The organism is Rhodococcus sp. TAF43, from assembly GCF_052113525.1.
GTDB lineage: Bacteria > Actinomycetota > Actinomycetes > Mycobacteriales > Mycobacteriaceae > Prescottella.
Window position 1 is genome coordinate 1 of the sequence record NZ_JBFRDL010000036.1, and the last position, 50,499, is coordinate 50,499.

Genomic DNA, 50,499 nt, shown 5'->3' on the forward strand with positions numbered 1-50,499 from the left:
CCGCGAACCCGAACAGGAATGCCTTGCGGAAGGACGTGGTGCGCGAGCCCTTGGCGTCGTCAGCGTCGCGCGCACCCGCCGACTGCATCGCCCGGGTGGCCTGGATCAGCAGGGACGTGAACAGCAGGTCGACCTGCTCGAGGTCGAGCGGGCTGCCGACGACGGTCGCGATCGCGAACCTGTCGAACCACACCGTCCGCGACCGGTTGGCCTCGCCGATCGCGGTGAGGAGGTGGACCTTTTCTCGGACATACGGGTTGTCGAGGTGGATGCGGCGGCTCGAGACCGCGGTATTCGCACCGTCGGTCGGCCCGGTTCCCTGCAGCAGGGCCGAGTTGATCGCGTACCGGGTCATGAGGGCCTGGGCCTTGGCGGTGAACGTCTCGGCCTCCTCGACGAAATCGGTGGCCTCCGCCTTGGCCAGCAGCCCGCGGATCCTGTTGAGTACCTTCGGGTCCGCGCACCGTGCGTCGTCCACCACATCCGTGGTCTCGGGTCGGGTGCCGGCACGCGGCCACGTCGACGGCGGATCGCACAGCCGGGTCAGGCGGGGGAGTTCGAGCCACTGCACCGTGAGCGCGACCCACTCGCGCACCCCGATCTGCCAGCCCACCGCGTCCAGCGCCGTCGCGAACTCGTCGGGGTCGCAGTAGGCCGGGAGTCCGGCAGCGAATCGCCCCGCTTCGGATTCGCGGTCGGCGATCTGCTCGAGCTGTGCCCGCCACTCGCGCGGCGCGCGGCCGTCGACGTCCGTCGCGCGTGCCTGGTAGAGCACGGCCGCGGCGGCCGTGGGCACGGCGCCGGAGCCGAGGGCCCGACGTGTCACGTGCATGACGTCCGCGGGCTGCCAGCCGCGCTCGTACGCGTCCGCGAGTGCCGTGATCAGCCCGGCCGCCGACCGCTGCCGTGGAGGCATGCAGTCGCCGGCCAGGCGGTCCTGCGTTCGAAAGTATGTTCTATTGCTCCCCATGGCGTGCAGTGTGCACCAGGGGGCCGACAACTTTCGGTGGGCGCTACTCCTCGACCGTCTCCTCGACGTATCGCGGGAACACGCCGACCGGCTTCGGGAGCGGCGTACCTGCGACGATGCGGGTCTCGAGGTCGGTGAACGTGCGCGCCTCGGGCGTCTGCCCCAGGAGGTCGAGGATCTTCTCGGCCGAGCCCGGCATCACCGGCTGGACGAGGATGCCGACGATGCGGACCACTTCGAGGGTGACGTACAGGACCGTGGCCATCCGAGCGGGATCGGTCTTGCGCAGCACCCACGGTTCCTGCTGCGAGAAGTACCGGTTGGTTTCGCCGAGCACGTGCCAGATCGCCTCGAGCCCGAGGTGCAGCGCCTGCACGTCGAACTCGGCGCGGACCTTCGCGAGCAGCGCGTCGGCCTGCGCGAGCAGCGCACGATCGTCGTCGGTGAGTTCACCCGGCGTCGGCACCTGGGCATCGCAGTTCTTGGCGACCATCGACAGTGAGCGCTGTGCCAGGTTGCCGAGCTCGTTCGCGAGGTCGGTGTTCATGCGGGTCACGATGGCCTCGTGGCTGTAGCTGCCGTCCTGGCCGTAGGAGATCTCGCGCAGCAGGAAGAAGCGGACTGCGTCGAGGCCGTACTGCTCCACCATCGCGAGCGGGTCGACGACGTTGCCGACAGACTTCGACATCTTCTCGCCCTTGTTGTAGAGGAAGCCGTGCACGAAGACGCGCTGCGGCAGCTCCACACCTGCGGACATCAGGAACGCCGGCCAGTACACGGTGTGGAACCGCGTGATGTCCTTGCCGATGATGTGCAGGTTCGCCGGCCAGTACTTCCGGAACTCGTCCGAATCGGTGTTCGGGAATCCCGCGCCGGTGAGGTAGTTGGTGAGCGCGTCCACCCACACGTACATGACGTGCTCGGGGTCGCCGGGCACCGGCACGCCCCAGTCGAACGTCGTGCGCGAGATGGACAGGTCCTTGAGTCCGCTCTTGACGAAGCTGAGGATCTCGTTGCGGCGGGTGGACGGTGCGATGAAGTCGGGGTTCTCCTCGTAGTGGGCGAGGAGTCGGTCCTGGTACTTCGAGAGGCGGAACGTGTAGTTCGACTCCTCGGTCCACTCGACCGGCGTGCCGGTCTCGGTGGCGATGCGGGTGCCGTCCGCCTGGAGGGTCGTCTCGTCCTCGGAGAAGAACGCCTCGTCGCGCACCGAGTACCAGCCCGAGTACGTGTCGAGGTAGATATCGCCGGACGCCTTCATCCGCTCCCAGATCGCCTTGCTGGCCTCGAGGTGGTCGGCGTCCGTGGTCCGGATGAACCGGTCGTACGAGATGCCCAGGACCTTGTCCATGGTCTGGAAGACATCCGAGTTGCGCGCGGCGAGGTCGCGGACGTCGATGCCTTCCTTGGCCGCAGTCTGCTGCATCTTCAGACCGTGTTCGTCCGTGCCGGTCATGAAGAACACGTCGAATCCGTCGAGACGCTTGAAGCGCGCGATCGCGTCCGACGAGATGTACTCGTAGGCGTGCCCGATGTGCGGGGCGCCGTTGGGGTACGCGATCGCGGTCGTCAGATAGAACGGGATCCGGGAGGGCTGGGCAGGCCCGGCCGGCGGAGTAGGCGAGGAAGGCACAGTCATGGTGCGCCTACTCTATCGACGTGAGTAAGGATCGTCCCGCCCCGGACCTGCCCGAGCCGCTTTTTCCACTCGTCGACGCCCACACCCACCTCGATGCGTGCGGCGCGACGGACGCCGCGAGCGTGCGCGAGATCGTCGACCGCGCGGCGTCGGTCGGTGTCGAGCGGGTGGTCACGGTGGCCGACGACCTGGACGCCGCGAAGTTCGCGGTCGACGCCGCGAACTGGGACGACCGTGTTTTCGCCGCCGTCGCGATCCACCCCACGCGTGCCAACGTCCTCGACGACGCCACCAAGGCGGAGATCGAGCGTCTGGCGTCCGATCCGCGCGTCGTCGCGGTCGGTGAGACCGGGTTGGACCTGTACTGGCCCGGCAAGCTCGACGGCTGCGCCACCGTCGAGGAACAGGAAGACGGCTTCCGCTGGCACATCGACCTCGCGAAGCGGCTCGGCAAGCCGCTGATGATCCACAACCGGGACGCCGACACCGACCTGCTGCGCGTCCTGCACGACGAGGGTGCGCCGGAGACGGTGATCTTCCACTGTTTCTCGTCCGACGCCACGATGGCGCGGGCCTGCGTCGACGCCGGCTACGTGCTGAGCTTCTCCGGCACGGTGAGCTTCAAGAACGCGAAGGCGCTGCGTGAGGCGGCGCCGCTCGTCCCCGCCGGACAGCTGATCGTCGAGACCGACGCGCCGTTCCTCACGCCGCACCCGTTCCGCGGTGCACCCAATCAGTCGTACTGCCTGCCGTACACGGTCCGCGCGCTCGCGGAGCTGCGCGGCGAGGATCCGGCGGAGCTGGCCAAGTCGTCGACCGTGACGGCCGAGCGCGTCTACCGCCTGCCGGCCCGCGACTGACCTCGGCCGCAGCGCCCACTCCCGACCCGGGTGCGCGGGATCCCGCGCACCCGGGCCGAGGAATGGTCACTCAGGCCGACGGCGGATTCGTCCGGGGCTTGATCCGCGCGTTCGGCAGCGGTGGTGCCGGCAGCCGCGCCACGTCGCCGGTGTAGCCCTGCACCGCGCCGAACCGCTCGGCCTCGGCCTGCCACGCGTCGAGGAACGCCTCGATCTCCTCGTGGCTGCGGCCGACGAAGTTCCACCACATCACGATCTCCTCGCCGAACGGCTCGCCGCCGAGCAGCACGACGCGGGCTGGTTCGTCGGTGAGGTTCGTCAGGGTCAGCTGCGACGCCCCGATGCCGGCGTAGCCGAGGTCGGCGCGGGCAAGATCGACACCGTCGATGTCCTCGAGCCGCACCGATCCGGTGTCGACCAGGACGCCGTGCTCGAACGTCGGATCCACGTCCAGCCGGACCGAGGCCCGCGGTTCGAGCGTCAGTTCCGCGCCGAGCAGCGGAGTGAAGGTGTGCACCGGTGACGACGAACCGGCCACCGAGCCGAGGAAGACCCGAGCCGACCCGCCGTCGACGGACACGACCGGCGGTACGTAGTGCTCGAAGTTGCGGGGCGCGTCGCGGGCCGCGTCGGGCAGGGCCACCCACAGCTGGACGCCGTGCAGGATCGTCGTCTCCGGGGTGGAGACCTCCGAGTGACAGATGCCGTGGCCGCCGGTCATCAGGTTGACCTCGCCGGGGCGGACCATCGCGTGCACGCCCTTGCTGTCGCGATGCTCGATCTCGCCGGTGAACAGCCAGCTGACGGTCTGCAGCCCGGTGTGCGGGTGCGGCGCGACGTCCATGCCGCCGGTGAGCGCGACGTCGTCGGGGCCGTAATGGTCGGCGAAGCACCAGGCGCCGATCAGCGACCGCGCACGCTGCGGCAGGGTGCGGCGCACCGGCATCGCGCGCGGCCCGCCCAGCGGCACCTCGCGGGAGGAGATGACCTCGAGCAGAGGACGGCCCGCGGACCCCGGTGCATCGGGGCCGTGCTCGCACTCGATCTCGACGGGCTGGGTTTCGACATTGCTCATGGAACCACCCTCCCACGCGGCGGCAACACGCCCGGGCGGACATTCTTTTCCTCTGGGCCCGTGACCGATTCGTGATCGACCAGCGGCGATTCCGAGATGATTGTCGCAGCGTATGTGCTGATCGACACGTTGTAGTTGCCAGATCACAGCCTCGCCGTTACCGTGCTGTGATCGAACCTGTCGTCAGCCTTGGGACTCCTCGTGTCGCCTTTTGCTCGGATCAACACCGCCAAGTCGCCTCTTCTCTACGTCGTGGTCGCCGCTCTCTTCGCGACCCTGCTCGTAGGTGGCGGACTGGTCGTCACGCAGCACAAGAAGGTCACGCTGGACGTCGACGGCGAGACGATCGCGCTCAGCACGCTGCGCTCCGAGGTCGGGTCGGTTCTGGACAGTGCGGGTTACCCGCTCGGTGAGCACGACGTCGTCGCGCCGGGCCCGGACGCCAAGCTGTCCGACGGCGACACCGTCGTCCTGCGCCGCGCCCGCGAGATCGTGTTGACGGTCGACGGTGAGCGCCGCACGGTGTGGTCGACGGCGCTGACCGTCGACGACGCGATGCGTCAGCTCGCGCTCGCCGGGGACGCGTACGTGTCGGCGTCGCGCGGTCAGCGGATCCCGCTCGAGGGTGTCGAGCTCGACGTGGTCAACGCCAAGACCGTGAAGATCTCCGACGGTGGTGCGCCGCCGGCCGAGGTCCGCGTCGCGGCGCCCACGGTGGGTGAGTTCCTGGCCGCCACCAATGCGACGCTCGAGCAGGCCGACAGTGTCGTTCCGGCACCCGAGACCCCGCTCGCAGACGGGCTCGAGATCGTCGTCACCCGCAGCCGCACCGAGACCCGCACCGAGACGCAGCCCATCGCCGCGCCGGAGCACCGGGTCGACGATCCACAGCTCACCGAGGGCAAGACCGCGGTGGACAACCACGGTGTGCCGGGCGAGCGCACGGTGACCGTGACCGTCCAGACCGTCAACGGGGTCGAAACCGGCCGCCAGGAGTTGTCGTCCGCCGTCGTCCGCGAGCCCGCCCCGACGGTTCTCCGAGTGGGCACCAAGCCCGTGCCCACCGTCCCGGCCGTCAGCAACGGATCCACGTGGGACGCGATCGCACAGTGCGAGGCCACGGGCAACTGGGCGATCAACACCGGCAACGGCTACTACGGCGGCCTCCAGTTCAGTCAGAGCACGTGGGCGGCGTACGGCGGCACGCAGTATGCGCCGACGGCCGACCGCGCGACACGCGAACAGCAGATCGCGGTCGCCGAGAAGGTTCAGGCCGCGCAGGGCTGGGGTGCCTGGCCGTCGTGCACCAGCAAACTAGGTCTCCGGTAAGGAATCCCGATGTCACCGCTGTCGAAGATCAACTCGAGTCGCTCACCCATGCTGTACGGCGTGGTGGCAGCGACCCTCGTGACCCTCACGGCCGGTGGCGGGATCGCCATCGCGCAGCACAAGACGGTCACCGTCGACGTCGACGGTGAACTGGTCAGCGTGGGCACGATGTCGTCCGATGTCAACGGTGCGCTTGCGGCCGCCGGCTACTCGCTGGGCGAGCACGATGTGGTCGCCCCCGCGGCGGAATCGGGTCTCCACGACGGCGACACCGTGGTGTTGCGCCGCGGCCGCGAGGTGATGCTGACCGTCGACGGCGAGCCCCGTACCGTCTGGACCACCGCGCTGACGGTGGACGAGGCGCTCAACCAGTTCCGGCTCGCGGGTGACGTGCACGTCTCGGCGTCCCGCGCGCAGCGTCTGCCGCTCGACGGCGCCGACATCGATGTGCTGAATCCGCGGACCGTGCGCCTGGTCGACGGCGCGTCCGCGCCCGCCGAGGTCCGCCTGGCGGCGCCGACGGTGGGGGAGTTCCTCGCCGCGAACGGAACCCCGCTCGAGCAGGCCGACACCGTCATGCCGTCCGCGGATACCCCGCTCGCGGAGGGTATGGAGATCACGGTCACCCGGGGTCGTGTCGAGGAACGCGTGGTCACCGAGCCGGTCGCGCCGCCGGAGCAGCGCATCGAGGACCCGACGATGAACATGAGCCGCACGGTCGTGGAGAACCCGGGTGTCGCCGGGGTGCAGGACGTCACGTACACGGTCAACTTGGTCAACGGCAACGAGACGGGTCGCGAGCGCGTGTCCGCGACGGTGACGGTGCCGGCCCAGCCCAAGGTGGTGCGGGTGGGCGCCAAGCCGGGCACCGAGGTGCCGCCGGTGGAGAACGGCGCGACGTGGGACGCGCTCGCACAGTGCGAGGCCACGGGCAACTGGGCCATCAACACTGGTAACGGCTTCTACGGTGGCGTCCAGTTCGACCAGAACACGTGGGAGCGGCAGGGCGGCCTCAAGTACGCGCCGCGCGCCGACCTCGCGACCCGCGAGGAGCAGATCGCGATCGCCAGCCGCACACAGGCGACGCAGGGCTGGGGTGCGTGGCCGTCGTGTACCAGCAAGCTGGGCCTGCGTTGATCGCGACCCGCGTGCGTTAGGTTCTTCAGGTGTCAGACGCCGTGCCGCCCCCCATTCGCCCACGAGGCCAGGCTGCCCTCCTGGGCCCCGCCGAGGTCCGCGCCCTCGCCGAAGAGTTCGGGGTGCGCCCCACCAAGCAGCTCGGTCAGAACTTCGTGCACGACGCCAACACGGTGCGTCGCATCGTCACGACCGCCGGCGTCGGCCCGCAGGACACCGTGCTCGAGGTCGGTCCGGGTCTGGGATCGCTGACGCTGGCGCTGCTCGACGTGGTCGACAAGGTGATCGCCGTCGAGATCGACCCCAAGCTGGCGGCGCGGCTGCCCGCGACGGTCGCGGACCGCGCGCCCGAGTTGGCGGACCGGCTGTCGGTCGTCGGCGCCGACGCGATGCGCGTGATGCCCGACGAGGTGCCGGGCGAGCCCACCGCGCTGGTCGCGAATCTGCCCTACAACGTCGCCGTTCCAGTGCTGCTGCACCTGTTCGCGGAGTTTCCGAGCCTGYGTACCGCGTTGGTGATGGTGCAGTCCGAGGTCGCGGACCGTCTCGCGGCGGTTCCGGGCAACAAGGTGTACGGCGTGCCGAGTGTGAAGGCCAACTTCTTCGGTACCGTCCGGCGCGCCGGACACGTCGGTCGCGCGGTGTTCTGGCCGGTGCCGCAGGTCGAGTCCGGTCTGGTGCGGGTGGACCGCTACGAGAACGCGCCGTGGCCGATCGACGCCGACCACCGTCGCAAGGTCTTCGCGGTCATCGATGCGGCATTCGCGCAGCGCCGCAAGACGCTCCGCGCGGCGCTGGCCGGCTGGGCCGGATCGCCCGCCGAGGCCGAGCGACGCCTCGTCGCCGCCGGCATCGAGCCCTCCACGCGCGGTGAGAAGCTCGACGCTGCCGCGTTCGTGCGGTTGGCATCCGTGCAGCCCTGACCAGCCCACGCGGACCGGTCTGCTCCGGAGCGTGATTGGCGGCACCGTTTCGGGCGATCGGTCGGTCTGTTTTCGCGGCGTCCAGTCCAGTGGGACAGAATGCAACGGTGGTCCGGCCCGTCGGGCCACCGGGAAATTGCTCCCGGACAATCGATTGCTTCGAGGAATGTGGTTGTGAACAAGGGAATTCGGGCGGTAGTGCGGCGGTCCGGTGCTGTCGTGGTCGCGCTTGCGGCGTTGACGGTGGCTGGATGTGGATCCTCGGTCGAGGGCAGCGCTGCTGCTGCCGACGCCACGTCCTCGACGGTGGCTTCGACCTCGGTCTCGGCCCCGACATCGGTGGCTGGTCAGCAGGGTAGCGACCGCGGTGGGTCGGTCGACATCGACGTCGAGATCGGCGACTGCGTGCGGCTCGGGGGGACCACGGACGACGCGACCATCGACGAAGCAGTCTGCGGCAGCGAGCAATCCAACTACCGGGTGGTCGCCAAGGCGGCGAAGAACGCGCAGTGCGCGTCGGACGTCGACCAGGTGTACTACGAGACCAAGTGGGGCAGCGAGCGTGGGGCGCTGTGCCTCGACATCGACTGGGTGATCGGCGGATGCATGAGTCTGCCGGACGGCGAGGACGAACCGCAGCGTGTCGACTGCGACGACTCGACGGCCGTGAGCGTCGAGCGCGCGGTGGAGATCATCGAGGGCGCGACGGATGTCGACCAGTGCTCGGAGGGCGGCTTCGTCCACGACGAGCGACTGTTCACGGTGTGCACGGAGACGGTGCGCCCGTAGGGCGGGTTCCGTGACGGCCGGCCGGGTCTGTCGGGAATCCGGCCGGCGTCGCTGACACGGTCGAAGTTCCAGCTCGAGGCAAATTCTCACTCAATGGGAACGGGCATTCCGTGCGTTCCGTCACCGGTTAACGTCTGCGCCAATGTGTGGCGGGCGTCACACCTGGGTGACTGGAGGGTGCGTGGGTAGCAGGACGAGGTTCGGCAAGAGCCTGACAGCGGTGTTGGTTGTGGGTGCGCTCGCTCTCGCGGGCTGTGCGAGTGCGGAGAGCAGCGGCGAGAGCGGCGACACCCGAACCCCACCCGCGGTGGGCATGGTCGGGGAGCAGGCCTCGGACACCACGGGGTCGGTGGCGCAGCTGACGTTCAGCGTGCAGGCGCTCGCGGCGGTCCTGGACCCGACGAAGACCGCGGCCCGTGGCGGAAGCGGCGGCGACGAACTGGCGGCGGTCTACGACGTGCTGCTGCGCTACGACGGAGACAGCAACGAGTACGAGCCGCGGCTGGCGCAGTCGTTGACGGCGAACGACGCCGGCACGGTGTGGACGCTGAAGTTGCGTCCGGGCGTGACGTTCAGCGATGGCACGCCACTCGACGCGAACGCGGTGGTGGCCAGCATCGACCGATACAACAACGGCCGCGGCAACGGTGCCGCCGTGTGGCTCGAGGCTGTCGAATCGACGACGGCGGTGGATCCGCAGACTGTCGAGTTCCGCCTCCGCACCGCGTGGCCGACCTTCCCGTCGATGCTCGCGCTGGGGCACGGCATGATCGTCGCCCCCGGCGCCGGTGAGGGCGAGGCCTTCAAGCCGATCGGTGCCGGCCCGTTCGTGCTCGAGCGCTACACCCCCAACGAGGAGCGGGTGCTCACCGCGCGCGCCGATTACTGGAACGGCAAGCCGAGCGCCGAGAAGCTGAAGTTCGTCGCGCTCAGCGGTTCGCGCGAGAACCTCGAGTCGATGAAGACGAACGGCATCGACATCGGCTTCCTGCGCGGTAACCCGTCGGCCATCTACGACGCGATCGACGCCGGTTACCCCGGCTACTTCAGCATCCTCGACAGCGGCGGCGCCGAACTCGTGAACAACCGCGAGGGCCGCCCCGGCGCGGATGTCCGGGTGCGCAAGGCGATCGCGCTCGCGATCGATCCGGAGCTCGTCGGCCAGCGCGGCGACGACGGTCTGGGTCTGCCGGGCAAGGCGTTGTTCGACGAGCGTTCGCGGTGGGCCACCGACGTGGATGCCCTGCCGTACGACCCGGATGCTGCACGCAAGCTGCTCGACGAGGCGAAGGCTGACGGCTACGACGGCCGCCTCGATTACGTCGTGCTGCAGGTGCCGAACGAGCAGGCGATCGGCCTCGCGGTGCAGTCGCTGCTGCAGGCGGTGGGCTTCACCGTGAACATCATCAACGCGAACAACGCGGGCGACATCGTCAAGCAGGTGTACGTCCAGCACGACTACGACATGGCACACGCGGGAATCGGTCTTTACGAGTCGATTCCGTTCCTGGGCCTGCAGACGACGCTGGACGGCAGTTCCACGTCGAACTTCTCCGGCTACTCGAACCCGGCCATGGATGCGCTTCTCGACAAGTTGCAGGCCGCGGACGGCGACGATGAGATCCGGGGCGTGCTGGGCGAGATCCAGACGGAGTGGAACGAGACGATGCCGAGCGTGCCGACCAGTTCGGTCATGATCTACGTGTCCTGGCAGAAGGACGTGCACGGGGTGGTCCCGACCGCCACCGGCATCATGCTGCTCGACAAGGCCTGGCGAGGCTGACCTCCGACGGCCAAGGGGCCCGGCGCGTCTCGATGACGGCGCCGGGCCCCTGTCGTGGGCGGGTGCGTTCAGCTCGACGGACGGAACCGTCGCAGCCGCAGGCTGTTGCTGACCACGAAGACGCTCGAGAACGCCATCGCGGCACCGGCGAGCATCGGGTTCAGCAGGCCTGCCGCGGCCAGCGGGATCGCCGCCGCGTTGTAGGCGAAGGCCCAGAACAGGTTTCCCTTGATGGTGCCGAGGGTCCTGCGGGACAACTCGATCGCGTCGGCGGCAGATCGCAGGTCGCCGCGCACGAGGGTGATGTCGCTGGCCTCGATCGCGACGTCGGTGCCGGTGCCCATTGCCAGACCCAGGTCGGCCTGGGCGAGTGCTGCGGCGTCGTTGACGCCGTCGCCGACCATCGCGACCACCTTGCCGCGCGCCTGCAGGTCCTTGATGGCGTCCACCTTGTCGCCGGGCAGTACCTCGGCGATGACGGTGTCGATGCCGACCTGTGCGGCGACCGTGCGGGCCACCGTCTCGTTGTCGCCGGTGAGCAGGACCGGGGTCAGCCCCAACTCCTTGAACCGCCGGATCGCGTCGGCGCTGGTGTCCTTGACCGCGTCGGCGACCACGAACACGGCGCGAGCCTGTCCGTCCCAGCCGGCCGCGATCGCGGTCTTTCCCAGTTTCTCCGCACTCTGCTTCGCTTCTGCGAGATCCTCAGACAGGTGCAGCGACCAGTCGGCGAGCAGGCTCTCGCGTCCGGCGACCACGGCGTGACCGTCGACGACGCCCTGCACGCCCTTGCCTTCGACGTTGACGAAATCCTCTACGCCGGGCAGGGTTCCGACCGCATCGGCGGCACCGGCGGCGACCGCCTGTGCGATCGGGTGCTCGGACGCGTTCTCGAGCGCACCCACCAGACGCAGGGCCTCGTCGCGGTCGACGCCGTCGGCGGTCACCACGTCGACGAGGGTCATCTTGCCGGTGGTGACGGTGCCGGTCTTGTCGAGCACGATCGTGTCGACACCGCGGGTGGTCTCGAGGACCTCGGGTCCCTTGATCAGCACGCCCAGTTGGGCTCCGCGGCCGGTGCCGACCAGCAGCGCCGTCGGCGTCGCCAGGCCCAGGGCGCACGGGCACGCGATGATGAGCACCGCGACGGCCGCGGTGAACGCCACCTGCAGCGGGTTGCCGGTACCGATCCAGTAGCCCAGGGCGGCAACGGAAATCGCGATCGCGATCGGAACGAACACGCCGGCGATGCGGTCGGCGAGCCGCTGGACGTCGGCCTTGCCGTTCTGCGCGTCCTCGACGAGGGCGGCCATCTGCGCGAGCTGGGTGTCACTGCCGACGCGGCGGGCGCGCACCACGAGGCGTCCGCCGGCGTTGACGGTGGCGCCGACGACGTCGTCGCCCGCCCCCACCTCCACGGGTACCGACTCGCCGGTGAGCATGCTCATGTCGACCGCGGAGCTGCCCTCCACGACGATGCCGTCGGTCGCGACCTTCACTCCCGGGCGGACGACGAACAGGTCGTCGACACGCAATTGTTCAGCGGGGATGCGGGATTCGACACCGTCGCGCAGTACCGAGACCTCCTTCGCGCCCAGCTCGAGCAGGGCGCGCAGCGCGGCTCCGGCGGTTCGCTTGGACTTGGCCTCGAAGTACCGTCCGGCGAGGACGAACGTGATGACACCGGCCGCGACCTCGAGATAGATGTTCGCGGCGCCGTCCATCCGGCCTATGGTCAGCTCGAAGGCGTGCGTCATGCCGGGGGTGCCGGCGGTGCCGAAGAACAGTGCGTACAGCGACCAGAGGAAGGCCGCCGCGGTGCCGAGCGAGATCAGCGTGTCCATCGTCGCGGCGCCGTGGCGAAGGTTGGTCCAGGCGGCGCGGTGGAACGGCAGTCCCGCCCACACGATCACCGGCGCCGCCAGGGTCAGCGAGAGCCATTGCCAGTTGGTGAACTGCAGGGCCGGGATCATCGCCATCGCGATCACGGGGACCGACAGCACGGCGGAGACGATCAGTCGGGTGCGCAGCGAATCCAGTTCGCGGTCGCCCGCGCTATGACTCGGATCCTCCGCCGGCCCGGATCCGTCGGAGGTCGGGGGAGTCGGCAGCGTCGCGGTGTAGCCCGCCTTCTCGACCGCGCCGACCAGATCGTCGGTGCTGACCGAGCCGTCGAAGGTCACCTTGGCCTTCTCGGTGGCGTAGTTGACGGTTGCGGTGACGCCCTCGATCTTGTTGAGGCGCTTCTCGATTCGCGCGGCGCACGACGCACATGTCATGCCGCCGATAGCGAGTTCGACGGTGCCGTCACGGCCGGTTGCGAGATCTGCCGTAGTCATCAGTGCCCTCCTTCGTGGCCGTCGGTTGTGGGTGCGGGCTCGCTGGCGCCTACCGGCACGGTGAACTCGGCGGTGTGGACGGTGCCCTCGTGCTGGAAGTCGAGGAACAACCGGTAGGTGCCGCTGCTCGGGGCTTGCGCGTGGAATGTCACGTCCGGGCCGGACGCGGTGACGCCGTCGCCGGGTTCGCCCTCGGGATGCACGTGCAAGTAGGCGAGGTCGCCGGTGCGCAGCGCGACCAGGTGGCCGTAGGCGCCGAGGTACGGATCGAGGTGGGTGACGGGGACGCCGTCTTGCGTGACGGTCAGCGTCAGCGGGCCGCCCGCGGTGGTGAGGTCGCCGTCCAGGGTCACCGTGTAGCCGTCGACGGTCGCGGCGCGCGACGCGGTCGGCAGCGGCGCCGGCTGCAGTTCGCCGGCGACGTCGACGTCCCGCCCCAGTGTCAACTGTGCGGGGGCGCCGCTCGCCTGGAAGTCGGTGAACACGCGATACGTGCCTCCGGTCGGCCACGTCCAGTCCGTCGACCATGTGCCGTCGGCGCCGAGCGTGGGATGGACGTGCCGGAACTCGCTGGTGTCCGAGCGGACGACGATCAGGTGGAGCTGCTTCTCGTGCAGGTCGTCGTACTCGGTGACCGGGGCGCCGTCGGCGTCCTCGATACGGAAGCTGAGCGCGCCGGCTTCACCGGCGCGGGTGGGAGAGGCGATCTCGCCGAGGGTGTAGCCGTCCTGCGAGACCTGCAACCCCGCGGGGAGGCTCGGCGCCGATTCGGTGTCGGCGGCCGCGTGGCCGCCGGTGTGTGTGCTCGTCATGTCGATCGGGCTTCCCGTGACGGTCCCCACGCCGAGGGCCGCAGCGAAGACGACCGCGAGACCCCCGGCGTAGGTGATGAGCGTGGTGGACGTGCGCATCGGATTCCTCAGATCGGCTGGGCTGCGTATCCCGCTTCCTCGACCGCGGCGGTGACCACGGCGTCGGCGAGCGGGGCGGCGGACGTGACGGTGAGGCGGCCCGAGGACAGATCGACGGCGACGTCGGAGACGCCGTCGATCGCGCCGACCTCCTCCTTGACCGAGGAGACGCAGTGTCCGCAGGTCATGCCCGTGACGGTGTATTCGGCGGTGCTCATGGTGGTCTCCCTCTGTGGTACCACTACCCCCTGTGGGTATTGGTCGAACAGTTCGAAAGGTACCCCCAGGGGGTATGGATGACAAGGGGCTGATTCGAGATGTGCGACACGTCTGGGCCGAGCCGATGCGTATCGGCGCTGGTTGTGGTTGACTGATGGCGGTCGTAGTTTTTGTGTTTGTGTTAGTCCACGCTCGCAAATCCTGAAGTTGCGGGCGGACGAGTTCTCTCCTGAGAGCGACGTAGCCGCCGAGTAACACCGGCCCGGGAACCCCTGACCTGGAGTTTCCCGAGTTTGCACTGTGTAAGAGGAGAGAAAGAAACATGGCAGAAGGCACCGTGAAGTGGTTCAACGCTGAAAAGGGCTTCGGCTTCATCGCGCCCGACGACGGCTCCGCCGACGTCTTCGTCCACTACTCGGCCATTCAGACCAACGGCTTCCGCACCCTGGAAGAGAACCAGCGCGTGCGCTTCGAGGTCGGCCAGGGCAACAAGGGCCCGCAGGCCACCGACGTCACCGCTGTCTGAGCTGACTCGGATCTGCCCGGCTGAGCCGGGTTGACGACGAGAACGGGGCCCCACACCTTCGGGAGTGGGGCCCCGTTCCGTGTGTCCGGGCCCGAATCGTCGCCTCGGCCCCGAATCGGAAGTAAGGTTCGGCAACCGCGCCCGCGCGACGGAAGGACCGAGGTGACGCCCTACGAGTTTCGTGCGCTCAGCGATCGAGCCGAGATCGGTGATGTGCTCCACCGCTACTATCGCGGCGTCGACCGGCGCGATTGGGCCCTGGTGCGCTCGTGCTTCTTCGACGACGCCCACAACGACTACGCCCCCTTCTACCAGGGCGGGGTCGACGAATTCATGGACTTTCTCCGTGACCCTGCCGGCTTCGGCCTGTTCGACCGGACGTTCCACTTCGTCGGGAACATGCTGATCGAACTCGCCGGTGATTCGGACCTGGACACTGCAGACGCCGAGACGTACGTCATGGCGCAGCACACCAGCGCGGCCGACGCCGGTAACCCCACCCGCAACTTCCTGACCGTGTGGCTGCGGTATCTCGACCGCTTCGAGCGCCGGGAGGGCCGGTGGGCCATCGCGGACCGGCGGATCGAGGTCGAGTGGATCCGCAACGATGTCGGTGGCATGTGGATGGACGTGCCCGGTCAGGCGCCGCGGTAGCGCTCGGCGACCAGGGCGTGCCGTTCGGCTCGGCGCCGGCACTCGTCGCGCAGCTCGGGCGGATCGAGCACGGTGAAGTCGACGTCGAACGCGCTGAGCCATCGCGCGATCGAGGCCAGCGAGTCGCCGCCCAGCGCGACGACGCAGCGGTCGTCCGGCGCGTGCTCGAGCGTGCCCCACGCGGCGTCCACCATCGGGGCGATCTCGTCGATCGGCGCATCGAGCAGTACCCGTGCCCGGACCTGCGTTATGGCCCGGCTGACGCCGCGCGCAACGAACTCCGCGGCGCCACCCGGCGGCAGTTCGCGGGGCGTGAATCGCGGGCCGGTCGGAATCTTGGGTTCCATACGGTCGACGCGGAACGACCGCCAATCGTCGCGCGTGACATCCCACGCGACCAGGTACCAGCGCAGCCCGGAGCGGACCAGCCGGTAGGGCTCCACCTCGCGGCGGCTCTCGCTGCCGCCGTGGGCGCGGTAGTCGAACCGGAGCCGCTCGTGGTTGTGGCACACCGACGCGATCGCCGACAGCACCGATGCGTCGACGGCGCTCGGTGCAGGCTCGCGGTGCACCACGTCCACCTGCAGTGACTCGAGGCGGTGCCGCAGCCTCGACGGCATCACCTGCCGCAACTTGGTCAGTGCCCGCACCGACGATTCGCCGATCCCGACGACCGACCCCGTCGCGCYGGACTGCAGGCCGAGGGCAACTGCGAGGACCTCGTCGTCGTCGAGTAGCAGTGGCGGCATCTCGGCGCCCGCGCCGAGGCGGTAGCCGCCCCCGACGCCGACCGTCGCGTCCACCGGGTAGCCGAGGCCGCGCAGCTTGTCGACGTCGCGCCGCACGGTGCGCGGCGTGATGTCGAGCCGTTCGGCCAGTTCCTCGCCCGACCAGTCCCGGCGGGTCTGGAGCAGGGACAGCAATCGCAGCAATCGTGCCGACGTTTCCCGCATGCATCGCAGCATCCCATCGATTGCGGACGTTAGGTGTCCGCAATTGCTCCTAGTTTTCGTGGCGAGAGGGAACGAACCACGAAAACGGGGAGGTACGGACCATGCACGCGATGATCCGCACGGAGGCGTTGACCAAACGCTTCAAGCAGGGCAAGAACACGGTGGACGCGGTGGTGGACGTCGATCTCGAGGTCGCCGACGGCGAGTTGGTGGCGCTGCTGGGCCCGAACGGGGCCGGCAAGTCGACGACACTGCGGGTGCTGACGACACTGCTGGCGCCCACGTCGGGCCGCGCGAGCGTCGCCGGATTCGACGTCAGCGCCGACCGCGACGAGGTCCGCCGCCGGATCGGCTACGTCGGGCAGGGCAGCGGGGCCGGCCACAACCAGCGGGTGCGGGACGAGTTGGTGACCCAGGGCCAGTGCTACGGCATGACGAAGGCGGCGTCCGGGATCCGGGCCGACGAACTGCTCGACGCCCTGGACCTCGCGGACCTCGCCGTCCGCAAGGTGAGCACGCTGTCGGGCGGTCAGCGCAGGCGCCTCGACATCGCCCTCGGGCTGGTCCACCGGCCGCCGCTGCTGTTCCTGGACGAGCCCACCACCGGTATGGACCCGCAGAGCCGGGCCAACCTGTGGGAGCACATCCTGCGGCTCCGGGCACAGATGGGCACGACGATCGTGCTCACGACGCACTACCTGGAAGAGGCCGACGCGATGGCCGAGCGGGTAATCGTCATCGACCGCGGCACGGTGATCGCCGACGACACAGCGACCGCCCTGAAATCCGATCTCGCCGGTGACCTGCTGACGATCGGGCTGGACGAGCCGGCGGCGGCGAGCCGGGTCGCGGGTCTCGCGGAAACGCTCGTGACGGTCCGCGACGTCGAGGTCACAGGCGCCACCGTGCTGGTGCGGACGCGGCAGGGCGACGTGACCCTGCCCGAGCTGCTGCGGGTCGCCGAGGAGCGCGGCCTGCGCGTCGCGACCGCGGAGATCACCCGCCCCACCCTCGACGACGTGTTCCTCGGCCTCACCGGCCGCAGCCTGCGCGAGACCGCTGCGGCGTGACCGCCGATCCCTCGACTCGATCCGACATCCAGACCCGAAGGAGCACTCTCATGACCGGCATCGTCCGCGACAGCGGCATCGTCATGGCCCGCGAACTGCGACCCACGCTGCGTGACCCGGTGAGCGTCGTGTTCAGCCTGGCCCAGCCGCTGATCCTGCTCGCCCTGTTCGGCCCGCTGTTGAAGAGCGTCCCCGGGATGGGGGAGAGCGTGTGGAACTGGTTCATCCCCGGCGTGCTGGTGATGATCGCGATCTTCGGCACCTCGATGACCGGTTCGAACCTGCTGATGGAGATGCAGCAGGGCTCGCACGAACGGATGCTGGTGACGCCACTGCACCGCTCGTCGCTGCTGATCGGGCGGGCCGCGAAGGAGATGGTTCCCCTTGCCGCGCAGGCGATCCTGATCATCCTGGTGGCGCTGCCGCTGGGCCTGGACGTCGATCCGCTCGGCGCCGTGATCGGCATCGTGTTGCTCGGGGTGTTCGGTGTGGGGCTCGGTGCGCTGTCCTACGCGCTCGCGCTGGCGGTGCGGAACCAGGACTGGATGTTCTGGGTGGTGCAACAGACGTTGATGTTCCCGATGCTGATCCTGTCGGGCACGATGCTGCCACTCGACGACGCCCCGGGGTGGATGCGCGCCCTCGTCACGATCAACCCGCTCGGCTACGTGGTCGACGCGGAGCGGGCCCTGTTCGCGGGCGATCTCGCATCCGGAGCCGTGCTCTCGGGGGTGGTCGCGGCCGTCACCGTCGCGGTCGTGGGACTCGGCGTCGGCGTCCGGTCCGTGCGATAGGCGGAAGTGGCGTCTGAGGTGCGTTTTCGTGACCCCGCGCCGAGCGCCTATTGTTGGAAATTGTGCTTTCCGTCGTCCCACGCCCCGTCACGGTCCGGGCCCCGTCCAAGGTCAATCTGCACCTTGCCGTCGGCGACCTGCGCGAGGACGGCTACCACGAACTCAGCACGGTCTTCCAGGCGCTCTCGCTCAGCGACGACCTCTCGGTGGTGCCCGCGGAGACCCTGACGGTCCGGGTGCGCGGGGAGGGCGCGGCGGCGGTGCCGACCGACCGCACGAACCTGGTGTGGAAGGCCGCGGAACTGCTGGCCGCCGAGGCGGGCATCACTCCCGACGTCGAGATCTCGATCGTGAAGGGCATCCCGGTGGCCGGCGGCATGGCGGGCGGCAGCGCCGACGCGGCCGCCGCGCTGGTGGCGCTCGACGAGTTGTGGGGTCTGGGCCTGAGCCGTGATGAGCTGAGCGGTTTCGCGGCCCGGCTGGGCAGCGACGTCCCCTTCTCGCTGCACGGTGGGACCGCCGTCGGCACCGGCCGCGGCGAGAAGCTGCTGCCGGTGCTCTCCCGCAACACGTTCCACTGGGTGCTGGCGCTCGCGAAGGGTGGGCTGTCGACGCCGACGGTGTTCCGTGAACTCGACCGTCTCCGCGACGAGGGCGATCCGCCGCGGGTCGGTGATGTCGCGGACCTGATGCACGCGCTCGCGACCGGAGACGCCGCGGCGCTGGCGCCGCTGCTCGGCAACGACCTGCAGGCGGCGGCGCTGTCGCTGGCTCCCGACCTTCGGCGCACCCTGCGCGCCGGGGTCACCGCGGGCGCGCTCGCCGGGATCGTGTCGGGCTCCGGCCCGACCTGCGCGTTCCTGTGCGAGGACGCCGACGCGGCCGTCGCGGTGGGGGCGGAACTCTCGGGTGCGGGAGTGTGCCGCACCGTACGCGTCGCGAGCGGGCCCGTGCCCGGCGCGCGCGTGATCGACCCCGAGCCGGAAGAAGGCAGCCACTGATGGCGAATTTGATCAATCTCGAACAGGTTTCGAAGTCCTTCGGCATCAAGCCGCTGCTCGATTCCGTCTCGCTCGGCGTGCAGGAAGGTGAACGCATCGGTGTCGTCGGCCTCAACGGCGGCGGCAAGACCACGATGCTCGAGGTGCTTGCGGGCATCGAGGAACCCGACTCCGGTCGGGTCAGCCGCGTCGGTGGGCTGCGAATGGCGGTCGTCACCCAGCGCGGTGTCCTGCCCGAGGGGTCGACGGTCGGCGACGTGGTCCTCGGACCGCTCGGTGTCGCGGACCACGAATGGGCGGGCGACGCACGGATCCGCAGCATCCTCGCGGGCATCGGGATCGACAACCTCGGCCTCGATGCCGGGGTCGACGGACTCTCCGGCGGCGAGCGGCGGCGTGTCGCGCTGGCCGCGGCGCTGGTGCAGGACCTCGACCTGCTGGTGCTCGACGAGCCCACCAACCACCTCGACGTCGAGGGCGTGCAGTGGCTGGCCGAACACCTGGTGTCGAGGCGCTCGGCCCTGGTCGTCGTCACCCACGACCGCTGGTTCCTCGACACCGTCGCGAACCGCACGTGGGAGGTGGTGGGCGGCAAGGTCGAGAGCTACGAGGGCGGCTACAACGACTGGATCTTCGCGCGCGCCGAGCGATCCCGGCAGGCCGACGCCGCCGAGGAGCGCCGGCAGAACCTGGCGCGCAAGGAACTCGCGTGGCTGCGGCGCGGACCGCAGGCGCGCACGTCCAAGCCCAAGTACCGGGTGGAGGCCGCCGAGGCGTTGATCGCCGATGTCCCCGCCCCGCGCGACAGCATCGCGCTCGCGTCGTTCGCGAAGCGCCGGCTGGGCCGGGTCGTCATCGAACTCGAGGACGCCAAGCTCACCACGCCGGACGGCCGCGAACTGGTCCACGACCTCACGTGGCGGCTCGCGCCCGGCGAGCGTGTCGGCCTGGTCGGGGTCAACGGCTCCGGTAAGACGACGCTGCTGCGCACCCTCGCCGGCGAGCTCGAACCGGCCGAGGGCAAGCGGATCGAGGGCCAGACCGTGAAGATCGGGTGGCTGCGCCAGGAACTCGACGACCTGCCCACCGACATGCGCGTGCTGGACGCGGTCAAGGATGTCGCCGAGCGGATCACGCTGGGGGACAAGGAAGTTTCGGCCGGCCAGSTCGCCGAGCGGCTCGGCTTCGCGCCGGCCCGCCAGCGCACCCCGGTGGGCGACCTGTCCGGCGGCGAGCGTCGTCGTCTGCAGCTCACCCGCGTCCTGATGGCCGAACCCAACGTGCTGCTGCTCGACGAGCCCACCAACGATCTCGACATCGACACCCTGCAGCAGCTCGAGGATCTGCTCGACGGCTGGGCCGGCACGATGGTCGTCATCTCCCACGACCGCTACCTCATCGAGCGCATCTGTGACACCACGTGGGCGCTGTTCGGGGACGGCAAGCTGACGAACCTGCCCGGCGGTATCGAGGAGTACCTGCGCCGGCGCGCGGTGCTGGCGCAGAAGCCGGAGAACGTGGCGCAGTCGGTGGCGTCCACTGCCGGGGCGTCCGCGCCGAGGGTGGCCCGCGACGGGGCGGCCGATCGGGCGGCCCGCAAGGAGCTCTCGCGGCTCGAGCGCGCGGTCGCCAAGCTCGACGAGCGCGAGGCGAAGCTGCACGCCCAGCTGGCGGAGGCGGCGACGGATCCCGCGAAGCTCATGGCGCTCGACGCCGAGCTCAAGCAGGTGGTGGCCGAGAAGGAGGCCACGGAGGAGCAGTGGATGGAGCTCGCGTCCGAGCTCGACTGAGCCGCGGCGGTGTAGCTGCCCTGCAACGATAATCGCACTACGGACCCCATACGTCCGTGGTGACGGTTAGCCTGCACTTGTACCGTACGGGTCTGGGCGGAGGGCGGGCATCGTGGATCTGGAGGCGATAGCCGAGATCAGTCGGCTCAAGTACCGATACGTGCGTGCCCTCGACACCAAGTCGTGGGTCGACTTCGCGGACACCCTCCTGCCCGATGCCACGGCCACGTATGCCGAGCACCTGCGGTTCGATTCGCGGGATGCGTTCGTGTCCTTCCTGCAGGACACCCTCGGTCCGCACGTGATCACCGAGCACCACTGCGGGCACCCGGAGATCGACGTCAGCGGTGATACCGCGACCGGGATCTGGTACCTGTCCGACACCGTCGTGGTGCCGGGCGACCAGATGCTGATGCACGGCGCGGCCTTCTACGAGGACACCTACCGGCGGGACGCCGCCGGCCGGTGGAAGATCGCGCACACCGCGTACGAGCGCACCTACGAGTCGGTGTACTCGCTCGCGGACATGCCGAGCTTCCGCCTCACGTCGAACCGGTGGGCCCTCATCGGCTCGCCGCAGTCCGGAACGGCGTCCGGGATCGTCCCGTGACGGATCTCCCCGCTGCCGGCGCCCTGCCGTATCTCACGGTGCGCGGGGCGGGGCGGGCGATCGAGTGGTACCGGAAGGCGTTCGGCGCCGAGGTGGTGGGCGAGCCGATCGTGATGGACGACGGCCGGATCGGGCACGCGGAGCTGCGGCTGCAGTCCGGGATGATCTATCTGGCCGAGGAGTTCCCGGAGATGGGGCTCAGCGCGCCGGAGTCGGGTGCCACGTCGGTGAGCCTGATGCTGCCGGTCGACGACACCGACGCGGTGCTCGAACGGGCCCGCGACGCCGGCGGCAGGGTGGAGCGGTGGATCTCGGAGAACCACGGCCGCCGCAACGCGACGCTGATCGACCCGTTCGGGCACCGCTGGATGCTGTCGGGTCCGGTCAAGGACTGACGGGTTCGCGGGTGCCCGGTCGTGGGGCCGGTCGGCTGGTCCGTACCAGGGTTTCCTTGGACAGGAATACTGCGAGGGCGGACAGTGCAATGAGCCCGATGAAGTACCAGGCGATGTTGTCGGTACCGCCGCCGTTCCCGAGTCCGACGAGCCAGTTCGCCATCAGCGGTGCGGTCCCGGCGCCGAGGACGGAGCCGAACTGGAAGGTCAGGGAGACACCCGTGTAACGGTCCTGCGTTTCGAACTTCTCAGCGAGGAAAGCGCCGATGGGGCCGTACATCGACGCCTGGATGATCGGATTGCCCACGAGGAAGCCGATCGCGACCAGCCAGTAGCTGTCGGAGTTGAACAGCGCGAACATCGGGAAGACGAGCACGACGGAAACCAGCCCGCCGGCGAGCATGATCGGGCGGCGTCCGTATCGATCCGAGAGCCAGGCGAAGAAGGGGATCGCGAAGATGTGGACGACGCTGGAGAAGGTGAGCATGTAGAGGGCGTCCTGGCGCGGCACCACACCCTGGGCCGCGACGTACGGAACGACCCAGACGGCGAGCAGCGCCTGCATGAACAGCGGTCCGGCCGTGGCCAGGATCCCGTACACCGTGGACGCGGGGTACTTCTTCAGAACGCGGAGGATCGGTGTGCCGGTGTGCACTTCACCGGCTGCGCGAGCCTTGGCGAAGTCCGGGGACTCTGTCACGCGGTAGCGCATGAACAGTCCGACGATCACCAGCGCAGCGGACATCAGGAACGGTACGCGCCAGCCCCAACTGAGGAACTCTTCGTCCGGAAGCCCTGCAAACAGGGCCAGAATCAGAGTCGCAAGGACAGACCCGGTGGGACCGCCGGTGACGGCGATCGATGCGGCGAGGCCGCGACGATCCTGCTTCACGTGTTCGGCAGCCATGAGGGTGGCGCCCGCCCACTCGCCGCCGACGGCGAGGCCCTGGATGACGCGGAGGGCGACCAGGATCAGCGGAGCGGCCACTCCGATCGTCTCGTAGGTCGGCATGAGGCCGATCGCGACGGACACGAGCCCCATCATCATCAAGGTGATGACGAGAATGTTCTTGCGCCCGAACTTGTCGCCGAAGTGCCCGAAGAGGATGCCGCCGATCGGGCGCGAGATGTAACCGGCGAGCAGGATGATGAACGAGAGCGTCGACCCCAGTACCGGATCCATCGTCTCCGGGAAGAACAGCGCAGGAAACACCAAACCTGCTGCGGCGCCGTAGAGCAGGAAATCGTAGTACTCAACCGTCGATCCCAGAAAGCTCGAGACCAGCGCGCGACGCGAATCCTTCGGCGAGGGATCCGTGTGCGCGGTGTGCGGAAGATGCATGGCACTCCTTCGATGTGGCGACGTCAATCGACGAATCCACAGGTTCGACTGTGTGACGCATCACAGCAATCGAGCGTGCCGTACGGCGGCACGCTCTGGCAGACGACTAGGGTTCCGCGTATGTCCGCCAGGCAGATCCGCGCGTCGTATCCGGACACTCGTAGTTGGATCCGTGCCATTCCCGGTGCGTCGGCCACCGCGCCCGCCACCGGACTCCCGATGCCCGGCGCCACGGGCGCCGCCGCGCTGCCCGCCGACCCGGTGGCCCAGTTCCTGGACTGGCTCGAGGAGGCTGTCGTGGCCGGCGTGGTCGAACCGCACGTCGCGACGCTGTCGACGGTGGACGAGGCGGGCGCGCCCGATGCCCGCACGCTGCTGCTCAAGGACGTCACCGAGGCGGGATGGTGGTTCTCGTCCGACCGGCGTTCACCCAAGGCGCGGCAGTTGGACGCTGATCCGGTTGCGGCGCTGACCTTCTACTGGCGGGAGCAGGGCCGTCAGGTGCGGGTACGGGGTTCGGTGGTGCGCGGCGACGCGGACGTCAGCGCACGGGACTTCCTGGAGCGTTCGGTGACGGCGCGTGCGGTGGCCGCGGCGAGCCGGCAGAGCGAGATCCTCACCGATGTCGCGGAGTACGACGCCGCGGTGCGGGAGTCGGTGGCCGAGGTGGAGGCCGATCCGTCCTACGTCGAGGACACCTGGCAGGCTTGGTGTCTGGTCCCGGAGACGGTGGAGTTCTGGCACGCCGATCCGGGCCGCCGGCACCTGCGGGTGCGGTACCGGCGCAGCCTGGAAGTCGAGGGTGTGAGCTGGGCCCGCGACGCGCTGTGGCCGTGAACCGATCGAGAAGAACATAAGGAGGTCCGGTGACGTCGTTCATCCAGACCCGGGTACACGGGAACGTCGCAGAGATCGTGCTCGATCGGCCCAGGGCGCTCAACGCCCTGGACGCGAGCATGATCCGAGACATACACGCGGCACTGGTGCAGTGGCGCGACGACGACGCGATCGCCGTGGTGCTGGTGACCAGTTCGTCCGAGCGCGCGTTCTGCGCAGGCGGCGACATCAAGTCGGTGCGGCAGTCTGCACTGGACCGTGACCACAACGCCGTCCACAAGTTCTTCTCCACCGAGTACCAGCTCAATGCGCTCATCGCGAACTACCCCAAGCCGTATGTCGCGCTGATCGACGGACACGCGATGGGTGGTGGGCTCGGCATCTCGGTGCACGGATCGATTCGTGTGGTGACCGAGAAGGCCGGCCTCGCGATGCCCGAGACCGCAATCGGCTTCTTCCCCGACGTCGGTGCCAGCTACTTCCTGCCCCGGCTCACCGGCGCGACGGGAATGTACCTGGGCCTCACCGGTGCCCGGGCGTCGGGCGCGGACGCCGTCGTCGCCGGTCTGGCTACCCACTTCGTGCCCAGCGACAAGCTCGACGCGCTCGCCGACGAGATTCGAGCGATTCGCAGCGGCGGAGATGTCGTCGCCACGATCGAGCGTCACGCCACCGAGGCGCCGGCATCGGAGATGGCGGATCAGCTCGACGAGATCGACCGTGTCTTCGGGTCGGGCAGTGTCGCCGACATGGTGGCGCGGCTGACCGGCGACGACGAGTGGACCAAGGCCACCCGCGAGGCGCTGGCCACGGTTGCCCCCAGCAGCCTGTGGATCACAGCCGAGTTGGTGCGCCGGGGCGCGGACCTGACCCTCGAGCAGTGCCTGGATCTCGAACTGGCACTCGGCGCCGAGGTCACCCGCAACGCGGACTTCATCGAAGGTGTGCGGGCCGTTCTGGTCGACAAGGACCGCAATCCGTCGTGGAATCCGCCGTCGGTCGACGACATCGACGCCGAGGCGATCGAGGCGCTGTTCACCGAGGTCACCGCCGAACCGGCGGAGTAGCCGCGGTCAGACGGTCACGGGCAGGTCGAGTTGCAGGCGTGCACCGCCGAGCGGACTGTCGGTCAGCGCGGCGGTGCCCCCGTGCAGTGACGCCTGCTGCGCGATCAGTGCGAGACCGAGCCCGGATCCCTCCGGGTGCGCGGACGATCCCCGTGCGAAGCGCTCGAACAGCGTCGCGCGTTCGTGCTCGGGCACACCGATCCCGTTGTCGTCGACCGCGATCGTGACACCACGGTCGCCGTTGTCGGCGACGGTGATCCGGACCCGGTCGGCGCGCCCGTGCCGGACGGCGTTGGTGACCGCGTTCTCGAGTACCAGGCGAAGCCCCGACGGTAGCCCGCGCATCGGCAGGGACGGTGGGGTGGAGAGTTCGACAGCCACGTCGGGCAGGCGTCGGGCCGACTCCTGCACGCATCGGTCCGCCAGTTCCACCAGGTCGAGGTCTTCGTGATCGTCGGCGTCGGACAGCTCACCGACGGCCAGGCTCTCGAGGTCCGACAGGGTGTTCTCGATCTGTCGCTCGGTGGCCAGCACGTCGCGGACGATCTCGGCGCGCTGCTCGTCGGACAGGGGCATCGTGGCGAGCACCTCGAGGTCGGTGCGCATCGAGGTGAGCGGGGTGCGCAGTTCGTGGGCGGAGACGGCCGCGAAGTCGCGTGCCGACCCGAGGGCAGCCTCTGTTCGGCTCTGCGCCTTACCGATTCGGGTCAACATGTGTCCGATGGCTTCGGCGAGCTCCTCCGCCTCGCGTGCCCCGCGGATGTCGGGGAGGGCGGCGGGCAGTTCGTCGCCGACGGTGTGGGTGGCCGCGGCGAGCCGCTGCAGGGGGCGCACCGCCCGCCCGGCCAGCAGCCAGCCGAGCCCGGCCGCGACCGCGATGGCGACGATCGCGGCGCCGGCCACCTGCCACTGCTGATCGCGGATGGCGCGGCTGAGCGCGTCCTCGGGAACCGAGACGGCGACCAACGTGCCGGCCGCGCCGATGATCGGGACGTCCTTGGCGCGGACGGCAGCACCGTCGATCGTGGTCGCACGGACAGAGTCGGTGACTTCCGCGGCGGGGGTCGAGACGACCGCCGGGTCGCTCTCGACGAGGGGTGAAGTGGGTGCGGCGCCGAATCCCGAGATCGCCGACTCGGACGGCACAGTCAGCGACACCGAGTCCAGGGTGCGATCGAGTTGTTCGGAACTGTTGACGCGCAGGAACACCGCGAAGGCGAATCCGATCGCGGCGATCACGATGGTGGCGGCGAGCGCCGCGACGAGCGCGACGCGGGCCCGCAGGGACAGTGAGCGTCGGCGCGGCCTCACGGCTGATCCCGTAACACGAATCCGACTCCTCGCACGGTGTGCAGCACGCGGGRCATCCCGTTCGCCTCCAGCTTCTTTCGCAGGTACGTCACGAAGACGTCGACGACGTTGGTGTCCGCGTCGAAGTCGTAGCCCCACACCAGTCGCAGCAGCTGAACCCGGCTGAGGACGATCCCCGCGTTCTCCGCGAGGACGGCGAGCAGGTCGAACTCGCGTTTGGTCAGCTCGACGCGCTCACCCCTCGCGCGGACACGTCGACCGGGCAGATCCACCTCGAGCTCGCCGACGGTGACGACACCTGCCGGGACGTCCTTGCGGGGTGCCCTGCGCAGCAGTGCGCGCAGTCGGGCGACCAACTCACCCAGCTCGAACGGCTTGGTGAGATAGTCGTCGGCGCCGGCCTCGAGTCCCGCGATCCGGTCGCCGACCGTGCTGCGGGCGCTGAGGACACAGATCGGGACGTCGTTGCCCATCGCGCGCAGAGCGGTGACGACGCTGACCCCGTCCAGGCCCGGCATGTTGACGTCGAGGACGATCGCGTCCGGGTTCGACGAGCTCACGGCCCGCAGCGCGGAGGCCCCGTCCGGCGCGGTCTCGAGGTCGAAACCGGACAGGCGGAGCCCCCGCGTGAGGGATGACAGGACCTTGGGGTCGTCGTCGACGAGCAGGATACGGGCGCTATCGGTCACTGGATCCATAGTGCCCGGTCCCTCAGGTTGCTCAGCAGGCGCGCGCTGTGATCATCACCGCGTCGGCGCTGTCGGTCGACGACGTGACGGCGGGTGCGGCGTCGGCCTCGACGTACGCGGCTTCGCTGAGCTCGGCAGCGGCAGTGCTTTCCGTGGACGCGCCGGCCTCGGTGACCACCGGACCGTTCTCGGCACCGTCCGCGATCAGCTTCTGGATCTCCTCCTCCGACAGGTTCTCGGTCGAGCACGCTTCGGTCATTACCGCGGCGGGGGCGGAGTCGGTCGGGGAGGTGACGGCCACCGGCTCGCCGGAGGGAAGGGAGTTCTGCGCCCAGGCGACGCCGGGGACGGCAAGAGCGCCCGCTGCAGCGATGCTCGCGGCGGCGACGGCGACCTTGCGGCGTGTGACGTTGCGGATGAGGGACTTGGTCATGGTCGGACTCCTCGCTCGGTGTCGGAGCCCCGGTGGCCCCGACACCAGCCAAGCTATGGGCGCAAAACTCGGCTCCCGTTAGCGAAGTCTTAGGGGTTGATTAGAGAATCACGAGCGCGCGATCCCGAGCGCCGCGGCCAGCTCCCGCAGCGCAGGAAGCGGATCTCCGGCCATCGGCAGTACCTGGATCGCAACGTGATCGGCGCCTGCATCGAGATGCTCGGTGAGCCGGGGCGCGATGGAGGCCGCGTCGCCGTGCGCGACGAGGGCGTCGATGACGCGGTCGCTGCCGCCGTTGTCGAGTTCGGCGGTCGGGAAGCCGAGACGTTCGAGGTTGCGGCGGTAATTGCGCAGGTGCAGGTACGGGTTCTCGACGGCCTCGCGGCCGGTCGCCCGGGCGGCGTCCGAGTCGGTACCCAACACCACCTTCTGTTCCGGTGCCAGCAGCGCGTCCGGGCCCAGCACCTCGCGGGCCTCGCGGGTGTGCTGCGATGTCGTCAGGTACGGGTGCGCCCCGGCGGAGCGGTCCGCGGCCAGCTTCAGGACCTTCGGACCGAGCGCGGCGAGCACGCGCCGCTGCACCGGGACGCCGGCGTCGTCGAGGACGTCGAGGTAACGGACCAGGGCCTCGTAGGGCCGCTCGGCACCCATGCCGGGCACCTCCGGGTGGCCGACGCCGATCCCGAGCACGAACCGTCCGGGATGGCGAGATTCGATGCGGTGGTACGACTTCGCCACCTCGTCGGCGGGTGCGGCGAAGATGTTCACGATGCCCGTCGCGACCGTGATCTTCTCGGTGCCCGCCACGAGGTCCTCGATCACCTGCAGATCCGCCGGGGGAGACCCGCCCGCCCAGATAGCGCCGTATCCGAGGCGCTCGATTTCCGCGCCCACCTCGGGTGGCAGACCGAAGGCGTGACGCCAGACGCCGAACGCGCCGAAGTGCAAGGGCTCTGCTGTGTCCTGTGTCATACCCGCTGCAACGGGACCGGTCGGTGGTTCATTCCTGACGCGGCGCGACGTCGGTGGTTTCCGGCTGGGCGACGGTCCGCCGCTGGATCCGCAGCCACACCGCGAAGCCCCACAGTACGAAGCCCGCGTAAACCAAATACAGCAGCGCCGACGGGTAGTAGCCGCCGCTGAAGAGCAGCGGCACGCCGACGGCGTCGACCCCGATCCAGATCAGCCAGAACTCGGTCCAGCCGCGGGCCATGCCGTACGTCGCGAGGATCGACCCGGTGAAGATCCACGCGTCGGGCCACGGACCCCACGACCCGAGCGCCTCGAAGACCTTCGCGAACACGACGGTGCCGATCGCCATCGTCGCGATCATGCCGATACGCGCGCGGGTGGACGCCCAGTGCGGGAGTACCGCCTTGCCGGAGTCGTTGCGCGACTGCAGCCAGCGTGTCCAGCCGTACGCGCTCACGGTGATGAACAGCAGCTGGCGGCCGGCCTGGCCGTACAGGTTGAGGTCCTGGGGGGTGTGGAACAGCGCGCCCATGAACACCGTGAACAGCAGGGCGTTGCCGATGATGCCCACCGGCCACGCCCACACGACGCGCTTCATGCCGCCGATCGCGGACGCRATGCCGAAACCGTTCCCGATGATCTCGCGCCACAGGATCGTGGCGCCGCCGATGTGCAGTTCGGCGTCGAACAGCGTCTGCAGAACGCTCACTAGTCGCCTGCGGCCACGAGCGGCTCGAGCGTGAGCTCCGGCATCTCCTTCTGGATGTACTGCAGGCGCCACTTGTCGCTGAACAGCGCGAGCAACACGCCGTCGGTGCGGGTGAAGACCTCCACGCCGCGCTGGCGGCCCAGCTCGACGGCGGACTCGGCGTCGGTGCGGCGGCACAGCGCGTAGCCGAGCGGCTCCATCCGTGCCTCGACGTTGAACTCGGCCTTCATTCGGGCCGCGACCACCTCGAACTGCATGGGGCCGACGGCCGCCATGACGGGCGACGCGTCGCCGCGGATGTCGTTTCGCAGGATCTGCACGACGCCCTCGGATTCGAGCTGGTCGACGGCGCGGCGGAACTGCTTGTACTTGCTGGCGCTCTCGGCGCGCAGCACCGAGAAGTGCTCGGGCGCGAACGACGGGATCGGCGGGAACTCCACCTTCTTGTCGGTGAACAGCGTGTGGCCCGGCGCCAGCGCGTTGGCGTTGACGAGGCCGACGATGTCGCCGGGGTAGGCGTTCTCGACAGTGGTGCGGTCGCGCCCGAAGACGGTCAGCGCGTACTTGGTCGCGAACGGCTTGCCGGTCTGCGCGTGCGTGACGACCATGCCGCGCTCGAACACACCGGACACCACGCGCATGAACGCGAGGCGGTCGCGGTGCGCGGTGTCCATGCCGGCCTGCACCTTGAACACGACGGCGCTGAACGGGTCGGTGACTTCGCGCGGCTTGTCGGCGATGTCCTTGCGCACACCCGGCGGCGGCGCGAGCGCGACGAGGGTGTCGAGGATCTGACGGACGCCGAAGTTCAGCATCGCCGACGCGAAGATCACCGGCGAGGTCTGGCCCGCGAGGAACAGTTCCTGGTCGTGATCCTGGCCGCTCGCCGAGAGCAGTTCGCTCTCCTCGGCCGCGGTCACCCATTCGTCGCTCTCGCGAGCCGCGGCCGCGTCGGCGTCGAGGATCTCCTCGGGAGCGATCTTCGCGCCACCGGCGGTGCGGGTGAAGCGGATGTACTCGACGGGCTCGCCCGCAGCGTCTCCCAGGCCGCGGCGCAGCAGACCGCGGAAGTCGCCCGCGATGCCGACCGGCCAGTACAGCGGGGTGGGGACGAGGCCGATACGGTCGTTGATCTCGTCGAGCAGTTCCAGCGGCGTGCGGCCCGGGCGGTCCCACTTGTTGATCACGGTGATGACCGGGATGCCGCGGTGGCGACAGACCTGGAACAGCTTCAGGGTCTGCGGCTCGAGGCCCTTGGCGGCGTCGATGAGCATCACGGCCGCGTCGACAGCGGTGAGCACGCGGTAGGTGTCCTCCGAGAAGTCGGAGTGACCGGGGGTATCGACGAGGTTGATGACGTTGATCTGGTCGTCGGGGGTCTCGTCGGAGTGGTAGTTGAACTGCAGCGCCGTCGACGACACCGAGATGCCGCGAGCCTTCTCCATCTCCATCCAGTCGGAGACGGTCGACTTACGGCCGGCCTTGCCGTGCACGGCGCCGGCCTCGGAGATCATCTTCGCGTGCAGCGCGAGAGCCTCGGTCAGAGTCGACTTACCGGCGTCGGGATGAGAGATGACGGCGAACGTGCGCCGCCGGGTGGCCTCGGCCTTCAGGGACTTGGGAACGGCACCCGCAGTGGACGCCGTCTCGGCGGTGGTGAGCTCGGCCGAGTCGGGCGCGCTAGTCAACGGGTGAGCCTCTCAGGTTCGTGGYCGGAGTCCGGGCGATGAAGCGGTGGTGAGAAACCGATACCAGGGTACGCGGGCGCTGTGCTGGTCCGAGGTCGGCACCGCCGACGTGGTCCGAGGTCGGCACTGCCGACGTGGTCCGAGTTCGGCACCGCCGACGGGTAACAGGTCGGCACCGCTTGTGGATATACGTGTCGGGAACCGGGGGAGACAGTCGTAGTGTCCCGACAGGGACCGGCAGGAGTTTGCGATGAGCAAGTTCACCGACGAGATGTATTCCACGGCCGCGACGAGTTCGCAGGCCCTGATCACCGGCGAACCCGACGCGCCGCTGCGCCAGGAGTGGGGCGAGGTCCACGCGATTGCGCGCCGCATGGCCGGTGCGCTCGCCGACGCCGGGATCGAGCACGGCGACGCGATCGGCGTTCTGGCCGGCATGCCCGTCGATATCGCCCCGGCCTGTCAGGCGACGTGGATGCGGGGCGCGTCGGTGACGATGCTGCACCAGCCCACGCCGCGTACCGACCTGCAGGTGTGGGTGCAGGACACCGAGATGATCATCAGGATGATCGCGGCGACCGCGGTGATCATCGGGTCGCCCTTCGAGGCGGCGGTCCCGTTGCTGATCGAGCGCGGGATCAAGGTCGTGACCATCGACGAGATGCGTGCGGGCGGTGAGATCGACCCGGTCGACACGTCCGAGACCGACATTGCGTTGCAGCAGTTGACCTCCGGGTCCACCGGTTCGCCGAGGGCCGTGCAGCTCACGCACGGCAACTTCTACGCCAACGCCTACGCGATGATCGACCGCGTCAAGTTCAACCCCGACCGCGACGTCATGATCAGCTGGCTGCCCCTGTTTCACGACATGGGCATGATCGCCTTCCTCGCCGTGCCGATGCAGATCGGCGCCACCACGGTCCACATCACCCCGCTCGACTTCCTGAATGCGCCGCTGCTGTGGGCGGAACTGATGGGGAAGTATCGCGGAACACTCACCGCGGCACCGAATTTCGCGTACTCTCTGCTCGCCCGCCGGTTGGCGCAGGCGCCCGAGGGCGAGTACGACCTGTCGACCATGCGGTGCCTGCTCAACGGGGCCGAGCCGGTCGATCCCGACACGATGATCGCGCTCGCCGAGGCCGGCGCCCGATTCGGCCTGGATCCGATGGCGCTCGCCCCGACGTACGGGATGGCCGAGGTGACCCTCGCGGTGTCGGTGCCCGAACCCGGGCAGGGCATGGTGCTCGACCACGTCGACCCGGACCTCTTGGAGGCCGGCGGAATGGCGGTGCGCTCCAACCGAAGTAACGCTCGACCCCTCCCGACGCTGGGGCCGCTGGTGCCGGGACTCGAGGGGCGGGTGGTCGCGCGGGACGGGTTGGAGTTGCCGCGCCGCGCCGTCGGCGTGATCGAACTACGTGGAAAGTCCGTCACGCCCGGCTATCTCACCGTCGACGGGCCGGTGCCGACGCAGGACGACGACGGCTGGATCAACACCGGCGACATCGGCTACTTCACCGAGGACGGGCTGGTCGTGGTGTGCGGACGCGTCAAGGACGTCATCATCATGGGCGGCCGCAACATCTATCCCACCGACATCGAGCGCGCCGCCGGATCGGTCGCGGGGGTGCGCCCCGGCAACGCAGTCGCGATCCGCCTCGATGCCGGCGACAAGCGGGAGAGCTTCGCAGTTGCTGTGGAGACCAACGCAATCGACGACGAGGACGAGGTGAAGCGGATCGAGCGGGAGGTCGCGCACGCCGTGGTCTCCGAGGTCGGCGTCCGCCCGCGCAACGTCGCGGTCCTCGGGCCCGGGTCGATCCCGAAGACCTCGTCGGGCAAGCTTCGACGGTCGAGTTCGATCAGCCTGCTCTGAGGGCCTGAATCAGGCTGCGGCGAGGACCGGTTCGACGATGCGCTCCGCGACGGCCCGGCGAATCTCGGTCGGGATCTGCGCCTCGTGGGCGCGTCGGACCGCCACGGCGAGCCGATCGGCGGTCTCGTTCAACAGGTGCCCACTGTGCCCGCGCACCCAGGAGAAACGGACGTGTCGACCGACTAACGAGTGCCTGATGCGGTCCGCAACCACCGCGGCCTCCCCATCGCGTGGCAGCGGCCAGTTCGACTGCAGCACCCCGAGGTGCTGCAGTGCCGCCTGACTGTCGGTGAGAATGTGGAGCCGGCGGTCGGTGAACCGGTCGATCGCGAGTTCGATCGCGAGCAGTTCACCGGTGAGCACCGTCTTGACGTTCGGGACCATCCGCTGATGACGATTGCCCTCTTCGCTCACACAGGCCACGCCGACTCCCCGGCGGCGTGACTTGGAGGCATCCGTGGCGACCGTCAGCTCCGGCAGCGCCGCGATTCGCAGGCGCTCGAGCTCCTCGCGTGCGGTCGTCCGTGCGCCGGCATCGGCATCGAGGGCATCGAGACCAACGCGTGAGAGATCCGCGACGGCGCCCCGGGCCACCCCGACGATCGTGATCGACGGGAATGCGTCGAGGACGTGATCGATCTCTTTGCGGAGGGTGTTGTCGGTGAGGTGGAGCAGGATGGGCTCCGCGCGGGTGGCGGAGAGGTCGAGGAGGAACGAGAACGCATCGAGCGCCGCCGCGAAGTACGACGCGTCGGTTGCATCGTCGCGGACGAACAGGCGCGTGTGCGTTTCGTCGTTCGCCTGCCACACGGCGACGGCGCGGGCGAGACCGCCGTCGAGGCAGCGGTTCTTGCGGGCGTGGATCACGGCAAGCACGGGCTTTCTCCTTCGTTCGGATCCTTTGTTCGGGTAACACCGAACAGAATGCCCGGTACGTACGACAGCAACGTGATGAAGATTGATAACCGGGGTTATCGACGCTCGCTCGTGCATTTGGGGCGGGGCGATCGGCCCGATCGGATAGATTGCTCGGGCGGCCGTCGACCGAGGCCGGATCGAGGTGGGGGGAGTCCGACGCATGCGCGAGTCAGAACAGTCACCCCTTCTCCTCACCCGGCCGGACATCGCGAAGCTCGCCAAGGTGCAGCGCCCGGTCGTCACCGCATGGGCACAGAGGTACTGCGGCGATGATCGCCCTTTCCCGAGGCCGACCGTCGTCGACGGTGTCCTGGACAAGTTCGATGCCGACGAGGTGGTCGAGTGGCTGCGGTCGCGAGGCCTCGGTAACAACATCTCCTTCGCTGAGGACGTCGCGATCCATGCCGCGCTGGACCACAAGACCTCAATGCACCCACACGCGGTGATCGACGGCATCACGGCCCTGCTGGCCGTCAAAGTGATGTTGGGGGAGCGTCTCGGTGATCTCACGCCCGACGACCTGCTCGACGAGGTCGAAGAGCTCGACCCCGACAACGAGTTTCTCTGTGATGAGCTCGAGGCCCTCGGCGACGAACTCGCCACCTTTGCGCGGTACACGGATCGGATGTCCGACGCCGCGTTCACTTCGGTCGATGCGTTCGAGGCAGTGATGGCGCGCCGTTTCCGGATGCAGCGACCCGAACTGTCCGACAGTGCCCTCGGCGCTGCGGCGTTGTCTCTGGGAGCACGAGTGAGTGTCGCACTCGCGGAAGACACCGACACGCTGTTCATCGATCCGGCGCCGGCGAGTACCGACTTGCTGATCGCGCTGCGAGCCGCATTGCCCGAGTACGCGGAGCCGACCGTCATGACGGGAGGTTCGTCCACTCCGACTGCGCGCCTGGCGCTGCGGCGGCTCGCGGTGCACGGGTTGCGGCGCGAGAGTCTGCCGGAGGAGGGGTTCGGGGCGGACTTCAGCGTCGACCGTCCGGCGGTGTTTCTGACGCAGTACCCGTCGTCGTCCACGACTGGCTACACGGACGTCGACATCCTCGCGGAGATCGAGAACATCTCGTTGCAGATGGGTCCGGGGCAGAGCGCGGTGATCATCGGCCCGGCGGCGACGTTTGCCGACCCGCTACGTGAGCGGGAAGCCGAAGCGCTGCGTTCGGATCTGCTGCGCTCGGGTCACCTGCGTGCAGTCGTCCGGCTGTCGGAGGGGTTGCTTCCCTCGCGGCCGGGTCTGTCGATGGCCCTGTGGGTACTGGGCGCGGTGGACCGAACGATTCCGGCCGCCGCTCGGCGCACGGTGTTGGCCGATCTCAGCGCTGTCGAGCTCACCGACGACGTCATCGACGGAGTGATCGCCGACGTCACTGCCGCGATGGGTCCGTGGGAGTCCGTGCGTGCACACGCCTTTCGCTTTGGCCACTTCTACAAGACTGCGGAACTGCTCGCCGCAGGCGGGGTGCTCACGGCGAAGCCGAAGGTGCATCGTCCTCCGGTCGACGCCGGTGAGGCCGCGGCACGTGTGCTCGAACTGGTGGGTGCGCTCGACAGCGCTGCCGGACTTGTCGATGGTGGGCTCGATCTGCGGGTCGAATACCGGACGACGAGGCGCCCGCGGTTCCAGACGGCCGGAGAACTGGCCGCCGCGAAGGAGCTCCGGGTGCTGCCCGGTAACCGGATCGATGCCATCGATATCGAGGCGCGCGGTTCGGTGCCGGTGATCGGTACCGACGAGATCCTCGGTCGCTGTGAAGTCGGATCGCGGGGCATCGACCGTCTGACGTTCGTCACCGACTACCCCAGTGGCCGCTACACCGAGCCGGGCGACATCGTGTTCTGCACTAGCCCGTCGTTCGGGGTGATCGTCGACGTCGAGGGGTCGTCGGTGGTGATGTGGCCGGCCCGGATCCTCCGAATCGCGGACGTGGGCGCTTCCGGGCTGGTACCCGAACTCGTTGCGCGGCATCTGCAGAGCCGCAGGGTGGGGGCCAAACCGCCGGGCGCGATCCGCAGCGGATCGGCTTGGAAGACCTGGGAGATCCCGCGAGTGCAGGCCGATCAGGTGGGTGCGGTCACTGCCGCGCTCGCCGACCTCCGGGAGCGTCGGGCGGCTGCCCGACGGCTGCTCGGCACCCTCGAAGACTTGACCACCACGCTGGTGGACGGCGTGGCGCACGGAGCGCTCACCGTCGCACCGGCACCACAGACCGTCACAGAGAAAGGCTGACGATGCCATCGAGGAAGAAGTCTGCGGTCTCCGCGCCGTCGACGATGAAGGAACTCAAGGACACTCTGTGGAAGGCCGCGGACAAGCTGCGCGGGTCCATGGACGCCTCGCAGTACAAGGACGTGATCCTCGGGCTGGTGTTCCTCAAGTACGTCTCCGACGCGTTTGACGAGCGCCGCGGCCAGATCCGTGAGGAGCTGCTGGCGGAGGGGATGAACGAGGATCAGATCGCGACGCTGATCGACGACGAGGACGAATACCTCGGCAGCAGTGTCTTCTGGGTTCCGGAGCCGGCGCGGTGGAGCTTCCTTGCGGAGAACGCGAAGGGCATTCAGGAAGCTGTCGGTGTCGAGGGACGCACGGCCGGTGAGCTGATCGACGCTGCGATGCGTGAGCTGATGGCAGCCAATTCGACTTTGGCGGGCACGCTTCCGACGATCTTCAATAACCAGAGCGTCGACCAGCGCCGGCTCGGTGAACTGATCGACCTGTTCGGCGACACCCGCTTCACCGGTCACGGCGCGACGAAGGCGCGGGACCTGCTGGGTGAGGTGTACGAGTACTTCCTCGAGAAGTTCGCGCGTGCGGAGGGTAAGCGCGGCGGCGAGTTCTACACGCCCGCCGGGGTGGTGCGGGTACTGGTCGAGATGCTCGAGCCGTACAGCGGTCGTGTGTACGACCCGTGCTGTGGTTCGGGTGGCATGTTCGTGCAGACCGAGAAGTTCGTGGAGCGGCACGGCGGCAACCCCACCGAGGTGGCGGTGTACGGCCAGGAGCTCAACGAGCGCACGTGGCGGATGGCGAAGATGAACCTCGCGATCCACGGCATCACCGGCAACCTCGGGGACCGCTGGGAGGACACGTTCGCCCAGGACAAGCATCCGGACCTGTTGGCAGACTTCATCCTTGCCAATCCGCCGTTCAACATCAAAGACTGGACACGCAAGGAAGACGACAAGCGCTGGAAGTTCGGCGTTCCCCCGGCGGGCAACGCGAACTACGCGTGGATCCAGCACATCATCTCGAAGCTCGCCGAGCGTGGCAGCGCCGGTGTCGTCATGGCCAACGGGTCGATGTCGTCGAATTCCGGTGGCGAGGGCGAGATCCGGGCGCAGCTGGTGGAGGCCGACCTGGTCTCGTGCATGATCGCGCTGCCCACACAGCTGTTCCGCAGCACCGGAATCCCGGTGTGCGTGTGGTTCTTCGCGAAAGACAAGGCTGTCGGGCCGAAGGGCAAGATCGACCGCCAGGGCCAGGTTCTGTTCATCGATGCCCGCAACCTGGGCTACATGGTCGACCGCGCCGAGCGGGCGCTGAGCGACGACGACATCGCCAAGATCGCTGGCACGTTCCATGCCTGGCGCGGAACGGGATCTGCTTCCGGTGCTGTCTATGAGGACGAACCCGGCTTCTGCTACTCGGCCACTCTCGCGGAGATCAAGGAAGCGGACTACGCCCTCACTCCGGGCCGGTACGTCGGCGCTGCTCCGATTGAGGACGACGGCGAACCGATCGCAGAGAAGCTGGAGCGGTTGACCAAGGAACTGTTCGAGCAGTTCGACGAGTCGGCGCGATTGCAAGCCGTCGTGCGCGAGCAGTTGGGGAGGGTGTTGTGAGTGCTCCTGTCTTGGCTCGCTACTCCCTCCCGGAGTTGTTGTCGGAGATCGTTGATAACCGTGGAAGATCCTGCCCAACAGCGGATTCGGGGATTCCGTTGATTGCAACCAACTGCCTGAAGGAAGATCAACTTTATCCTGTTTCTGAGAACATCAGGTATGTCGATCGCCAGACGTATAGCGAGTGGTTTCGAGGCCACCCGGAGCCGAACGATATTCTGTTCGTATGTAAAGGTAGTCCGGGACGGATTGCGATGGTGCCTGACCCGGTACCGTTCTGTATTGCGCAGGATATGGTCTCGCTACGGGCCGATCAGGCGAAGGTCACGCCTCGCTACCTCTACTATCTACTGAAGAACCCTGACACTCGACGCAAAATCGAGAACATGCATGTGGGGACGATGATTCCGCATTTCAAGAAGGGCGATTTCGGCAAGCTGCATCTGGATGTCCATTCGTCCCTCGCGCAACAGTGTGCTATTGCCGGAATCCTCGGTGCCCTCGACGACAAGATCGCCGGGAATCGCAAGCTGACCGAGAAGGTTGAGGAGCTGGCTTCGATCACGTTTGCTCAGATGCTCGAAGAATCGTCGACTGTTCCTCTCTCGGCGACTGCTGACTTCGTCAACGGAAAGGCGTTCACCAAGGGTGCGAGTGGAACCGGCCGTGTTGTGGTTCGGATTGCTGAACTGAATTCGGGTATCGGCGGGTCGACTGTGTTCAGTGACATCGAGGTCGACGACAAGTTCGTCGCGCGGGCAGGAGACATCCTTTTCGCTTGGTCGGGCTCGTTGACCCTGCATCGGTGGTTCCGTGACGACGCCATTGTGAACCAGCACATCTTCAAGGTGATTCCTGCAGAGGGATACCCATCGTGGTTGGTCTATCAGCTGATTCAGCGGAAGCTGCAACAGTTCAAGGACATTGCCGCGGACAAGGCCACGACGATGGGACACATCCAGCGCCGCCACCTGGACGAGTTGGTCGAGGTCCCCTCCCGCTCTGTCATTGAGCAGCGCGATTCGTTCATGACTGCGTTGTGGGAACGTGCGCTGCTTGCTGAACAGGAATCCGAGACCCTCGCCGCCACCCGCGACGCGCTGCTTCCACGTCTGATGTCTGGGGAACTTCGCGTCCGTGATGCGGAACGTCAGGTCGAAGCGGTGCTGTGAGCGACGAGGCGCGAACGGACGCGGGGCAGCCAGGGATCGTCGAATCCGGGGCCCCACAAGTGATCGCCGACCTCGACCGAGAAGCCTGGGCGCGCGCAGCTTCGGTCGCTTGTCGAGCGGATCGATACGCGTTGGCCCGCGGACGGATCGAACTTCCGCGCCGCCCCGTGGGACCGTGAAGACGTACCCGATCCGCTCGTGGAAGAGGTCGTGAGCTTTCTCCATGACCACGATCTGATCGTCACCGATTTCGATCGGGCCGCGTTGAATCGGGTGGGAAACCGGCTGGACCTGATGGGCATGCGGAATCTTGCCCCGCAACTCGGTCCCACCGAGATTCTCGGGATGATCGCCAGCACCATCGGCGTCGATCGCACATCGGAGCGGGCGACCCACAACGCGCTGGAGTTCGGCTTGCTGCCGCCGCTCCTGGAACGTCTGCTCGACTTCCGACCAGAAGAGAGTCGCTGAACGTTCGGGGTACTCGCTGATTGCACACTGAGAGGTGGGGGGGACAGGCAATGACCGATCAGAACTTCCGGACACCGGAAGGCGTCCTGGCCGCACTGCACTCGCAGGACATCGCGGAGTTGCGGATGCTCGTCGAACGAATTCGACTGCACGAAGGCGAATTCGGATACGTGAAGCGTTCAGAGCCGACCCGGGCGGGCGCCCTGGGATTCGGGTACACGGTCGAGGACCCGCTGGTCGATGAGTCGGTGAGGTGGCTCGACTCGAAGGGTCTCCTGGATCGCGCTTTCGTCGGTGCTGCCGAGCCGGCGGTCGGGCGGCTGCCCGAGCGCGGAGACGTCGGCCCAGTCGTGGCTGCTTTCGATGTCGCCGAGGTGCTGGGTCTTCTGACGAGACTGGTTCTCGCTGATCGATTCTGCGAGGGAGCGCTCGTCGGCGTCTTTGACAACGGAACGATGCCGGCTCTGTTCGATCGTCTGGTCGTGTTGGTCACGGAGTCGTAGGCGCGACACCCGCGCGAAATGTCAGTGGCGCCTGTCACAATCACATCCGAATCGAAGGGCAATCTAGCCCTTCCCTGCGCAGCACCAGGAAGATGATGAACGCCGTAATTCCGTATCTTCGCGTCCTCGCCGGATTCTTCGCCGGAGTCGTGACCTGGCTGGCGATCGTCAGCCTCGTGCAACTCGACTTCGGCTCCGTCGGGATCTCCCTGATCATGGCGGCGGGCCTGTGGTATCTCGCCGTCGGTCGACCGATTCGCAACCACTTCGCCAGGATCAAGGCCGAGAAGGACGCCCTGGCCGCCCGCGCCCAGGCCGGGCACGAGGCGTTCCTTGCCGGCGATACGTCCGCGGCCTTCGCCCCGCCGCCGGAGGCGCCAACGAAGCAGCCTGTTCGCCGGGGTGTCGTCATCGCATCCGCAGTGGCTGCTGCGTTCGTCCTGATCGGGATCATCGGCGACATCAGCGATGGACTCGACCATGACTCGTCGACGGAGGACACCAGCAGAACGCCCGCGACGCTGGCACCGCCACCCGCGGTCCCCGCCGCCCCGGCCGGGCTGGCGCCGCTCGCACCGCAGCCGACCTCGGCGGCGTCGGCCGGTCGGGGAGCTGCCCAGGCATTGATGCCGAACGTGAAGTGCATGAATCTGCAGAAGGCGCAGGACACGATCCAGGAGGCCGGAGTCTTCTACTCCCGGAGCGAGGATGCGACCGGTAAGGGCCGGATGCAGATCTCGGATCGCAATTGGGTGGTCGTGGAGCAACGCCCCGCAGCGGGCACTCCGATCGCCGAGGGTGATGCCGTGCTAGCGGTGGTCAAGTACGGGGAGCCCGGGGACTGCTCCTGAGGCGTCCCGTTGACGAAGCTGGCACCAACACAGGGGGGATTGAGGATTGGCAAGTTCGATGGACGATCTGGATGAACTGCTGAGTCGGGCGCGAGGTGCCGCGCGGGCATTGTCCGACGAGCTCGAGTTTGCGCTCGCGCTCGTCCTGGAAGAGGAATCCCTCGAGGTCGACCTCCAGTCGCGCGTACGGGCCTGGAACCGTGCCCGCACCGAACTCGCGATGGCCGTGTTCGGCGAATCCACACTGCCGGCGGGCGGGCTGGCGGCCTGTGAGACCGCCATCGTCGACCGTCGTCGCGCGGTGCAACTCGAAGAGGAGTATCAGCAGGCGAAGGCGGAGCTCGTCTATCTCGAGCAGTCTCCCAGTGGGCTTGCGAGTGAACTCGCGGCGCTGCTCGACAGCAAGAGTGAGCGGGTAGCGAAACTCGAAGCCGAACTGTCTGCCATTCAGCCGCCCAAACCCGTGCAACCGCCGAAACCCGTGCAACCGGCCAGGCCTGCTCCGGTGGTGCAGTCGAATCCCAAACCGGCCCCGCCGGTACCGGTTCCACAGACGCAGGCGAAACCGACGACGACGCCGGTGCCGAAGCCCGCTCCGGCGCCGCAGCCGAAACGGTGTGGAGTGTGCCTGGTCGTCAAGAACCTGTCGCGGTTCGAGTCCGGCTGGCGCTGTGCCACATGCCTGCACCTGGAGAAGGAGATCGCTTCGGCCCGAAGAGCCCTTGCCGCGCTCGGAGCGCCGCCGTTGGAGAAGGCGGTGCCGAGCGAGGTTCCTGGGATGGCGAAGATCCGCGCGGAGGGTCGCGACGCGATTCATGCACTCGCCTCAAGACACCGCCAGCTACCCACACCCGTGCCGTCCCGGGCGGTGACCGGCCCGCCGCGGAAGATGCCGCAGAAGGCGGCAACCGCGCTCGGCAAGCAACGGCGGAACGGGTCTCGCTGATCGAGAACCGGCCCGGCCAAGGATAAGTGGGGGACAGGTTGGACGAAGCTGACGATCGCCGCACCGATGCCGAAGCGCTCGCCGCGGGCATGCACGTCGACAAGGAGCGCGTCGCCGAGATCGCGCGTCGAGTGGCGCAGCGCTCGGCAGAACTGAACCGACGCCTCGCCCAGGGGTCGGGCGAGTGAGAACGCGGCAAACGCCTGAGATTGTCGGAGGGCTCCACTAGAGTCGAAAGCATGTTCGATACGGGGGTGTTGGCTGAGGCGGCGGACGCGGATGTGGCCGCCGTCCTCGTCGAGCGGCACGCCCGTATCGCGCGTGAACAGTTCAGTGAGATCGATGCGGTGACAACGCTGTTCGTCACCCGCTGCGAAGAGGATGCGCGTCTCGGTAGGAACGAGGCGCACCACGGCGAGTTCGCGCACGTCGAGGTGGCCGGCCTCCTCGGGCTCACTGAGGTGTCCGCCCGGCGAATGATCGGGCTCGGCTGTGACCTGCGGTGGCGACTGCATCAGGTTCGTGCCCAGTTCCAGGCTGGGCGGATCGACCTCGCGAAAGCCCACGCGCTGTCGGAGGCGCTGGCGAATGTCTCCGACGACAAGCTGGAGAAGATCGAGCGCTGCCTGCTCGACGGTGCGGCGCAGTCGACCACCACGCGACTGAAGGAGCGTGCCCGACGTCTGATTGCGAGGCTCGACCCTGACGGCGCGCGAGAACGGCGCCGACGTGCTGTCGAGGACCGCGACGTGAGAGTAATTGCTGGCGACCACGCGATGTCGCACCTGGACGGACTGCTGCCCGCCGAGGGCGGTCGCATCCTCGCAACCCGACTCCGGGCCATGAGCTTCGACGTCTGCGGACACGACCCACGGACCCATGCGCAGCGCCGGGCAGACGCGCTCGTCGCTCTCGCCGCCGGCCACACCCACCTCGAGTGCCGCTGCGGCAGCGTGGATTGCACCGCCCGCACCGACACCACAGCGAAGAACCGCGCCGGCGTCCAGGTACAGGTGCTCGTCGGAGTCGATGCGTCGACACTGCTGGGACTCGACGACGCCCCCGGGTACCTGTCGGGACACGGCGCGATAGACGCCGATCTGGCCCGCGAACTCGCTGCGGACGCCACGTGGAAGCAGGTCCTGACGCTTTCCGCGGCAGATCGAGCCAGGCTCACCGGCGACAGCAACACCGGGCCGGTGCTCGGGATCGGACCGACACTTCCGTCCCCCGAACAATCTCCACAATCGCTCGCTTCCAGAACGCGAGAACGATTGCGGGCAACAACCTATCGTCCGAGCTCCCAATTGGCGGACATCGTCAGGACACGGGACGGCGTGTGCCGCTTCCCGAACTGCGCCGCGCCCGCCACCGCATGCGACCTCGACCACACGGTCCCGTTCGATCATGAGAACCCGGATCGCGGCGGGCTCACCGTCGAGTCGAATCTCGCGTGCCTGTGCCGGACCCACCACCGGATCAAGACCCTCGGCTACTGGACCGTCCGCCAAGTCGGGCAAGGCCGGCTCGAGTGGATCGATCCCACCGGTCGGACCAGCGTGACATATCCGCAAGGACCGTTCTCCGATTCGGACCCGCAACCGACTCTCAGCGCCGGGCTCGATTCCCGACTCGTCGATCGGCTCACCGACTCACGAACCCTTGCACGGCTCCGGTACTCGAAAGCCGAACTCGACCTCGACTATCTCGTCGAAAGCTGGTTCCCCGCAAGCCTTCGAGGGCGTCGAGCCGCGCCGCCACCGGAGCCGCCCACGGTCGTCGAGTGCGACGACACCGCGCCCTTCTGAGCCCGGTGCATCGAGCCGCGGAAGGGCCGAGGCGACTCCCTATCCGCCGCGACGATTTCCTATCAGCCCAGCCATCCCTGGGGGCCCCACACCGAACCCGGGTGATCGCGCTCCGCCAGCGCCGAGAACACGGCGGTCAGCTCCTCGTAGTCGGCGTCGTCGAAGAACCTATCGAAGATGAGCTGCGCGACGTTGTCCATGAGGTCGAGCGGCAGCGCGATACCGTGCACGGTCGCCACATGCAGGCCGGCGAGGATCGCCTCGTACGGTTCGCCGCAGGATGCGGTGTTCCGGACCAAGCGCACCAGCTGATCCGGCGCCGAATCCACTGCCTTGCACAGGTCGTTCGCCGTCGGAATCACCAGATTCCTCGGATAGTCGTCAGGCAGTTCGTTGAACACCACTCCGTCGCCGCTCAGCGGATACGCGGTGACCACACGTGGCTCCTCGTCCGGCCGGCGCCGCCACACCACGCACACCCAGACACCGTCGAACTCGCGTTCGTCGAACACCGTCCAGCCGATGACCGTCCGCGATTGCGGTTCTACCGTCGTCGACTCGATCCGGGCCATCACCGTCTCCCGGGACCAGGTGGCGGGAAACTCCGTCTTGCCGGGAAGCCCGACCCCCGATCCGTGCCCGCCGGCGGGAGGGCGGTGCAGGGCTGCGACGAAGTCCTCCGCGAGTTCCCGCGACGTGGGGGTCGCGACGGGCTCGGGGTGTTCCTCGGTCCAGTCCTCCACAGAGTTGCGCCGCAGCCATTCCTGCGGTCCGAGATCGGCGATCTCGTCCGCGAACAGGCTGACGACCGGCAGCGGGTGCGCGTGCGCGGGTGCGCCCAGTCGGTCGCAGAGAGCGCGGATGCCCTCGTGCGGCACGACCACGCGATACACCGGTTCCGACAGCACCGGGACGGAACCGGAGTCGTACGCCGCAAACTCGAACCCGTCCCTGCCCGCGCCGATGAAGAGCTTCCGGCCGTCCGGATCCGGACCGATCCCGTGGAAGGTGGCGTCCACTTCGGCGGGGCACTGCACGCCGAGCGTGTCGTGCCGCGTCGTCCTCGGATGGGCGCCGGATGTTCGATCCGCCTGCCAGAGAACCAGATCGAGGAAGAGCTCGCGGACCAGGCGTCGATCGTCCGCGTCGAGATCCTGTGCCTGCACTTGCGCGAGGACTGGACTGTCGTCGACCCCCGACGGCCGAAACAGCGCGTCGTGAGCATCGCACCACCCCGCGACAGTGCCACCGGCGCTGTCGATCACCGCCTGGATGACTGCCACCCGATCGGCCTCTCGAAAGTTGTTCCGGCCCAGCGGCTCGACGCGCACGGAGGACTCGGGAATCAGCCTCCAGCCCGTGTATGGCCCGATACTTTCCCGCACCCGAGGATCGGTCCGTTCGTCAGGCTTGACGAAGTGATCCCAGATGTCGTGCGCACTCGCCGGCCGGGCATCGAGCAGGCCACTGTGATCGTCGAGCCTGTCGAGCAGTTCGTCGAGTACTTCCCGGGTCGGGACTGCGGTATAGCGGCGTGGATCCTCGCCCCGGGGCCAGACGCCGTCGACGCCGGTGAGGTGGTAGACGACCTCCGGGTCGGGTGAGGCTACCAGCGCGTCGTCGTTGAGCATTGTGATCTCGATGCGGTCGGCCGCCGGCTGCGCGAGATGCAGCCAGAGCGCGCAGGCGTCGGAATAGTGGAACGCCGATGCCGCAGATTCGACGGCCGCAGCATGCGGCGCGGAGATCGAACTGGGCCGCACCGCTCCGCTGGCACCCCAGCGCGCAGGATTGTGTGTGTGGACGATTCCGCGCCGCGGTCCCACGGCGTACTCCAGTGTGGCGATGCGTTCGGCGGCCGAGCCGGTCATGCTTGTTCCTCCCCTTGATCTGCTTTACGAAATATGTCGGTGCGGGCGCGGGCACCCCCCAGCGCTCGCGCCCGCCCGATCGGGCCCTCTACTGGAGGGCGACTCGTGAGCCGCTCGAGAACATCGAGTCGTGCAGTTCCATCTCGGCCGGCGCGGTGTCGGCGGGCATGTCGTAGACGACCTTCATCGTCACCTTGTTGCCCGGGTTGATTTCGTCCCAGACCGAGACGTCCGAGTCGAGGGCGATTCCCGCCGACGTGTCGGCGGTGAACTTGCGCCCCTGGGAGTCGTACAGCTCCTGGTCGCTCGGGCTCAGTCCCTTCGGCTTGTCCGAGGTGTTCTGCACAGTCATCGTCACGATCACGAACTGTCCCTGCGCCTTCTTGGTGAGGAACGGGTTGTCGCCGACAGTGCCGAGCCCCGTCTCGACGTCCGTGACGACGAACTCGAACTTGCCGTCACGGACCGGTGCGTTCAATCCGGGCAGGGCCTTCTTCGCGGCCGGTGCCGGTGCCGGTGCCGGTGCGGGTGCGGGTGCCGCCGGAGCCGCGGGTGCTGCCGCGTCGACCGCGACGACGTCTGCTGCCGCTGCCTGACCGTCGGCGGGTGTCGCGTCGTCCTTGCCGTTGCTGATCGCGCTGATCACCACGACGGCGGCGATGGCACCCACCACCCACGGCCACTTCTTGGACTTCTTCTTCGGCGGCTGGACCGCCGGGGGAGTGGCCGGGAACTGGTTGGGCTGTCCGGGCAGGGGATTCTGGGGAGCGGTCATGGTCGACCTTTCTGATGGATGTCGAATGGGATGGAAGCTGGGCGTCAGTCGCCCAGTGAGAGCGCGACGCCGTTCTCGGCTTCGGCTTCGGTGAAGGACAGGCCGCCGCGGTGGGCGATCTCGACCTCGTAGAACTTGCTGCCGCGCGGGACATCGGTGACGGTGAAGTCGAAGATGCAGTAGCCGGAGCTGCCGCTGCTGCCGGTGAAGTGGCCCTTCGCCAGCAGGGTTCCGGACTCGTCCGAAACCGTCACCGCCGCAGAGGAAGACAGATCGCTGTATCCGCCGGCCCCGGCACACGTGAATCCGGTCGGAAGTCCGCTCGAGGTGGTCTTGCCCGTGAGCGTGATCATCCCGGTGATGTCGAACGAGCCGGGTGCGCTCGCGGCCCGGACGGCGGTGACGACACCGAACGCGATGCCGACTGCCGCCGCGGTCGCGGCGACGCCGGCACTCAGTCCGATCCAGAACGGCCGCTTGCCCGACGGCTGCGTCGACGGGGTGTCGACGACGGTCGTTCCAAGCGGATCGGACGAGGGCTCGGGCCCGAGAAAAGCGGTCACAACGGACTCCCTGGTTCGGTTGAGGTGATGACCACATCGTGAGGACCGGAGAAGCGCAATGCCAAAGAGATTCCTGATAACTGGGGTTATCAGAGGTGGCGATTTGACCTTCGATGGCCATTGCGGGTGCCCGGTACTGTTTGCCCTGTTGTGTTGTTGTGAGGGAGGACATAGCAGTGATCGAAAGCCGCGCGCTGACCGAGAACGACTGGGAGCAGATGGCCCTCGACGTTCTCGGTGAACTCGGGTGGAGGCCCACTGCGGGAGCGGACATCGCGCCCGGTTCGGGTGAACGGGCATCGTGGGACGAGCTTCTGATCGTGCCGCGCCTGCGCGCGTCGATCGCGCGGTTCAATCCGCAATTGCCCGACCACGTCGTGGACGAGGCCGTCGCCGCCGTCGCGACGGCAGGGTCGACCGATGCCATCGCGGAGAACGAGGCGATCCACCAGTTCCTCACCGAGGGGCTCCGGAAGATCACCTACGTCGACGAGTCGGGTGAGGAGATCACCCCGACCATCCGGCTGCTGTCGGCGGAACCCGACGACAACGACTGGCTCGCGGTCAACCAGGTGACGCTGGTGAAGGGCGACTATCACCGGCGATTCGACGTCGTGCTGTACCTGAACGGGATGCCGGTCAGCGTCATCGAGCTCAAGAAGGCCGGAGCCGAGAACGCCGGCCTGGTCCAGGCGCACGCACAGCTGCGGACGTATCTGAAGGAGTTCCCGCTCGCCTTCAGGTTCGCTGTCTTCAACGTGATCTCGGACGGAATCACCGCGCGGTACGGAACGCCGTTCACGCCCTTCAACCACTTTTCGCCCTGGAACGTCGACGACTACGGCACCCCCGTCACGACCGAGACCCTCACCGACGGCACGACGCCGCTCGACACCGCGCTGTACGGACTGTTCAACCAGGAACGCTTCCTGCAGCTGCTCCGCCACTTCACCGCCTTCGACCGGGACGAGAACGGTCTGCTGAAGCGGATTGCCAAGCCGCACCAGTACTTCGCGGTGAGCAAGGCGGTCGGCAAGACGGTGCAGGCGGTGGCCAGCAACGGCAAGGCCGGCGTCGTGTGGCACACCCAGGGCTCGGGCAAGTCCATGGAGATGGAGTTGTACGCCAACCAGGTGATCCGACACCCGGCGCTCGCCAACCCGACGGTCGTGGTGATCACCGACCGCACAGAACTCGATGGCCAGCTCTACGAGACGTTCCTGCGGTCGCGGCTGCTTCCCGAACAGCCGCAGCAGGTGCGCAAGCGCGAGGAGCTCCGGCAGGAACTGTCCGGCCGTACCACCGGTGGCATCTACTTCACCACGTTGCAGAAGTTCGGTCGCACCAAGGACGAGCGGGATTCCGGTGCCAGCCATCCACTCCTGACCGCCCGCCGCAACGTCATCGTCGTCGTGGACGAGGCGCACCGCAGTCACTACGACAACCTCGACGGCTACGCACGACACCTGCGCGACGCACTGCCTCACGCCACGTTGATCGCGTTCACCGGTACGCCGATCTCGTTCGAGGACCGCAATACTCGCGACGTCTTCGGCGACTACATCGACATCTACGACCTGACCCGGGCCGTCGAAGACGGCGCCACCGTTCCGGTCTACTTCGAGAGCCGGCTCGTGAAGGTGTCCTTCGCCGAGGATGTTTCGGAACAGGATCTGGATGCGTCGGCCGACGAGGCGACCATCGGGCTCGACGACACCGAACGTGATCGCATCGAGAAGAGCGTGGCGGTCATCAACGCCGTCTACGGTGCCCCTGCCCGGCTGAAGAAGCTCGCAGCGGACATCGTCGAGCACTGGGAGATCCGGCGGGCCGCGATGCGTGCCTTCGTCGATTCCGAGGACAACCCGACCGCCACGGGCAAGGCGATGATCGTCGGAGCCACCCGCGAGATCTGCGCCAACCTGTATCGGGAGATCGTGGCGCTGCGTCCCGACTGGCACACCGACAGTCTGTCCACCGGCAGGATCAAGGTCGTCTACTCCGGAAACCCCAGCGACGAGCCGCCGATCAGCGACCACGTGCGTCGCGACTCCGAGAACGCCGCGATCAAGAAGCGCATCAAGGACATCGACGACGAACTCGAACTCGTCATCGTCAAGGACATGATGCTCACCGGCTTCGACGCGCCGCCGCTGCACACGATGTACCTCGACCGGCCGCTCAAGGGCGCCCTGCTGATGCAGGCGCTGGCGCGGGTGAACCGCACCTTCCGCGGCAAGCAGGACGGCCTGCTCGTCGCGTACGCGCCGTTGGCCGACAATCTCGCGCACGCGCTGGCCGAGTACACGGAGACGGATCAGCAGCAGAAGCCCATGGGGCGCGACATCGACGCCGCCGTCGACACCGCGAAGAACCTCATCACGATCATCGAGAACATCCTGCACGGCTTCGACTGGCGGTCGCAGCTTCAGAAACCCGGTCCGCGAGCCTACTTCGATGCCGCCAATGCGACAGTCAACTATCTGAGGGATCCGCGCAATCCCGAGAACCAGGTGGGGGAGGGTGAGGAGACCCTCGCGGCCCGCTACCGCAAGTTCGCGTCGCAACTCTCGCGGACCTGGGCCATCTGCGGTAGCCACGAGGCGCTCCGCGAGCAGGCCCCGATCGCGCAGTTCTTCGAGGAAGTGCGCATCTACATGGCCAAGTGGGATGCGGAGGAACGCTACGCGCGTGGTCAGGCCGTGCCCGAGGACGTCCAGCGGGCACTGCGGCAGCTGATGGCGGCGTCGGTCGAATCCGGTGAGGTCCTCGACATCTACGACGCGGCCGGGATGCCGAAGCCCTCGTTGGGTGACATCAATGTCGATTTCATCCGCAAGGCGCAGGAAGCGAAGAACCCCAACCTCGCGATCGAGGCGTTGCGGAAGCTGATCAACGACGAGGCGCAGAAGGCCGCCAAGCACAACGTGATACGGCTCCGCGCCTTCTCGGAGAAGCTCCAGTCGTTGATGGTGAAGTACACCAACAGTCAGCTCACCTCCGCCGAGGTGATCGCCGCGCTCGTCGAGATGGCGAAGGAGGTGGCCGCCGAATCGGATCGAGGCAACCGATTCACGCCGCCGCTCGACGACAACGAGCTCGCGTTCTACGACGCTGTCGCACAGAACGAGTCGGCCGTCGAGGAACAGGGGGAGGGCAAGCTCGCGGACATCGCCCGCGACCTCGTGGCGGTGATGCGTCGTGACGCGTCGACCGACTGGACCGTCCGAGAGGACGTCAAGGCTCGCCTGCGATCACAGATCAAGCGCCTGCTGACCCGGCACGGCTATCCGCCGGATCGCCAGCCGGCCGCGATCAAGCTCGTCATCGAGCAGATGGAGGCCATCGCCCCGACGATGGCGGCCTGAGCGGCGGACCGGCTGCGCCCTCAGTGCAGCCGGTTCTGTGCGGCCTCCAGGCCGAGCTGGAGGACCAGTTCGGCAGCGTCGGCGGCTTCCTCGCAGACCAGGTCGAGTTCCTTGCGTTCGACGCTCGAGAACGGCTTGAGCACGTAGTCGGCGGGATCCTGACGTCCCGGGGGCCGGCCGATGCCGACGCGGGTGCGCAGGTAGTCCTTGGTGCCGAGGGAGTTCGAGATCGAGCGCAGCCCGTTGTGGCCGCCCTCGCCGCCGCCGAGCTTGAGGCGGATGGTGCCGAAGTCGAGGTCGAGCTCGTCGTGCACGACGACGATGTTCTCCGGCTCGACGGAGAAGAACCGGGCCAGACCGGACACCGCACCGCCCGACAGGTTCATGTACGAGCGGGGCTTCGCGAGGATCACCTGCCGACCCGCGATCCGGGTCTGGACGATCTCGGCGCCACTGCGCTTGTGGGCGCTGAACTTTCCGCCCACTCGCCCGGCGAGCACGTCGGCCACCATGAATCCGATGTTGTGGCGGGTCTTCTCGTACTGCGGCCCGGGGTTGCCCAGGCCGACCACCAACGCGGTGCCGTTCTCGTCGCTCACCGAGGGGTCCTTTCACGATCCGTGCCGTACGACAGCGGTGTCCTACGACTGCGGTGTCCTACGACTGCAGCGTCATACGACTGCAGCGCTACAAAGCAACGGCGCGCC

46 protein-coding genes are annotated in these 50,499 nt (G+C 68.0%); 27 read left to right on the forward strand and 19 right to left on the reverse strand.

All coding sequences use genetic code 11. The annotated features are described in order from the left end of the window. A partial coding sequence (locus AB4Z09_RS19885) for a DUF2786 domain-containing protein (RefSeq protein WP_442240515.1) occupies positions 1-970 on the reverse strand: 970 nt, incomplete at its 3' end. Positions 971-1,013: 43 nt separating this feature from the next. Beyond that, on the reverse strand, positions 1,014-2,609 hold the full coding sequence (metG, locus tag AB4Z09_RS19890) for a methionine--tRNA ligase (RefSeq protein ID WP_442240516.1): 1,596 nt from the start codon (positions 2,607-2,609) through the stop codon (positions 1,014-1,016). Between the two features lie 20 nt (positions 2,610-2,629). Between metG and AB4Z09_RS19895 the strand changes: the two genes are divergently transcribed. Next, positions 2,630-3,469: a TatD family hydrolase gene (locus tag AB4Z09_RS19895; RefSeq protein WP_442240517.1), complete on the forward strand. Its 840-nt coding sequence runs from the start codon at positions 2,630-2,632 to the stop codon at positions 3,467-3,469. A gap of 70 nt (positions 3,470-3,539) precedes the next feature. Here AB4Z09_RS19895 and AB4Z09_RS19900 read toward each other — a convergent pair whose 3' ends face one another. Then, positions 3,540-4,544, reverse strand: a complete 1,005-nt coding sequence (locus AB4Z09_RS19900; RefSeq protein ID WP_442240518.1) for a pirin family protein — start codon at positions 4,542-4,544, stop codon at positions 3,540-3,542. 201 nt (positions 4,545-4,745) lie between these two features. On the opposite strand from AB4Z09_RS19900, the gene AB4Z09_RS19905 reads away from it, so the two are divergent. From AB4Z09_RS19905 to AB4Z09_RS19925, 5 genes are all read left to right on the forward strand, one after another. Then, on the forward strand, positions 4,746-5,873 hold the full coding sequence (locus AB4Z09_RS19905) for a transglycosylase family protein (RefSeq protein ID WP_442240519.1): 1,128 nt from the start codon (positions 4,746-4,748) through the stop codon (positions 5,871-5,873). A gap of 9 nt (positions 5,874-5,882) precedes the next feature. Then, positions 5,883-7,010 carry a transglycosylase family protein gene (locus AB4Z09_RS19910; protein ID WP_442240520.1) on the forward strand — a complete coding sequence of 376 codons (1,128 nt, stop codon included), beginning with the start codon at positions 5,883-5,885 and terminating at the stop codon, positions 7,008-7,010. 29 nt (positions 7,011-7,039) lie between these two features. Further along, positions 7,040-7,933 (forward strand): 16S rRNA (adenine(1518)-N(6)/adenine(1519)-N(6))-dimethyltransferase RsmA, encoded by an 894-nt coding sequence (gene rsmA / locus AB4Z09_RS19915; protein WP_442240521.1) that lies wholly within the window; start codon positions 7,040-7,042, stop codon positions 7,931-7,933. A gap of 168 nt (positions 7,934-8,101) precedes the next feature. After that, entirely contained in the window at positions 8,102-8,722 is a 621-nt protein-coding gene (gene lppU / locus AB4Z09_RS19920) for an LppU family putative lipoprotein (RefSeq protein WP_254622836.1), read from the forward strand. A gap of 181 nt (positions 8,723-8,903) precedes the next feature. Beyond that, a complete protein-coding gene (locus tag AB4Z09_RS19925; protein ID WP_442240522.1) occupies positions 8,904-10,505 on the forward strand; it encodes an ABC transporter substrate-binding protein in 1,602 nt (533 codons plus the stop codon). 68 nt (positions 10,506-10,573) lie between these two features. Here the strand turns inward: AB4Z09_RS19925 and AB4Z09_RS19930 are convergent, their stop codons facing one another. The 3 genes from AB4Z09_RS19930 to AB4Z09_RS19940 are packed head-to-tail and all read right to left on the reverse strand — an operon-like array spanning position 10,574 to position 13,973. Continuing rightward, on the reverse strand, positions 10,574-12,844 hold the full coding sequence (locus AB4Z09_RS19930; RefSeq protein WP_442240523.1) for a heavy metal translocating P-type ATPase: 2,271 nt from the start codon (positions 12,842-12,844) through the stop codon (positions 10,574-10,576). Next, positions 12,844-13,755 carry a hypothetical protein gene (locus tag AB4Z09_RS19935; protein WP_442240524.1) on the reverse strand — a complete coding sequence of 304 codons (912 nt, stop codon included), beginning with the start codon at positions 13,753-13,755 and terminating at the stop codon, positions 12,844-12,846. Before AB4Z09_RS19935 ends, AB4Z09_RS19930 begins: the two co-directional genes overlap by 1 nt. Positions 13,756-13,763: 8 nt before the next feature. Further along, positions 13,764-13,973, reverse strand: coding sequence for a heavy-metal-associated domain-containing protein (locus AB4Z09_RS19940; protein WP_429516617.1), 210 nt, complete (start codon positions 13,971-13,973; stop codon positions 13,764-13,766). 323 nt (positions 13,974-14,296) lie between these two features. On the opposite strand from AB4Z09_RS19940, the gene cspE reads away from it, so the two are divergent. Then, positions 14,297-14,500, forward strand: a complete 204-nt coding sequence (cspE, locus tag AB4Z09_RS19945; protein ID WP_031940068.1) for a transcription antiterminator/RNA stability regulator CspE — start codon at positions 14,297-14,299, stop codon at positions 14,498-14,500. Positions 14,501-14,662: 162 nt separating this feature from the next. Next, positions 14,663-15,154 (forward strand): nuclear transport factor 2 family protein, encoded by a 492-nt coding sequence (locus AB4Z09_RS19950; protein WP_442240525.1) that lies wholly within the window; start codon positions 14,663-14,665, stop codon positions 15,152-15,154. Here the strand turns inward: AB4Z09_RS19950 and AB4Z09_RS19955 are convergent. Further along, complete coding sequence (locus AB4Z09_RS19955; RefSeq protein ID WP_442240526.1) at positions 15,139-16,107, reverse strand: helix-turn-helix transcriptional regulator; 969 nt, start codon at positions 16,105-16,107, stop codon at positions 15,139-15,141. The genes AB4Z09_RS19950 and AB4Z09_RS19955 overlap by 16 nt on opposite strands. 110 nt (positions 16,108-16,217) lie before the next feature. On the opposite strand from AB4Z09_RS19955, the gene AB4Z09_RS19960 reads away from it, so the two are divergent. The 6 genes from AB4Z09_RS19960 (at position 16,218) to AB4Z09_RS19985 (ending at position 21,767) form a co-directional block, all read left to right on the forward strand. Continuing rightward, a complete protein-coding gene (locus AB4Z09_RS19960; RefSeq protein WP_442240527.1) occupies positions 16,218-17,177 on the forward strand; it encodes an ATP-binding cassette domain-containing protein in 960 nt (319 codons plus the stop codon). 50 nt (positions 17,178-17,227) lie between these two features. Beyond that, complete coding sequence (locus tag AB4Z09_RS19965) at positions 17,228-17,971, forward strand: ABC transporter permease (RefSeq protein WP_114718249.1); 744 nt, start codon at positions 17,228-17,230, stop codon at positions 17,969-17,971. Between the two features lie 62 nt (positions 17,972-18,033). After that, on the forward strand, positions 18,034-18,972 hold the full coding sequence (locus AB4Z09_RS19970) for a 4-(cytidine 5'-diphospho)-2-C-methyl-D-erythritol kinase (protein ID WP_114718250.1): 939 nt from the start codon (positions 18,034-18,036) through the stop codon (positions 18,970-18,972). Further along, positions 18,972-20,762 (forward strand): ABC-F family ATP-binding cassette domain-containing protein, encoded by a 1,791-nt coding sequence (locus AB4Z09_RS19975; protein ID WP_442240528.1) that lies wholly within the window; start codon positions 18,972-18,974, stop codon positions 20,760-20,762. Before AB4Z09_RS19970 ends, AB4Z09_RS19975 begins: the two co-directional genes overlap by 1 nt. A 112-nt stretch (positions 20,763-20,874) precedes the next feature. Then, complete coding sequence (locus tag AB4Z09_RS19980) at positions 20,875-21,372, forward strand: nuclear transport factor 2 family protein (protein ID WP_114718252.1); 498 nt, start codon at positions 20,875-20,877, stop codon at positions 21,370-21,372. Continuing rightward, entirely contained in the window at positions 21,369-21,767 is a 399-nt protein-coding gene (locus tag AB4Z09_RS19985; RefSeq protein WP_114718253.1) for a VOC family protein, read from the forward strand. Before AB4Z09_RS19980 ends, AB4Z09_RS19985 begins: the two co-directional genes overlap by 4 nt. On the opposite strand, the gene AB4Z09_RS19990 is transcribed toward AB4Z09_RS19985, so the two are convergent. Next, positions 21,757-23,109 (reverse strand): MFS transporter, encoded by a 1,353-nt coding sequence (locus AB4Z09_RS19990; protein ID WP_442240529.1) that lies wholly within the window; start codon positions 23,107-23,109, stop codon positions 21,757-21,759. The two genes, AB4Z09_RS19985 and AB4Z09_RS19990, sit on opposite strands and share 11 nt — an antisense overlap. Before the next feature lie 120 nt (positions 23,110-23,229). On the opposite strand from AB4Z09_RS19990, the gene AB4Z09_RS19995 reads away from it, so the two are divergent. Both AB4Z09_RS19995 and AB4Z09_RS20000 read left to right on the forward strand, forming a co-directional pair. Further along, positions 23,230-23,946, forward strand: a complete 717-nt coding sequence (locus AB4Z09_RS19995) for a pyridoxine/pyridoxamine 5'-phosphate oxidase (RefSeq protein WP_174908848.1) — start codon at positions 23,230-23,232, stop codon at positions 23,944-23,946. A gap of 29 nt (positions 23,947-23,975) precedes the next feature. Continuing rightward, positions 23,976-25,013, forward strand: a complete 1,038-nt coding sequence (locus AB4Z09_RS20000; RefSeq protein WP_174908850.1) for an enoyl-CoA hydratase/isomerase family protein — start codon at positions 23,976-23,978, stop codon at positions 25,011-25,013. A gap of 6 nt (positions 25,014-25,019) precedes the next feature. On the opposite strand, the gene AB4Z09_RS20005 is transcribed toward AB4Z09_RS20000, so the two are convergent. From AB4Z09_RS20005 to AB4Z09_RS20030, 6 genes are all read right to left on the reverse strand, one after another. Continuing rightward, a complete protein-coding gene (locus tag AB4Z09_RS20005; protein ID WP_174908852.1) occupies positions 25,020-26,324 on the reverse strand; it encodes a sensor histidine kinase in 1,305 nt (434 codons plus the stop codon). After that, positions 26,321-27,022 carry a response regulator transcription factor gene (locus AB4Z09_RS20010; RefSeq protein ID WP_442240530.1) on the reverse strand — a complete coding sequence of 234 codons (702 nt, stop codon included), beginning with the start codon at positions 27,020-27,022 and terminating at the stop codon, positions 26,321-26,323. The genes AB4Z09_RS20005 and AB4Z09_RS20010 overlap by 4 nt, the downstream gene beginning before the upstream one ends. Before the next feature lie 22 nt (positions 27,023-27,044). Next, positions 27,045-27,446 carry a hypothetical protein gene (locus AB4Z09_RS20015; protein ID WP_442240531.1) on the reverse strand — a complete coding sequence of 134 codons (402 nt, stop codon included), beginning with the start codon at positions 27,444-27,446 and terminating at the stop codon, positions 27,045-27,047. A gap of 108 nt (positions 27,447-27,554) precedes the next feature. Further along, on the reverse strand, positions 27,555-28,418 hold the full coding sequence (locus AB4Z09_RS20020; protein WP_174908858.1) for an LLM class F420-dependent oxidoreductase: 864 nt from the start codon (positions 28,416-28,418) through the stop codon (positions 27,555-27,557). 28 nt (positions 28,419-28,446) lie between these two features. Next, a complete protein-coding gene (gene pnuC / locus AB4Z09_RS20025) occupies positions 28,447-29,127 on the reverse strand; it encodes a nicotinamide riboside transporter PnuC (protein ID WP_174908859.1) in 681 nt (226 codons plus the stop codon). Continuing rightward, complete coding sequence (locus tag AB4Z09_RS20030) at positions 29,127-30,815, reverse strand: peptide chain release factor 3 (protein WP_174908861.1); 1,689 nt, start codon at positions 30,813-30,815, stop codon at positions 29,127-29,129. The genes pnuC and AB4Z09_RS20030 overlap by 1 nt, the downstream gene beginning before the upstream one ends. Before the next feature lie 250 nt (positions 30,816-31,065). Here AB4Z09_RS20030 and AB4Z09_RS20035 point away from each other — a divergent pair, with 250 nt between their 5' ends. Next, positions 31,066-32,694, forward strand: coding sequence for a fatty acyl-AMP ligase (locus AB4Z09_RS20035; protein WP_174908863.1), 1,629 nt, complete (start codon positions 31,066-31,068; stop codon positions 32,692-32,694). Between the two features lie 9 nt (positions 32,695-32,703). Here the strand turns inward: AB4Z09_RS20035 and AB4Z09_RS20040 are convergent, their stop codons facing one another. After that, a complete protein-coding gene (locus AB4Z09_RS20040; RefSeq protein WP_174908865.1) occupies positions 32,704-33,570 on the reverse strand; it encodes a ribonuclease H family protein in 867 nt (288 codons plus the stop codon). A gap of 202 nt (positions 33,571-33,772) precedes the next feature. On the opposite strand from AB4Z09_RS20040, the gene AB4Z09_RS20045 reads away from it, so the two are divergent. The 9 genes from AB4Z09_RS20045 to AB4Z09_RS20085 all read left to right on the forward strand — a co-directional run bounded on the left by AB4Z09_RS20045 (position 33,773) and on the right by AB4Z09_RS20085 (position 43,215). After that, positions 33,773-35,848, forward strand: a complete 2,076-nt coding sequence (locus AB4Z09_RS20045; protein WP_174908867.1) for a hypothetical protein — start codon at positions 33,773-33,775, stop codon at positions 35,846-35,848. A 2-nt stretch (positions 35,849-35,850) separates the two neighbouring features. Continuing rightward, positions 35,851-37,464 (forward strand): class I SAM-dependent DNA methyltransferase, encoded by a 1,614-nt coding sequence (locus AB4Z09_RS20050; protein ID WP_174908869.1) that lies wholly within the window; start codon positions 35,851-35,853, stop codon positions 37,462-37,464. Then, the gene (locus AB4Z09_RS20055) at positions 37,461-38,636 is read left to right on the forward strand and encodes a restriction endonuclease subunit S (protein ID WP_174908871.1); all 1,176 of its coding nucleotides are present in this window, start codon (positions 37,461-37,463) and stop codon (positions 38,634-38,636) included. The genes AB4Z09_RS20050 and AB4Z09_RS20055 overlap by 4 nt, the downstream gene beginning before the upstream one ends. 210 nt (positions 38,637-38,846) lie before the next feature. Then, positions 38,847-39,107, forward strand: a complete 261-nt coding sequence (locus AB4Z09_RS20060; protein ID WP_442240532.1) for a hypothetical protein — start codon at positions 38,847-38,849, stop codon at positions 39,105-39,107. Between the two features lie 50 nt (positions 39,108-39,157). Beyond that, a complete protein-coding gene (locus AB4Z09_RS20065) occupies positions 39,158-39,610 on the forward strand; it encodes a DUF6508 domain-containing protein (protein WP_174908875.1) in 453 nt (150 codons plus the stop codon). A 92-nt stretch (positions 39,611-39,702) separates the two neighbouring features. After that, positions 39,703-40,461 (forward strand): PASTA domain-containing protein, encoded by a 759-nt coding sequence (locus tag AB4Z09_RS20070; protein WP_254622837.1) that lies wholly within the window; start codon positions 39,703-39,705, stop codon positions 40,459-40,461. Between the two features lie 58 nt (positions 40,462-40,519). Next, entirely contained in the window at positions 40,520-41,407 is an 888-nt protein-coding gene (locus AB4Z09_RS20075; RefSeq protein ID WP_174908877.1) for a hypothetical protein, read from the forward strand. Between the two features lie 26 nt (positions 41,408-41,433). Beyond that, positions 41,434-41,595: a hypothetical protein gene (locus AB4Z09_RS20080; RefSeq protein WP_174908879.1), complete on the forward strand. Its 162-nt coding sequence runs from the start codon at positions 41,434-41,436 to the stop codon at positions 41,593-41,595. A 51-nt stretch (positions 41,596-41,646) separates the two neighbouring features. Further along, positions 41,647-43,215 (forward strand): HNH endonuclease signature motif containing protein, encoded by a 1,569-nt coding sequence (locus AB4Z09_RS20085; RefSeq protein ID WP_174914526.1) that lies wholly within the window; start codon positions 41,647-41,649, stop codon positions 43,213-43,215. A gap of 62 nt (positions 43,216-43,277) precedes the next feature. Here the strand turns inward: AB4Z09_RS20085 and AB4Z09_RS20090 are convergent, their stop codons facing one another. The 3 genes from AB4Z09_RS20090 to AB4Z09_RS20100 form a co-directional block, all read right to left on the reverse strand. After that, on the reverse strand, positions 43,278-45,086 hold the full coding sequence (locus AB4Z09_RS20090; protein ID WP_174908881.1) for a hypothetical protein: 1,809 nt from the start codon (positions 45,084-45,086) through the stop codon (positions 43,278-43,280). Between the two features lie 88 nt (positions 45,087-45,174). Further along, a complete protein-coding gene (locus AB4Z09_RS20095) occupies positions 45,175-45,861 on the reverse strand; it encodes a DUF4352 domain-containing protein (protein ID WP_174908883.1) in 687 nt (228 codons plus the stop codon). 44 nt (positions 45,862-45,905) lie between these two features. Continuing rightward, complete coding sequence (locus AB4Z09_RS20100) at positions 45,906-46,424, reverse strand: hypothetical protein (RefSeq protein ID WP_174908885.1); 519 nt, start codon at positions 46,422-46,424, stop codon at positions 45,906-45,908. Between the two features lie 176 nt (positions 46,425-46,600). On the opposite strand from AB4Z09_RS20100, the gene AB4Z09_RS20105 reads away from it, so the two are divergent. Then, the gene (locus AB4Z09_RS20105; RefSeq protein WP_302675477.1) at positions 46,601-49,792 is read left to right on the forward strand and encodes a type I restriction endonuclease subunit R; all 3,192 of its coding nucleotides are present in this window, start codon (positions 46,601-46,603) and stop codon (positions 49,790-49,792) included. A 20-nt stretch (positions 49,793-49,812) separates the two neighbouring features. Here AB4Z09_RS20105 and pth read toward each other — a convergent pair whose 3' ends face one another. Further along, a complete protein-coding gene (gene pth, locus AB4Z09_RS20110) occupies positions 49,813-50,391 on the reverse strand; it encodes an aminoacyl-tRNA hydrolase (RefSeq protein WP_442240533.1) in 579 nt (192 codons plus the stop codon). Positions 50,392-50,499: the final 108 nt, after the last annotated feature.

Bases quoted from the DNA above. Each gene is read 5' to 3' on its own strand.
- metG (WP_442240516.1), bottom strand. From the start codon at position 2,609: ATGACTGTGCCTTCCTCGCCTACTCCGCCGGCCGGGCCTGCCCAGCCC.
- AB4Z09_RS19900 (WP_442240518.1), bottom strand. From the start codon at position 4,544: ATGAGCAATGTCGAAACCCAGCCCGTCGAGATCGAGTGCGAGCACGGC.
- AB4Z09_RS19910 (WP_442240520.1), top strand. From the start codon at position 5,883: ATGTCACCGCTGTCGAAGATCAACTCGAGTCGCTCACCCATGCTGTAC.
- AB4Z09_RS19930 (WP_442240523.1), bottom strand. From the start codon at position 12,844: ATGACTACGGCAGATCTCGCAACCGGCCGTGACGGCACCGTCGAACTC.
- AB4Z09_RS19935 (WP_442240524.1), bottom strand. From the start codon at position 13,755: ATGCGCACGTCCACCACGCTCATCACCTACGCCGGGGGTCTCGCGGTC.
- AB4Z09_RS19940 (WP_429516617.1), bottom strand. From the start codon at position 13,973: ATGAGCACCGCCGAATACACCGTCACGGGCATGACCTGCGGACACTGC.
- cspE (WP_031940068.1), top strand. From the start codon at position 14,297: ATGGCAGAAGGCACCGTGAAGTGGTTCAACGCTGAAAAGGGCTTCGGC.
- AB4Z09_RS19960 (WP_442240527.1), top strand. From the start codon at position 16,218: ATGATCCGCACGGAGGCGTTGACCAAACGCTTCAAGCAGGGCAAGAAC.
- AB4Z09_RS19965 (WP_114718249.1), top strand. From the start codon at position 17,228: ATGACCGGCATCGTCCGCGACAGCGGCATCGTCATGGCCCGCGAACTG.
- AB4Z09_RS19990 (WP_442240529.1), bottom strand. From the start codon at position 23,109: ATGCATCTTCCGCACACCGCGCACACGGATCCCTCGCCGAAGGATTCG.
- AB4Z09_RS19995 (WP_174908848.1), top strand. From the start codon at position 23,230: ATGTCCGCCAGGCAGATCCGCGCGTCGTATCCGGACACTCGTAGTTGG.
- AB4Z09_RS20015 (WP_442240531.1), bottom strand. From the start codon at position 27,446: ATGACCAAGTCCCTCATCCGCAACGTCACACGCCGCAAGGTCGCCGTC.
- AB4Z09_RS20020 (WP_174908858.1), bottom strand. From the start codon at position 28,418: ATGACACAGGACACAGCAGAGCCCTTGCACTTCGGCGCGTTCGGCGTC.
- AB4Z09_RS20035 (WP_174908863.1), top strand. From the start codon at position 31,066: ATGAGCAAGTTCACCGACGAGATGTATTCCACGGCCGCGACGAGTTCG.
- AB4Z09_RS20045 (WP_174908867.1), top strand. From the start codon at position 33,773: ATGCGCGAGTCAGAACAGTCACCCCTTCTCCTCACCCGGCCGGACATC.
- AB4Z09_RS20050 (WP_174908869.1), top strand. From the start codon at position 35,851: ATGCCATCGAGGAAGAAGTCTGCGGTCTCCGCGCCGTCGACGATGAAG.
- AB4Z09_RS20065 (WP_174908875.1), top strand. From the start codon at position 39,158: ATGACCGATCAGAACTTCCGGACACCGGAAGGCGTCCTGGCCGCACTG.
- AB4Z09_RS20070 (WP_254622837.1), top strand. From the start codon at position 39,703: ATGATGAACGCCGTAATTCCGTATCTTCGCGTCCTCGCCGGATTCTTC.
- AB4Z09_RS20075 (WP_174908877.1), top strand. From the start codon at position 40,520: ATGGACGATCTGGATGAACTGCTGAGTCGGGCGCGAGGTGCCGCGCGG.
- AB4Z09_RS20085 (WP_174914526.1), top strand. From the start codon at position 41,647: ATGTTCGATACGGGGGTGTTGGCTGAGGCGGCGGACGCGGATGTGGCC.
- AB4Z09_RS20090 (WP_174908881.1), bottom strand. From the start codon at position 45,086: ATGACCGGCTCGGCCGCCGAACGCATCGCCACACTGGAGTACGCCGTG.
- AB4Z09_RS20095 (WP_174908883.1), bottom strand. From the start codon at position 45,861: ATGACCGCTCCCCAGAATCCCCTGCCCGGACAGCCCAACCAGTTCCCG.